Here is a 54,986-nt window from a genome sequence, read left to right on the forward strand (position 1 = left end):
GCCGCAACTGCTGCCACTGCTCATGCGACAAGCCTGACGCCCAGTCTGGCTACGCCGTGCGGACCTGAAGGGCTCAGCCAAGGCGCGCGAGGTGATGAACAGAGCATCACTGATGTGGCGCTCGAGCTCGGCTGGGAAGCGCTGAAGGACTTCGTCGGGTGGAACGACCTGATGGGCCGTCTCAACGCCGACATTGCGGGTCGCGCCGTACTCCCCGTTGGGATCCTGCCGGTGGGCTCGTACTGCGGCCGTAGATCGGGTCGATGACCTGGGGTGATGCTGGACCGGGGGCGGCCACCGCCGGGATGCTTCATTGCTTGTGTGGAACAAGAAGACCGTGGCGGTGGCCGCGGCAGACAGAGTAGACCCTGAACGATGGAGTGCAGAGTTCGAGACGGCGTTCGGGCAGGTCGCGGGCCGGTTCGCGCGGCGGGACGCTGCGGGCGGTGCGCGAGACCTGTTGACGGGGCTGGTCGCACCGTTGGAGCGCAAGAACTGTTGGACGATCGCCGAGCACGCCGGCCATACCTCCCCGCACCGGTTGCAGCATCTGCTGGGCCGGGCGGTCTGGGACGCTGACGGTGCGCGGGACGACGTGCGCGGCTACGTGATCAGCCGCCTGGCCGACCCGGGCGCGGTGCTGGTGGTCGACGAGACCGGCGACCTGAAGAAGGGCGCTTCCAGCGTCGGGGTGCAGCGGCAGTACTCCGGCACTGCGGGCAGGGTCGAGAACTGCCAGGTCGCAGTCTTCCTGACCTACGCAGCCACCGGCGGGCACGCCTTCCTGGACCGACGCCTGTATCTGCCCGAGTCCTGGGCCGCCGACCTGGATCGCCGAAAGCTCGCGGGCGTCCCGGACGAGGCCGGGTTCGCGACCAAGCCGGCCCTGGCGACCTCGATGATTGAAGCCGCTCTCGCGGCCGGGGCGCCGGCCCGGTGGGTCGCTGGTGACGAGGTCTACGGCGCCGACCCCCGCCTGCGGACCACGTGCCGGCGGCTGAGCCTGTCCTACGTGCTGGCGATCGGCAAGAACCGCACGGTCACGACGCCCGCAGGGACCGAGCGTGTGGACGATGCCACCAAGCTCGTCCCGGCCAGAGCGTGGACCCGGCTGTCGTGCGGCGATGGTTCCAAGGGCGGACGCTGCTACTCCTGGGCCGTGGTCGACATCCTGCCTGAGCCCGACGGGCCCGACCACGCCGGACAACAGGGCTCCGGTCAGCACTCGCTGCTCGTGCGCCGCAACGATGCCACGGGCGAGCTGGCGTGGTACCGGTGCTGGACCCCGCGACCGGTTCCGGTCCGCGACCTGGTCCACGTCGCCGGACGGCGATGGACGGTCGAGGAGAACTTCCAGGCCGCCAAGGGCCACGCCGGTCTCGATGAGCACCAGGTCCGCCGCTGGGACTCCTGGCACCGGTGGACGACCTTGGCGATGCCCGCCCACGCCCTTTCTGACCATCCTCGCCGTGGTGATGAACGAGGCCGAGCCCGACCAGACCGGGCTGATCGCCGTCACCCTGGCCGAGGCACGCCGCCTGTTCACCACGCTCCTGGCCCGCACCGCCGCCACGACCGAGCAGATCCTGTCCTGGTCCCGCTGGCGACGACGTCACCAGCACCGAGCCCGCACCGCCCACTACCGCAGACGCCAAACCGCAGGCCACAGGCCACAGGCCCGATCTACGGCTGTAGTACTAGGGCACCGCTACGGCTGCTCCAGCCTTGTGTTCCACCTGGTCAGCCCGCGGTTCGATCGGGAATCTCCGCCTACCTTGGTCGCAGTAGACGTTCTCTTGATGTTCCTGTGCTGCCTGAAGCGCGACCTTCAACCTTCGCGCCAACGACTCCTTCGTCCGCTTGGCGGCTTCATCGATGGTCAGAAGACACGCCGACTTGACCTCTTCGTCAAATCCGCGGAGCTGCTCGCACTCGGTTTCATCGAGCAGCCCGCCATCAAAGATCCACAGCAGGCCCTCTGGCATTCCGTCCGACGCGACCGGAACGTAGTCAACGACGAGTACCGGCATATTTCGCCGAACCAGGCCGAGCTCCTCCTTGAGCTCGCGTTCGGCCGCCACCCATGGCGATTCGCCCGCCTCGACGACGCCGCCAGGAACTTCCCAGGTGTCTTTGTAGGTCGGCTCTATAAGGACGATCCGGTCGTTCTTGTCGCGCAGCAATACACCTGCCGCCACTCGCTTGCGCGGCAATGTATCCAAGTACTCATCGCAAGCGTGGTCGTTCACAGGACTCAATGCTGGCCCCGATTTGCGTAGCCGCAACCTGGATCGCGATGTGCCTGACATCAGCGCAGGCTGTAATAGAGACAGAATGGTCGCGCGTCGCGCGTCCATTCTCACCAGAAAGTTCGCAACTCTTGACGCCATCACAGCATCGGCGACCTGTGCCCACTCGACCACACGCTGAACATACCGGACATTTCAAGTTCCGCTGGCCACGCCTGATGACCTCCCGTGAGACGGGACGCCGGAGCCCAACCGCACGCCGGACGCGCCGACCGGCCTCCCTTCGTCACGGGCGGGATCGCCCCGGCCAACGCGGACGCCTCCACCGCCACGATCCCGCCCACGACACAGAGCCACCAAGAGTCACACGCCCCGGCTCCCCACCGCCCCGCCCGGCGCGATCTCCGCGATCCGCGCCAGGTCGTCCTCCGTCAGAGTCACGCCGACCGCAGCCACGTTCTGCGCCACCCGCCCAGGGTTACGCGACCCCGGGATCGGCACCACGTAGTCCTTCTGCGCCAGCAGCCAGGCGAGCGAGAGCTGCGCGAGCGTGATGCCCTTGCTCGCGGCGAGCTCGCCGAGCCGGCTCGCGATCTCGACGTTGGCGTCGAAGTTCTCGGGGGCCCACCAGCCGATCAGCTGGCGCACGTCGTCGGCCTCGTACTGGTCGCGCGGCTTGGTCGCGCCGCTCAGGAAGCCGCGTGCCAGCGGCGAGTAGGCGACGAGCCCGATCCCGAGCTCCTCGAGCACCGGCCGCAGAGCCTCGGAGTCTCGGTCGAAGATCGAGTACTCCTCCTGCACGACTGAGATCGGGTGCACCGCGTGGGCTCGCCGGATCGTGTCCTCGTCGGCGTTCGAGAGGCCGAGGTACTTGGCCTTGCCGGCGTCCACGTACTCCTTCATCACGCCCACGACGTCCTCGATCGGGACGTTCGGGTCCGGGATGTGCTGGTAGAGCACGTCGATGGTGTCGACGTTCAGGTTCCGCAGGCTGTTGTCGACCACCTCGCGGATGTGACCGGGCCGCGAGTCGGACCCGTACGTCTCGGTGAAGCCGAACTTCGTAGCGATCACCACCTCGTCGCGGATCGGTGCGAGCGCGTGGCCGAGCAGCTTCTCCCCCTCTCCCCAGCCGTACAGCTCGGCCGTGTCGAAGAAGGTGACGCCCTCGTCATGGGCGCGGCGGATGGCGGCGATCGACTCGGTGTCGTCGGTGGGCCCGTAGAACGCCGCCGTCCCCATCGCGCCGTAGCCCAGCGCCGAAACGGTGAGGCCCTGGCGGCCCAGTGTGCGCGTCTCCATGGTGAGACTCCTTAGCTGTGAGGCGATATCTGTCAGCATACGCCAGATCTGTCAGTCCCTGACACGGATGACATCGACGGTAGTCTGGAGCCATGTCGAGCACGACGAGCAGCGGGCCGAGCCTGCGCGAGGTAGGCCGCGACGCCGTGCGCGCACGCATCACCGAGATCGCCCTCGACCTGTTCGCGGAGCACGGGTTCGACCAGGTCACCGTCGACCAGATCGCCACGGCCGCCGGCATGTCGGGGCGCACGTTCCACCGCTACTTCCCCGCCAAGGAGGACGTCGTCGTCGGCGAGCCCGAGCAGTGGGGCGAGTTCGTCCGCGACGCCTTCGCGGCCCGCCCCGCCGACGAGCCCGTCTGGGACTCGCTCCTGGCCTCCTTCGAGGCCTTCGTCGGCCTCCTGGCGCAGAACGGCCGCGTCCAGCGCGGCAAGGTGGCCATGCGCGTGCTCGTCAGCACCGCGTCCCTGCGCGCCCGCAACCTCGAGAAGCACCAGCTGTGGGGACGCATGCTCGTCCCTCTCGTCGCAGCCCGGCTGGCCGACGGCAGCGACACCGCACTACGCGCCGAGATCATCGTCCAGGCGGCGCTTGCCTGCCTCGACGTCGCGTTCACCACCTGGGCGAACGTCGACGACGACACCACGGTCTCCGAGCTGCTCGAACGCAGCTTCGCGATGCTCCAGCCCACGGACTGAGAGTCACCCCTGGCCGGCCGGGCGCGTCGCGCCGTCGATCAGGATTCCTGGTCGAACATCAGGAGGGCCCGGAAGTCACTCATCCGCAGGAGGAGCAACCATGAAGTGGACCCTCGAAGTCGTCGTCGTCCCGGTATCCGACGTCGACCGCGCCAAGGCTTTCTACAGCGACAAGGTCGGCTTCCATGTCGACCACGACGTCAAGATCGGCGAGGGCAAGCGGATCGTCCAGCTGACGCCACCCGGATCGGGATGCTCGATAGTCATCGGCGAAGGAGTTGTCGCGGAGATGCCTGCCGGTTCGCTCAAGGGCCTGCAGCTCGTCGTCAGCGACGTCACCGCGGCGCAGGCGGAGCTGGCCGGACGAGGCGTGGACGTGACCGGCGTCCAGGTGCTCGGAGAGAGCCCCTCACCCACGCCGGAACCGCTCGACAACGTGGGGTTCTGCTTCTTCAGCGACCCCGACGGGAACGCCTGGGCCGTCCAGCAGATCTCGACCCGCGCGTAACCGGAACGCTCAGGACTCCGGGTCGGACATCAGCTCCCGGACCTCCTGCGCACACCGGCAGGCGACGGCGAACCGGGCGGCCCACGCGGTGGCCTCCTCGCGTGAGGGCACGTCGATGATCGAGAACCCGCCGAGGCGTTCAGTGCTGCGCGGGGGCACGCCGTCGGTCACCGAACCGTCAGTGTCCACGACGCTCACCTTGCGGACGTTCAGCCCCGCGCCGAAGATCCACACGCCTTCGTCCTTGGCCTGCTGGACCACGTAGTGCGAGGCCCTGGCGACGTCGGGCAGGTCCTCCTCCGGGAACGTCATCGCGCCGTCCTCGAACGAGATCAGGTACCGCGTCATCTCACGACTCCCTTGTCCTGAGGCATCCTTCGGCTGCTCAGCCCAGCGTAGAGCGAGCGGGGCCTGCCAGAAACGGCTCGCCGGTCAGCCCGTTGTGACGACGCGGAATCGCACGAAGTCGACGAGGTCGCCGTCAGTGACGTCCGGGTAGTAGTGGGTCCGCAGTGCCGTGCGCAGCTCGTCGGCGGTACAGCCCTCCAGGGCGGCCTGGGCATCCGTGATGTCGGCGAACCGGACGTGCTCGACGGACTCGATGACTCCGGGCATGGACCGGTACCGGTCGTCGAACTCGAACAGGAGGGTGGCCGGCCCTGGCACGGTGGGGTCGTCGAAGCGGGTGGTGGCGGTCTTTGCGCCGTCGACCACGCTGTCCCAGTGCCGCGGATTGAACCGCAGCAGGCGCGGCGGATCGGCGTCCGGGTGCTGTGACGGGTACGGAAGCAGCTCGCGGGCCGGGACCGAGCTCGCGTCGTCGCCGTCTGGCACGATGACGCGACAGTCCGGCTGCTGGTCCAGCAGGACCTGGCGGCAGCGTCCGCACGGGGGCATGACGCCGCGGCCCTCGTCGCCTGCCGCGACGACCAGCGCGATCGGGCCTGCCCCTGCGGTAGCCGCTACCCCGAGTGTGACGAGCTCGGCGCACGGGCCTCCGTTGAAGTGGGCGACGTTCACGCCGGTGTAGATGTCGCCGTGGATGTCCATCACCGCAGACGCGACGGTGTTCAGGTAGGTGCCGTCCGCCGGGAGGCGGGAGGCGGTGTCGAGCGCCGCGTCGAGGAGGCGCTGTTCAGGAGCGATCAGCATGCGCCGAGCCTGGCACACGCGGTCGGGGCGCATCGAAGTCTTTTCCTCAGTGTGCCCATTCCTCCGGGGCGCAGTCAGACGTGCGCACTAATCACCGGAACTCCGCCACGACCTCGATCCGGCCAACGATGTTCTCGTTGAGCTCGGCAAGGTCTTCCGCGGGGATCCAGTACTCGAGGATCGTCTGCCCGCCGGCCTGCTGGACCTCGTACCGGTCGAGAAACTCCTTGGCGACGTCGAACCGCGTCACGTACCCGACACCGCTCGCCTTGACGTTCCAGTCACGTGCGATCCGGGTCGCGTAGTCCTCGTTCAGCACCGGGTAGAAGATCGGCTGGTCCGGCAGGCGTGGCGGCCAGGCGCGCCAGTGCGCCTCCTCGACCAGGGCCAGCTCCGTAGGCCCGGTCGGCCGCCACAGTGTCACCGTCTCCATGGGGCGGATCCTGGCATGATCGCGCCGCTCACTTCGAGGCCAATAACGACGGCGCGGCAAGATCCGCGCCGATCCGCGACGCGACCGACGTCGGTAGCGGGTAGGGCGTCTCGTCGGGCAACGCAGGCACGACGCCGCCGGTCAGCTCGGCCCGCCAGGCCCGGACCTGATCGGTGATGTCCTCCAGCCCGACCACCCACTCGTCCACGTACGCGGCCACGGCTTGCCCGCCGATCCCGACCTGCAACGACCGATGCTCCAGCGCGACGCCGGTCGGAGTGCGCTCCGGATCCCACTGGACCCGCACCGGGCTGGCCGCTTTCTGCGCGGCCCACGCCGCGGCGTCGTCGTGCAGCGTGCGGTCAAAGTGGCTCAGGGACGCCATGCCGAGCGCCTGCTCGAAGCCCGCGCGCGACATACGGAGGGCCAGCACGCGCTCCTGACCGGGCTTGGTCGCCCAGCCGCAGCGGTACATCATCCAGCAGAACGACGGCTTGACCCAGGTCATCCGCTCGCGTTTGAACGGCGGGACGAACCGGCCGGCCCGCACGGCGGTGTCGGCGATCGCGGGCGGATAGGCCTGGTAGACGGTGATCGTGTCGGCGTCGTGGACGGCACGGACCTGTCGTTTCGGAGTGTTCATCGGCGCTGACCGTAGCCACCTGGGCGGCGTTGACCCAAGCGATTTGCCCCGCCGTTCAAGCGCGCAGCGGAACGGGCCCCCTCGCGGAGGGCCCGTCCACTTCTGCGCGGCGCAGCGGGTGCGCCGGCCGGCGGTTTAGCTCAGAGCCCAGTTCTGGCTCGTCGAGCCGTTGCAGGCCGACAGCACCGCCACGGTCCCGTTGGCCGTCCCGTTGTTGGTCGTGCCCAGGCACAGTCCCGACTGGACGCCGGTGATCGTGCCGTTGGCGTTCACGTTCCACTGCTGGTTCGCGCCGCTGTGGCAGTCCCAGATGATGGCCCTGGTCCCCGGTGAGGTCCCGGCGCCTTCGGCGTCGAGGCACTTGCCGCCGTAGACGGAGAGCTGCTTCGAAGCGGTGACGGACCACTGCTGGTTCGCCCCGTCGTGGCAGTCCCACAGCTGCACGACCGCACCGTTCGACTGCGACTGCGCCGAGACGTCCAGGCAGCGGTTGGCACCGCTGTTGCGCACCTGGCCGCTGTCGGCGGGCGGGGTGGAGGAGAACTGGCTGATGAAGCGCCACATCTCGCCCTTCACCCAGCTGCGGGCGCCGCTCTCGCAGCCGCGGCAACCGTCGACCGGTCCCTGCTGGTGGCCGCCGTCGAACGGCGCCCACACGACCGGGAAGCCGGCGCGGCAGGAGTAGGTGGTGAGGGTGTGCGTCAGGCTGCCCGCAGCCGGCTCCGGCGCGTTCTGCGCGGCGCAGCCGTTGTTGGAGAGGAACCGGTCGCGCATGCCGCGCCCGGCGCCGATGTTGTCCGAGACACCATGGATGCCCATGTAGGCCACGGCCCCCGTGCCCCCGCTGCAGCCGCTGATCCCGCCGGGCGCGGCGATCGCGACGACCCCGCGGAACACGTTCGGGCGGGCGCACGCCAGCGCGTAGCTCATCGCGCCGCCATAGCTGAAGCCCAGGGAGAACCGCTGCGACTCGTCGACGCAGAGGGCGGCTTCGACCGTCCGGATCATGTCGTCGAAGAACACGACGTCCTGGCCGTTCGAGTTGGCCCAGCCGTTGTTCAGGCCCTGCGGCGCGACAAAGATCGCCGAGCCGTTGGACAGGGCGTCGAGCCCGTAGTGCGCGTAGACGGCGCCGTCGGAGCCGCCACCGGCGACCTGCTCGGCGGTGCCGCCCAACCAGTGGTTGCCGAAGATCAGCTTGTGCGGCTTGTTGCGGTCGTAGTTCGCGGGGACCTTGAGGATGTAGCTGCGGTTCTGGCCGCTGCTCTGGATGTTGTGCTTGCCGCTGTTGAGGGTCGGGGCCTTCCCGCAGCCGGAGCTGGCGGCCACGGTGACGTCGGAGGCGCTGGCCTGAGGCGCCTCGGCGGCCTGGGCAGGCACACCCCCGGCCGTCGCCACGACGATCACGGTTGCGAGGCACACGAGAGCAGATCTGAATCTCGACATAGGACGAAACTCCTTGTGGTCAGCATCGTTGGAGACCTGTGGGGCGGCATCGCATGAGAGGTACGTTGCCGCGGAAGACGCGAGTGGGCGTCGACTGGAAGCGCTTCCAGTCGCTGGGAATCCTGTCGTGCGTTGCCTTGAAAATCAAGGACAGTCCGAATGCCCACGGGAATCTAAACGATTAAGGCGTTCTTGCAGTAACACGTCAGACATCAGATATCTCAGCGACGGTGTTTCAGCAGACCGCCGTCACCAGCGCGAGGCTCAACCCCGGCTACCGTCGAACCGTGCCGATACTCAACACCCGCTCCCCCGGCGAGCCCTACCTGGTCGAACGCAACCCCGGCTACTTCGAGTACCGGCTGCCGGTCTCGCTCAAGGCGGTGATCAGCTGGAAGGGCCGGCTGCCGCTCCTGCGCAACGAGCGCGACGAGTGGGAGCTGCCGGGCGGCAAGCTCGACCTGGGCGAGGATCCGGCGGAGTGCCTCTCGCGCGAGATCCGGGAGGAGCTCGCCTGGGATGCGACGGTTGGCGAGCCGTTCCACAGCTGGGTGTACCGGGTCTTCCCGGACCGCCACGTGTTCGTCCTGACGTTCCTTGCCACGTACGACGGCGTCGCCGCGCCCGCCTACAGCCACGAACACAAGGAACTCGTCCTCGTCACTCCGGACGAGGCCCACGCCCTCAACATGCCCGACGACTACAAGTCGGCGATCCGCCAGGCCGTCGTGCGGGGCCACTTCCGGTAGCCCGCCGCCCAGCACCGACATCGACGTCGCACCAGGGCGGCTCCCGCAACACCGGCGCAATCGACGTCGGATACCTTGAGCCCCGTGCCCGCCCTCATGATCGCCCCGCGCCACGACGCCCACCTCGACCGGGTGGCGGACGCACTGCGGCTCGTCCATGAGAACGACCGCTACCCGATGGTCTGGCCGGACGACCCGATCGCCTGGCTCACGCCCGACGGCACGCTCGGCGCGTGGGTCGCGCTCGCCGACGGCGAGATCGTCGGCCACGTGATGATCGTCGAGGGCGGCAAGGTCGAGTACGCCGCCGAGCTGGCGGAGGCCGCCAAGGTCCCGGTCACGGGCCTCGCCGGTGTCAGCCGCCTGTTCGTCACCCCGGCGGCACGCGGCACGGGGGTGGCCACCACCCTCCTGGAGCGGGTCGAGGACCTGCCACCCCGCCGCGGACGACGGCTCGTCCTCGACGTCGTGGACGACGGCGGCCCCGCCGTCCGCCTCTACGAACGCCTCGGCTGGACCCGCGTAACAGCAGGCCCGGCCAGCTGGACGGATCCGTCGGGCGCACGCCCCCGGTCGGCGGCCTACCTCTCCCCCCGCTGACACCCCGTTGAGTGCTGGGTATTTGCCCTGTCGGAACGTTCCGAGAGGGCAAATACCCAGCACTCAACAAGGGCTTAGACGGAGCGGGCGCCCAGCCAAGGGGCCAGGTGATCCTCGCGCCACAACCACTCGACGCCGGCGGCCAGCTCCTCGGGGGTGCACAGCGCGGCGTGGAAGACGTCGCGCAGCCGCTCCCGCTCGCGGTCCAGGCCGAGGCCGCGGTCGTCGGCCACGCCCACCACCACGATCCGGGTGTGCGGCTTCGTCCCGGCGCACACCTCCGCCCACGGTCCGAGATCGGCGAAGGCCAGCTGCCCGCCGGCGCCGTCCCACAGGCAGGCGAGCCCCGGCCGGTCGGCGACGTGGAACACGCCGCGCGCCCGGAGGCTGCCCGCGCTGAGCTCCTCGATGTGGTCCAGCACCCGCTCCGGGTGGAAGGGCAGCGCCGAGCGCAGCTCGAGCGTCCAGCTCCGGTCGCCGGGCAGGCTGCCGGGACCGGTGAACACGACCGCGCCGAGGGGGTGGGCCCGGCGCTCGGCGCGGACCGGCGAGTGCCTGGCGGCGGCGAGGTGCGACGCCGAGAGCGCGTGCAGGCCGTCGACGCGCCGCGTCCCGGCGCCGCGGAGGCGGTCGAGCAGGCCGGACGAGGTGGCGGACCAGGTCTCGGCCGGCGGGGTCTCGACAGGCTCGACCAGCGACGCGTGCGGGGCCTCGGCAGGCTCAGCCACCGGGGCGGGCTCGGTCAGCGATGACGGCGCGGTCGACACCGAGCTCGTCACGATCAGGTCCGCCTGCTCGATCTGGGCCGCGAGCGCCTCGCCGACCGAGCGTTCGTCGTCGTCGGTGAGCTCGAGGCCGCGTTCGGCGAGGGTGTCGTCGCCGAAGAGGTCCTGCTGGAGTGCGTCGAGGTCGACGACCGTGAAGGACGTCGCGACGTGGGTGTGGTCCAGCGCTCCCCCGGGCTCCGCGGCGATGGCGAGGGCGCGGGCGGCGGGTAGGGGTTCGGCGCTGACGGGCAGTGCGAGCAGCACCTGGGCCCAGCGGCCGTCGCGGGCGAGGCGGGCGATCGTGGGGACGGCGTCCTCGCGGACGGCGCACGAGAGGCAGGCGTGCTCGAGCGGCACGATCACGTCCTCGATGACGCCCGTGGCGTCCAGGACGACGCGGCGCAGGTGGTCGGCGTGGATGTCGTGCCGCACGGCGACGACCCCTGGCGCGTCCATGAGGAGGCCGAACAGCGCGGAGTCGCGCAGCACCGGATCGGTGGTGGCCAGGACGCTCACCGGGATGGTTCCGCGGTTCTTGCCGGTTCGGTACATGCTGCCTCCTCGCCCCGGTCCAGCCGGGAATTATTGATAACCGTTCTCAGTTCTGGTTCACTGTAGCGCGTTATGAGAACCGTTCTCACACGCGGCGGCCACGTCGCCGTCGCAACTGCAGGAGGTCATGTGTCAGCCAGATGCCAGGTGCTGGGCACCGTGCCAGGTTTCGGCCACTCGGTCTCGCACTCCCACGTGCGTACCAAGCGCCGGTTCAACCCGAACATCCAGAAGAAGCGCTACTGGGTTCCGTCGCTCGGCCGCACCGTCACGCTCCGCGTGAGTGCCAAGGGCATCAAGACCATCGATCGCAAGGGCATCGACGTGGTCGTGGCCCAGATCCTTGCCCGAGGGGAGAAGGTCTGATGGCCAAGAAGTCGAAGATCGCCGCCGACGCCCGACGCCGCGAGGTGGTCGCCCGGTACGCCGAGCGACGCGCCGAGCTGCGGGGAATCATCCGGAACCTGAAGCTCGACGCCGTGGTGCGCGCCGCCGCCGTCAGCGAGCTGGCCAAGCAGCCGCGAGACGCCAGCCCGACGAGGCTGCGCAACCGCGACATCGTCGACGGCCGGCCCCGCGCGTACTCGCGGAAGTTCGGACTGTCCCGTATCCGGCTGCGCGACATGGCGCACCGGGGCGAGCTGCCCGGGGTGACGAAGTCCAGCTGGTGACAGCCGGCCGGTAACCACCCGGAGCACCGGGCCAGATCCCGGACCCGCCCCCACATCGAAGGAGTGACACATGAAGGTTCGCGCGTCCCTGCGGTCCCTGAAGAACAAGCCCGGCGCGAAGGTAGTGCGCCGGCACGGCAAGACGTTCGTGATCAACAAGCTCAACCCGCGCTGGAAGGCGCGCCAGGGCTGAGCGGAAGGAGCCAGCAATGAAGAACATCCACCCCACCTACGGCCCCGTGGTGTTCCGGGACACGAGCGCGGGCTTCACGTTCCTCACTCGCTCGACGCTCGCCGGTGACACCGCCGGCGGCCCGGGCCGCCCGACGGCCACCATCGAGTGGACCGACGGGAACACGTACCCCGTGGTCGACATCGAGATCAGCAGCGAGAGCCACCCGTTCTGGACCGGCTCGGCCCGCGTGGTCGACACCGCCGGCCGCATCGAGAAGTTCCGCCAGCGCTACGCCAAGCACGGCAACAGCAGCAGCACCGACGACAGCAAGGGCGGTAACTGATGGCCTCACGCGTTGACCTCCGACCGGTCATCAAGCTGCGCTCGACGGCGGGCACCGGCTTCACCTACGTGACCCGCAAGAACCGGCGCAACACCCCCGACCGGCTCATCCTGCGCAAGTTCGACCCCGTGATCCGCAAGCACGTGGACTTCCGCGAGGAGCGCTGACAGAAAGGAGGCCGTCATGGCGGTCCCCAAGAGAAAGATGTCCCGGTCGAACACGCGATCTCGTCGGTCGCAGTGGAAGGCCCAGGTGCCGGAGCTCGTCCCGGTGACCACCGTGGACGGACGCCAGGTGAAGGTCCCGGCCCGGCTGGTCCCCGCCGTCCGGCGTGGCCTGATCGTCCCGGACTGACACCACGCACGACGCCCCGGCGCTCAGCGCCGGGGCGTTTGCTGTGTGCGCGACCAAGCGCTCGGTCAGCGGATCGCGGCCATCGTGTCGATGCGGACGTCGAGGCCTGCCGCCAGCTCGTCGGCCCAGGTCTTCGCGTCCTGACCCATCGGGTCCGCGACGAGCACGTGCCCGATCCGCTCGTTGTTGTCGCCGGGCCGCACCTCACGGCCCGCCGACGGCGTCTCGTAGCCGACCACGCGGTCGTCCGCGGCCAGGCGCTCCGCGCCCAGCACCTCGCGCACGACGCCGTCCGTCGGCGGCAGCAGGAACGTCACCGCCGCGCTGGCCGCGACCGAGGGCCCGGGCACCGGCTCCCGGCCGAGCGCCAGGTCCACCAGCACCTGCAGCGGGTTGAACCCGGTCACCAGGCGCACGAGCTCGAAGATGTAGCCGCCGCCCTGCCGCGGGTTCAGCTCGATCAGGCGCGGCCCGGCGGCAGTGACCCGCACCTCCGTGTGGCTGATCCCGTGCGTGAGCCCGACGGCGTCGAGCACCGCCACGACATGCTCCTCGATCACGGCACGCTCGCCGGCCGGGAGCGGCGCCGGGAACAGGTGCCCCGACTCGACGAACCCGGACCCGGCCTCGACGCCCGGCTCCGCCACCGACTTTGCGGTAATGCCCAGCACCCGCGTGACGCCGTCCCTGGTCACCGACTCCACGCTGTACTCGGGGCCCTCCAGCACCCGCTCGAGCAGCGCGAGCCGCTCCAGCGGCTGGTCGCGGGTGTTGCGCTCGGGCGCCGTCGCCTCGGCGAAGGCGACGGCCAGCCCCGCCTCGTCGTGCACCTTGCGCACGCCGGTCCCGGAGTTCATGTCGACGGGTTTGACCACCAGCGGGTAGCCGAGATCGGCGGCCGCCTTGTGTGCCTGCGCCCAGGTGGACGCCACCGCGTACGGCACGTCCGGCACGCCCTTCGCCGCGAGCACGTGGCGTACCAGGTGCTTGCGCGTGGCGGTGTGCAGGACGTCGGCCGGCGCGCCGGGCAGGCCCAGCTCCTCGGCGACGAGCGCGACGGCCGGCAGGTAGTAGTCGCAGGTCGTCAGCACGCCGTCGACCCCCCGCCGAGCCGCAACCGCCCGGGCCGCGGCGACGAGGGCGGCAGCGTCGTTGGTCTCGGCCACCACCACTTCGTCGGCGAGCGCCAGGACGGGATGGGGCTCGCCGTCGGGCAGGCGATAGAGGTCGGGGTCGCGGGTCACGAGGACGTAGTGGTGGCCGCCGTCGCGCAGCAGGGGCGGGAGCATGAGGCCGGTGGACTGCAGCCAGCTCTCGATCATGAGCAGGTTCGCCACGTCAGCGCCCTCCGTCGAGACGGGCGCGAACGAGAGTCGTTCTCAACATGGCGCACAGCCTGCCACGGATCGCCGGGTCGTTCTCGTCCATCCGGCGATGCTTGTGGAAAAGTACGACCGGAGGGTCGCGGCGACCGCGGAATCGTTCAGGCGTCGAGCCGGGCCGCCAGTCCGTCCAGGATCCGGTCGAGCCCGTACGCGAAGTCCTCGTCGCGAATCGTCTCCGGGTCCACGTCCTGCCGGGCGGAGCCCCCGTCGCGCAGCCGCGGGTGCTCCTGGGACGCCTCGTCGAAGCGGGGGCGCTGGTCCGCCACCCACTCGCGCTCCGTCCTGCCGCTGCGGGCGATCAGCGAGAGGTACGCGGCCTCCGAGGTCACGATGCCGATGACGTAGGCCATCAGCGTCCCCATCGCCTGGTCCTTCTCCTGCGCCGGGAAGCCGGCTGCCTCGAACAGCGCCAGCAGCTCCGACGACACCCGCATGGTGTGGGGGCCGACGTGGGTCAGGCCGGCCTGACCGAGCTCGGGGGCGATCCAGGGATGCCGCAGGGCCATCGCCCGCAGGTCGGCCGCGGCGCGCGCGACGGCGACACGCCAGTCCGCAGCACCCTCGGCCGCCGGGATCTCCAGCTCGCCGTAGATGTCGTCCACGACGAGCTCCATCAGCTCGTCCTTGTTGGCCACGTGCCGGTAGAGCGACGTCGCGGCGGCATCCAGGCGCGTGCCGAGCTTGCGCATGCTGAGCGCCCCGACACCCTCGGCATCGAGCATCTCGATCGTGGCGGCCACTATCTGCTCGCGCGTCAGCTGTTCCCGCTGCGGGCGGCTCGGACGGGTCCACACCGATCCGGGCACCTTGGGGTCGACCGGCATGCAGCCCACTTCCTCTCGTCACGTCTCTTCGACCTCAGGCTAGCGCACACCGTACGCGTCTTGCGTACAGTGTTCCGCTGTGCGTACAGTGTTCGCATCAGCGGAACACCGTACGCATCCAAGGAGAAATGACATGACCGTGAACCTCGCCCACTGGCAGGCCCGCCTCGACGAGCTGCGCGCCGAGCACCACGTCCCCGGCGCGTCCTTGGCACTCCTCGTCGACGGGACGGTCCACGAGCTGGCCAGCGGCGTGCTGCACCGCGGGACCGGCGTCGAGGCCACTACCGACTCGGTCTTCCAGATGGGCTCGATCGCCAAGGTCTACACGGCCACCGCGATCATGCGGCTCGTCGAGGCCGGCGAGCTGGACCTGGACGCTCCCGTCGTCGAGGTGCTCCCGGAGTTCTCGGTGGCCGACGCCGAGGCGACCAAGGCGATCACCACGCGTCAGCTGCTCAGCCACACGAGCGGCCTGACCTGCGACTTCAACCACGACAGCGGCCGCGGCGACGACTGCCTGGCCAAGTACGTCGAGGCGGCGAAGGACGTGGCGCTCGACTGCCCGCCGGGCACGGTCATCTCGTACAGCAGCGTCGGCTACAACGTGCTCGGCCGCATCATCGAGGTGGTGACCGGCAAGGTCTGGGACGAGGCGCTCAAGGATCTGCTCCTGACCCCGCTCAGCCTCACGCACACCATGACGCTGCCCGAGGAGGCGCTCCGGTTCCGTGCGGCGATGGGTCACCTGGGCGAGGCCGGCCAGGACCCGGACCCGGCACCGTCCTGGGACCTGATGCCGCGCTCTGCCGGACCGTACGGCCGGGTCATCGCGAGCGCCGGCGACCTCGCCAGGCTCGCGCAGCTGCACCTCGCGGGCGGTGTGGCGCACGACGGCACGCGGGTGCTCGCCGCGGAGACGGTCGCGCTGATGCAGCGCAGGGTCGTGGACTCCCCCGACAAGTGGACGGTCAGCGCGGACGGCTGGGGCCTGGGCTGGACCCTGTACGACTGGAACGGCATCCAGGGCTACGGGCACGACGGCGCCTCGATCGGGCAGTACGGCTACCTGAGGGTCGTGCCGTCGGCGGGCGTCGCGGTAGCGCTGCTGACCAACGGCGGCGGCGCGCGCGAGCTGTACGCGGCGCTCTACCGGGAGCTCCTCGCCGAGCTGGCCGGCGTGACGATGCCGGAACCCTTCGCACCGCCGGCCGACCCGCCCGCGGTGGACTACACGCCACTCGTGGGGACGTACCAGCGCGAGGGCGTGGTCATCACCGTGACCGAGCGGGACGGCGCGGGGCACCTGGTGTACGAGTTCGTCGGCGGGATGAAGGACTTCTCGGAGCCCTTGGAGTGCGACCTGGTGCCCGTGACGGAGAACGTGTTCGCCGGCACGGGCGTGGGCGCGGCGTTCAGCGAGGACTACATCCCCGTCGTCTTCTCCACGCTGCCGGACGGTACGGCCTGCGTCTACATCGGCATGCGCTGCGGCCCCAAGGTCGCGTGACCGCTCGCCTGTCCGGCGGCGCGGTCGAGGCGTCCATATATGCACAGTCCCATATATGTGATGTAGAGTATGTGGCATGGCACTCGACGCCCTGATCCTCGGTCTCCTCGACCTGCGCCCCATGACCGGCTACGACCTCAAGAAAGCCTTCGACGGCACCGTCGCCCACTTCTGGTCCGCCGACCAGTCGCAGATCTACCGCACGCTTGCCCGCCTCGAGCAGGACGGTCTGGTCGACGTCCGCGTCGTGCCGCAGGCGGGCAAGCCCGACCGCCGCGAGCACCGGCTCACCGACGGCGGCCGCGCCAGGCTCACCGAGTGGCTGCGGTCCCCGCTGCCCGACGAGAAGCCCCGCGAGCCGTTCCTGGGCAAGCTCTTCTTCGTCGGGCGGGAGGAGGACCCCGAGCTGGTCCAGGCGCTCCTCGCGGAGCGCCGGAACGCGGCGCGTCGTCTGCTCGCCACGCTGGAGAACCTCCCGGTGGTGGACGGCGACCTGTCCGCCCGGCTCCGGTCGGCGACGCTGCGCAAGGGGATCCTCGAGGTCCAGGCCGAGCTCACGTGGCTCGACGAGCTGGAGGCCGCCCTGTGAACAGCTCTGCGAACAGCCCCTCGAAGATCCAGCTCACCGAGCACCACCCCGACGCGGACGAGTCGGTGCTGTTCCTGCACGGCGGCAGCGTCGCCGGCTGGTCGTGGACCGAGCAGGCCAAGGCGCTCCCCGACCACCACTCCCTCGTCCCGGACCTGCCCGGGTTCGGCGCGTCGGCTGGGCATCCCTGGACCGACCTCTCGACGACGGCGGACGAGCTCGCCGATCTCGTCCGCGAGCGCGGCCACGGCGGGCGGGCCCACGTGGTCGGGCTGTCGCTCGGCGGCGTCGTCGGTACCGCGCTCGCGGCGCGCCACCCGGACGTGATCCGGAGCGTCTTCGTGACCGGGGCGATCCTGCAGGGTGTGCGCGGGTTCGCCCGCCGGGCCGGGCTGGCGCAGATGCGCCTCTTCGCCCTCCCCGGGTACTGGAAGACGATGGCCAGGGTGTACCGCCTGCCACCGGACTCGGTCGACCATTTCGTCAGGACTGGGCTCGGAATCGACCGCACCTCGATTCGCCGGATGGTCCCGGAGATCTACGACGGCGTCCCGGCCGGCGACCTCGACGGCCTCCGCCGGTTCACCGGCCCGGTCCTCGCGATCGTCGGCGAGAAGGAGCCCCGCGTCATCCGAGACGCGCTGGACGAGGTGACCTCCCGCGTGCCCCACGCCTTCGCACGGCTAGCGCCGGGAATGCACCACGTCTGGGACGTCGAGGACCCCGACCTGTTCCACGACACCCTCACCCACTGGCTGACGACCGGCGAGCCCTCCCCCGCCCTGCTCCCCGTCAGGTCGCCCCGTACCGTCCGGGGGTGACATCACGAATTCGGGGTCGGTTGCTCTCGGTAGACAACGTCTACGCTCAGCAACCGACTCCGAATTCGTGGTGTCTACCCGAGCCTCACCCCCGCGCCCGCGCCGTCGAGGCCCGCACCATGAGCTCCTGCTCCGCGGTCCGACGGCGAGGACGCGCGGCCCGCGGCAGGAGCGCGAGCTCGAGCGCCTGACGTCCCATGTCCTTCATCGGCAGGCGCACCGTCGTCAGGGCGGGCGACAGGTGCCCGGCCACCGTGACGTCGTCGAACCCCGTCACCGACACGTCGCCGGGGACCGCCACGCCGCGCTCCCCCAGCACCGAGAGCACGCCGACCGCCATGTCGTCGTTGAGCGCGAGGATCGCCGTGACGTCCGGGTGCTCGTCGAGGATGCGGCGGGCGGCCTCCTTGCCGCCGTCGAGCGTGAACTCCGCCTCGACCAGCGGCAGGTCGTCGAGCGTCAGCCCGTGCTCGCCCAGCGCACGCGAGACGCCGTCGAGGCGGTCGGCCATGGTGGCGAGCCTGCGTGAGCCGGCCGCGATGCCGATGCGGCGGTGCCCGAGCCCGAGCAGGTGCCCGGCGATCGCCCGGCCGCCCTCGACGTTGGCCGGCACCACGGCGTCGACGCCCAGGTGCGGATGCCTGCCGATGACGGCGACCCGCCCGCCGGCGGCCTCGAAACCCTGCACCTCCGCCTTCATCCGTACCTGCACGTCACGGTCGAGGTGCCCGGACCCCGCCACGACGATGATCCCGACGCGGGCGTTGACGAGTGCCCGCAGCTGCGCCACCTCCGCATACGGGTCGCGGCCCGTGTGACAGATCTGCACCATGCGGCCGTGCGTGCCGGCGACCTCCAGCACGCCGCTGGCGATCTCGGCGAAGTACGGGTCGCCGATCTCGTGCACCACGAGCCCGACGCCGGGGCTCGCACCGCTCGCGAGCGACCGCGCGTGCACGTTCGCGACGTAGCCCAGGTCGCGCGCCACGGCCCGCACCCGCTCGGCCAGCGCCTCGGACACGCCTGCCGCACCGGACAGCGCGCGCGACGCGGTGGCGATGGACACGCCGGCCTGCTCGGCGACGTCGACCAGGCGCAGCCCGGCGGTGTGCTTCCGCATCAGATCTCCTCGCCAGATGTAGGCACGGGTACTGCGATACGTGATGAACGGGATACGTAATGGACGGTGCCAAACCCCTTGTCACCCAGCGTCCCAGTTCCTAGAGTGCCGTAAGCGGTTACGGAAGCGCTTGCCACAAGGGAGTGGACCATGAGAGCAACCCGACGCCTGACGGTAGCGGCTATCGCCGCGACCACGACGATGACCCTGTCCGCCTGTCTGGCCAGCCCTAACGGGGGCGGTAGCCAGGGCGACGGGTCCGCCGGCCCCGACGACCCGATGTCATCGGCGTCTCGCTGCCGCTGACCGGGGACTTCGCGGAACCCGGCAAGGGCGTGCAGCGCGGCTACGAGGCCTGGGCGGCGCACGTGAACGAGAACGGCGGGCTGCTGGGCCGCCAGGTGGAGCTGATCATCGTCGACGACCAGTCCAACGCGGACCGGGTCGCCTCGGACTACGAGCGGCTGATCAACCAGGACGGCGTCGACCTCGTCTTCGGGCCGTTCTCGACCCGGCTCGTGATTCCCGCCGCCCAGGTGGCGCAGGACTACGGGTTCCTCTTCGTGGAACCCGCCGGGGCCGCCGCCGAGGTGTTCGAGCAGGGGTTCGACAACCTCTTCTACGCGGCGCCGGCCATCGCCGACGACCACTACGACCACCTCGCCGAGTACATCCTGGCCCTGCCCGAGGACGAGCGGCCCCAGACCGTCGCCGTCGCCTCCATGGACGACCCGTTCGCCCAGGGCACCGCCTACGGCCTGCGGGACAAGCTCGCCGCCGAGGGCATCGAGGTGGTCGAGGACGAGGTCTACCCGCCGAACACCACGGACTTCAGCGGCATCGCGGCGAAGATCGCGGACTCCGAGGCGGACCTGCTCGTCGTCGGGTCGCAGTACCAGGACGGCGTCAACCTCGTCGTCGCGCTGCAGCAGCAGGGCTACCAGCCCGACATGGCGGCGATCTCCGGGGCCCCCACGAACGCCGAGTTCCCCGCCGCGATCGGCGACAAGACCGAGGGCATCCTCGCGCCCACCGGCTACACGACGACGGCGCCCTACCCCTCGAACGAGGAGTTCGTCGAGGCGTACACGGCCGAGCACGACGCCCCGCCCGCCGAGGACGAGGCGAACGCCTGGACCACCGGGCAGGTCGTCGCCGCGGCGGTCGAGGCCGTGGGTTGCGCCGACCCGTCGCCCGAGTGCCAGCAGCAGCTCATCGACTGGCTCCACGGGAACGAGGTCGAGACCGTCGTCGGCCCGCTGAGCTGGGACGCGCAGGGCCGCCCGCAGAGCGCACATCTGATCCAGCAGTACGTCGACGGCGAGATCAAGATCGTGCTGCCCGACGACGTCAAGGAAGCCGACCTCGTCCACCCGAAGCCCGAGTGGTGATCGCATGACCGGTGCCCTGTTCGCGCAGAGCCTGGTGCTGGGCATCCTGCTGGGCGGGCTCTACGCCCTCCTGGCGGCGGGCCTGACGCTGTACTTCGGCGTCATGCGGGTGGTCATGATCGCGCACTCGGCGTTCTTGATCCTTAGCGCCTACCTCGCCTGGTACTTCCACGAGACCTCCGGGCTCGACCCGCTGCTGTCGCTGGTCATCACGGTGCCGCTGTTCTTCGTGGTCGGGTACGGGATGCAGCGGTTCCTCGTGTCCCGGCTGCGGCCCATCAGTCTCACCACGATGTCGGTGCTGCTGACGTTCGCCGTGGCGCTGACCATCGAGGGCCTGCTCGGGTTCGTCTGGACCGGCACGCAGCGGCGCGTCCAGCTCCCGTACTCGGGCACGAGCATCGAGGTGTTCGGCGTCAGCATCGCCGTCGTCAAGCTGATCGCGTTCGCGCTGGCGGCTCTCTCGCTCGGGGCGCTGTTCGTCATCCTGCGCAAGACCTCCTTCGGCCGGGCCCTGCGCGCGACCACCCAGCACCCCGAGGCGGCGCGGCTCGTCGGCATCGACACCGACCGCGTGGCGGGCCTCGGCTTCGGGCTGGGGCTCGCGACGGCGGCGATCGGCGGGACGGCGCTCGCGCTCGACTACACGATCTACCCGTCGCTGCACTGGCACTGGATCGGTCCGCTGATGGCGATCATCGTCGTCGGCGGGCTGGGCAGCATCCCAGGGGCCGCGATCGCGGCCCTCCTGCTCGGCGTGGCCGCGAGCCTGCTGCAGGTGCCGCTCGGCACCACGTGGGCGCAGACCGTCTTCTACCTGGCCCTGTTCGTGACCCTCATGATCCGTCCGCAGGGATTCTTCGGAGGTCGCCTTGCCCAACGCTTCTAGGTTCCTTCGGATCGCCGCCCTGCTCGCCCTCGTGGCGGTGGTGCTCCTGTTCCCGTCCCTCGCCCCCGACCCGTTCATCCTGTCCGTCGGCGTCGTGATCCTCAGCTACGCGGTGCTCGCGACGTCCTGGAACCTCGTGGGCGGGTTCACCGGGTACATCTCGCTGGGCCACGCCGCCTACTCGGGCCTCGGCGGCTACGCGACGGCGCTGCTCATCCTCCGTACCGGGATGGACCCGTGGCTCGCGCTGCTCGTAGGCGGTCTGATCGTCGCCGTCATAGCGGTCCCCGTGGGCATCGCGTCACTGCGTGTGCGGGGCGCGTCGTTCGTCATCGCATCGATAGCGCTGGTGCTGATCCTGCAGCTCACCTTCCAGAGCTGGCACACGTTCACCGGCGGCTCGAACGGGCTGCGGGTGCCGCGGCCGTTCGGCACCGAGGTGCTGCGGCCCGAGCAGCACGAGCGGTTCTTCTACCTGCACGCCGTGCTGCTCGCCCTCGCGCTGCTCACGTGGTGGGCGATCGAGCGGTCCCGGCTCGGGGCCGGGCTCAAGGCGATCCGCGAGGACGAGGACAAGGCACAGGCGCTGGGCGTGCCCACGTTCGCGTACAAGCTGACGGCGCTCGTGGTGAGCGCGTTCTTCACCGCGCTGGGCGGCGGCCTGTACGCGCTGTGGTTCGGCTACCTGGACCCGATCTTCCAGTTCTCGATCCTGGTGGGCACGTACATGGTGCTCATGTCGCTGCTCGGCGGGGTGCGCAGCCTCTTCGGGCCGCTGCTCGGCGCCGTCGTCGTGGGGTACGCGGTAGAGGTGTTCAAGTCCCAGTACGGCGACACGCAGTTCCACCTGGTGGCCACGGGCGTCCTGCTCGGCCTGGTCGTCCTGTTCATGCCGGACGGCGTCATCCCGGCCCTGACCTCCGGCCTGAACCGGCGGCGCGGGGCGGCTTCGATCCGCGAGGTGAGCGCCGAGGACCTGGCGAAGCAGCGCGAGGAGGCGGCCCGATGAGCGAGTCCCTGGGTTCGGTGACCACGCAGGACCTGACCAAGTCGTTCGGCGGCGTCCGGGCGGTCGACGGCGCGTCCGTGGACTTTCACGAGGGGAAGATCAACGCTCTGATCGGCCCCAACGGCTCGGGCAAGACGACGTTCTTCAACTGCGTCACCGGCATGATCAAACCCGACTCCGGCACCGTCACTTACCAGGGCAAGGACGTGACGGGGCTGCCGCCGCACCGGATCGCCCGGTCCGGGATCGGCCGGAGCTTCCAGCTCTGCCGGATCTTCCCCCGGCTCACCGTGCTGGAGAACATGCTGGTCGCGGTGCAGCCGCACGGGCTGCTGCAGCGGCTGCGCGGGTCGCGCAACCCCGCCGACGTCGGGCGGGCGCGCGAGCTGCTGGCGCGCGTCGGCATCGACCACCTGGAGCACGCCGAGGCGCGCGACATCTCCTACGGCCAGCAGAAGCTGCTCGAGCTCGCCGGGGTGCTCATGGGCGACCCGCGCACGATCATGCTCGACGAGCCCGCGGGCGGCGTGAACCCCGCGCTCGTGGACCGCATCGCCGACCTGGTGCGGGAGCTCAACGCCGAGGGCCGCACCTTCGTCATCGTGGAGCACAACATGGAGCTCGTCATGGGTCTGAGCGACCACGTGGTCGTGTTCGACAGGGGGCGGCCGATCGCGCAGGGCACCCCCGCCGTCGTGCAGGACGACCCCTTGGTCCTGGAGGCATACCTTGGCGTCTGAACAGGCACCCGCGCCCGCGGTCGAGCCGGCCGGCCCGGCCGCCGTCGAACCCCTCCTGCGCCTGACCGACGTCGAGGCGGGCTACGGCCGCGCCGCGCTCGTGCTGCGCGGGCTGTCCGTGACGGTCGCGCCGGGCAGCGTGGTCTGCCTCGTCGGGCCGAACGGCGCCGGCAAGTCGACGGTGCTCAAGGTCGCCAGCGGCATGCTCAGGCCGCGCTCCGGGCACGTGGTGGTCGACGGCGTCGACGTCACCGGACGCACCCCGCAGCAGCTGCTGGCCGCCGGGCTGTCCCACGTGCCGCAGGGGCACAGCGTGTTCCCCGAGATGACGGTCGCGGAGAACGTGCTGCTCGGCGCCTACACGGTGCGCGACAAGGCGCTGGTCGCCGAGCGCACCGACTTCGTCACTGGGCTCTTCCCGCTGGTCGGCGAGCGGTGGTCGGCGCTGGCGGGTGCGCTCTCGGGCGGGCAGCAGAAGCAGGTCGAGTTCGCCCGCTCGCTCATGGTGCGGCCCAAGGTCGTGCTGCTCGACGAGCCGTCGATGGGGCTGGACCCCAAGGCGACGGCCATCGTGTTCGAGCAGGTGCAGCGCATGCGCGACGCCGGTACGGCGGTGCTCCTGGTCGAGCAGAACGCGCGCCGGGCGCTGGAGGCGGCCGACGTCGGCTGCGTGCTCGACCTGGGCCGCGTCCACATCACGGGCCCGGCCCCGGATCTCCTGGCCGACCCGCGCCTGGCCCAGCTCTACCTGGGCGGCCGCCCGAAGGAGGCCCCCTAACCCACTCCCTGGCTTCGTTGAGTGCTGGCTATTTGTTGGATCGAGGCCCGACTTCCCGCAAATAGCCAGCACTCAACGAAGCAGGGCTGACTGATTGCCGTTCAAAGGAGAACGTCATGTCGTTCAGGAACATGCTCGGAAAGTCTCTCGGCGGAGCGGGGCAGGTGGTGCTCGGTCTCGCGATCCTCGCCGCCCTGCTCGCCGGCCTGCGCCTCGCGGCGCCCGCACCGACAGCGCTGACACCGGCTGCCGCGCCCCAGCACCAGAACACCTACCAGGACAAGCTCGCCGACTACGGCGTCTGCCGGGGCACCGACCCGGACTGCTACAACGACTGGGACCTGCCGCGCGACGACGACGGCGTCGTGCGCGTGCTCGTCCTCACCGCGACCGGCAGCTCCCGGCACGCCCACCTCGGGCCGCTGCTGCCTCCCGGCATGAACCCGCCGCTCACGTCCGCGCACGTGGCACAGAACGCCGTCGTCCGGTGGGGGCAGGAGCACGGGTTCGAGGTCGACTGGACGGAGGACGTGCGCCAGCTCGACGCCCCCGCCAAGCTCGCGCCGTACGACGCCGTCGTCTTCCTCAGCAACTCCCGCACCATGCTCGACGACGCGTCCCAGACCGCGCTGCTGCAGTACGTCCGGTCGGGCGGCGGCTTCGTCGCGATCCACAACACGCTCGGCGCGATGTACCACTGGCCGTGGTTCCAGGGGCTGCTCGGCGGAGCCAACTTCTACGACCACGGGCCGCACCGCGACGGGCAGGTCGTCACGACCAGCCGCCGCGACGCCTCGACGCGCGACCTGCCCCGACGGTGGGACTTCCGCGACGAGTGGTACCACCTCGAACCGTTCCCCACGGGTGTGCGGTTCCTCGCCGAGGTGGACACCGCGACCATCGGCGACCACACCGGGTTCAACGGCCACCCCGGGCACGCGGGCGACCACCCGGTCTCGTGGTGCCAGTACTACGACGGCGGTCGCGCGTGGGTCACCACGCTCGGCCACGACCCCGCCGCCTGGACGGAGGACTCGGCGCTCGCGGGCGCCGAGTCGTTCGAGACGCACGTGGTGGGCGGCATCCTCAGCGCGGCCGGGGCGCAGCCGTTCTGCCGGTAGGTCTCGACACGCTCGACCAACAGACGCACTCCGCAATGACGACGACATTCAGGAGGCACCATGAGCAGAGGCACCACGAGCAGGAGACGATGGCGGTCGGCCGCGGCCGCGATGGCGATCACCGCTACCGCGCTGGCCGGGCTGACCACGGCGTCCATGACGACGGCGACCGCGGCGGCCGAACCGGGCCCGATCACCGACCCGGCCCCCGAGGAGATCCAGTCCACGCTGGGCCTGGTCCTTCAGGAGTACGCCCAGTTCCCCAAGACCGAGCCGATCCCCGCCCCGATCGACCGCCGCCTCATGCGGCACGCACGGATCAACGGCCTGGGCGAGCTGCCCGACGGTTCGGGCCGCACCTATGTGCCCGACCTGAACGGCCCGCTGTACTTCGTGGAGGACGGCGAGCCGCAGGTCTACCTGGACGTGGCGGCCGAGTTCGCGCCGGAGTTCTTCTCGGGACGCGGCATGGGCAGCGGGTTCGGGTTCGCGACGTTCCATCCGGACTTCGAGGACAACGGCACGTTCTACACGGTGCACACCGAGCGTCCGGGCAACGCGGGGCCGCCGTCCGACCCCACCACCTACCCGCCGCAGACTCCCACCTTCCTGCACTCGGTGGTGACCGAGTGGGTGGCCGACGACCCGGCGTCCGACACGTTCTCGGGGACGAGTCGCGAGGTGCTGCGCCTCGGCTTCGCGGGGCAGGTCCACGCGATCCAGCAGATCGACTTCAACCCGACGGCGCGGCCCGGCAGCGAGGACTACGGCCTGCTCTACCTCGCCGTGGGCGACGGCGGCCGGGGCGTGGGCACGGGTATCCCGCAGGACATGGGGACGCCGGCGGGCAAGATCCTCCGCATCGACCCGGCGGGCACCGACGGGCCGGGCGGGACGTACGGCATCCCGCCGTCGAACCCGTTCGTGGGGACGGCCGGCGCGCTGGGCGAGATCTACGCCGTCGGCATGCGCGACCCGCACCGGTTCAGCTGGGACCAGGGCCGGCGGGGTGAGCCGCGCATGTTCCTCGGCCATATCGGCGAGCACGCGATCGAGGCGGTCTACGACGTCCAGGCCGGCGACAACTTCGGCTGGGGCGACCGCGAGGGGAAGTACGTCTTCGACCCGGCCGACCGCTGCAACCTCTACCCGCTCCCGGAGAACGACGCCGACCTCGGCTTCACGTATCCGGTCGTCGCCTACGACCACGACCCGCCGCCCGGCTGGCCGTGCACGTCGGACAGCGGCTACGCGATCAGCGGCGGGTTCGTCTACCGCGGGCGCGACCTGCCGGCGCTGAGCGGCAAGTACCTGTTCACGGACCTGGTCGAGGGGCGGGTGTTCTACGCCGAGGAGTCGCGGATGCGGCGCGGCGGCCCCGAGGCGCAGATGTACGAGCTCGCGCTCTACGACACCGACGGCACGCGCAAGCGGATGCCCGACTTCACGGGCGACGAGCGGGCCGACCTGCGGATGGGCCGCGACAGGGCGGGCGACCTGTACCTGATAGCCAAGGCGAACGGGAAGATCTGGAAGGTCGTCGACACGGTGCGCGCTCCGGTGCCGCAGGAGGTCCCCCGCTCCCTGAGAGGGAACGTGGTGAGCTTCTACGACTTCGAGCACCCGTTCCAGCAGGACGGCGCGGTGGAGATCGACCGCGGCGCGTCCCGCACGTACCTGAACCTCATCAACGGCGGCGAGGAGATGCGCGTCGCCGACGGCGCCTACCCGGGGAGCAACAACTCGATACAGCTCGGCCAGGTGGACCCGCTGGCGGCGGGCAACGACGACTGGAAGGCGGGCGTGTACGACGCCGACGGGGTGGACACCCTGTCGGCCCTGAGCGGCGTGGACGGGATGACGGTGATGGGCTGGGTCCGGATGACCGGCCAGAACCCGAGCCCGAACACCACCACTGCCGACCCCGACGACCTGTACGGCGCCGTCGGCCTGGCGGGCGTGCTGAGCGGCGACTCCGACGGGCACGCCGTGCGCGCCCTCCTGGAGATCATCGAGGTGGACGGCGAGCTGCGGCTCGTCGCGCTCGGCCGGCGGCTCGACGGCGGCGAGTCGCAGACCTTCGCCGCGCACGAGGACTGGCGCATCCTCCTGCCGCAGGACGAGTGGGTGCACCTGGCCGCGACGTTCGACTACACGACCGGGCGAATGGCCCTGTACCGCAACGGCGAGCGCGTCCCGGGCTTCTACGTGGACGACGGCGACCCGTGGCAGGTGGACGGTTCCGGCGCCTCGGCGACGACGCCCCGCGGGATCAAGATCGGCGGCAGCTTCCCGCAGGACACGCAGGAGCGGAACCCCTGCAACTGCACGATGGACACCATCCAGCTCCTGGACCGCGCGATCACCCCCCGCGAGGTGACAGCCCAGTACAACCTGATGACCCGCTAGCCACACGGGCACCGTTGAGTGCTGGCTATTTGTGGGATTTCCGCTCCTGGAGCCACAAATATCCAGCACTCAAGGGGGTGGGCTTCATCCGCCCGACGTCGGGCCAGGTGCTGGTCGACGGCGTCGACGCGCAGGAGCTCGACCTGCGCACGGTGCGTCGGCACGTCTCGGTGGTGCCGCAGCAGTCGGTGCTGTTCGAGGGCACCATCCGCGAGAACGTCACCTACGGTCTCCCGGACGCGTCGGACGACGTCGTCCGCGCCGCACTGCGGGACGCCAACGCCCTGGACTTCGTCCAGGCCCAGCCACAGGGATGGGACACCGTCGTCGGCGAACGCGGTGCCCGGCTCTCGGGCGGGCAGCGGCAGCGCATAGCGATCGCCCGCGCGCTGGTGGTCGCCCACCGCCTGTCGACGATCCGCCAGGCCGACCGGATAGTCGTGCTGGAGCACGGCCGGATCGTGGAGCAGGGAACGCACGACCAGCTCGTCGCGCGCGGCGGCCGCTACGCGACCCTGCACACCACCCAGGCGGGCTGACCGGAGGCTCGCCAAGCTCAACCAGCGGTGGCCACCAGCGCCCCCGGCCCGGCCACGACGTCGACGTCCTCCGGCGCGAGCTCCCGCCCGTCGTCGGCCACGAAGGCGAGGCGCACGGGCGCCTCCGTCTCCCGGTCGACGTAGGCGATCGACGGCCCGAAACCCGAGGGCCGGTGCACGTCGCCCCACGCGACGAACGCCGCCAGGACGGTCTTGAGCTCCGCCCCCGCCTCGGTGAGCACGTACTCCTCGCGCTGCCGCTGCCCCTCGTCCCGGTACGGCCGGCGCGTCAGCACCCCGCCCTCGACCAGAGTCTCCAGCCGGGCGGTCAGCACGTCGGGAGCGACCCCCAGCCGCGCGCGGAAGTCCGCGAACCGCGTCACCCCGAAGAAGGCCTCCCGGACGACGAGCAGCGTCCACTTCTCCCCCAGCACCTCCAGGCTCCGGGCCACGGAGCAGCGGGCATTTCGTTCGCGGGGCGTTGTGCTCATGCCCACATCTTACCAACCTGAGTTGCCGATTCAAACTTAGCCTTGCTAGGTTGGCATTCCCAACTCAGACTCCAACTCAGACGGGAGCTCCCATGGCCTTCACCTGGGCGCCGCGGGGCAGTCGCTGGGCCGCGGCATCAGCCGTGGCCCTCGCACTCTGGGCCTCGGCCGCGCCGACGCTCGTCTACCCGGCGTACGCGGCCGAGTGGCACCTGACGACCGCCGTCACGACCACGGTGTTCGCCGCCTACCCCGTCGCGCTGATCGGCACGCTGCTCCTGCTCGGCGGGTTCGCGGAGACGGTGGGCAGCCGGAACGCGATCCTCGCCGGCCTCGGCTTCCTGGGGCTCGGCGCCCTCACCTTCCTGCTCGCGCCGAACCTGGCGCTGCTGCTCACCGGCCGCGCGCTCATGGGCGTCGGGGTGGGGCTCAGCCTCGGCCCCGCGACGAGCGTCATCGCGTCCGCGGGGCGCGACGGCGTCCGCGACCGCACCGGCGCCATCACCGCCGGGGCGAGCTCGGTGGGCATCATCACGGCCCTGCTCGTCGGCGGCGCGACGGTGCAGTTCGGGCCCAGCCCGCTGCACTCCGCCTACGGCGTCCTGCTCGCGGGCGTCGTCGTCGCGGTGCTCGCCGTCTGGTTCCTGCCCGGCTCCCTGTCCGGCGGCGCACGCACCACCGCGGGCCGGTGGCGCCCGCGCCGGCTGGCCGTGCCACAACGTCGGATGCCGTTCCTGGCGGGAACGTTCGGTGTGTCCGCCGCCTATGCGCTCGGCGCGATCTTCCTCGGCGTCGGCGCCCAGTTCGCGCGCGACACCGTGCGCTCCGACGACGCCTTCGTCAACGGCGTGGTGCTGGCGATCTCCGCCGCGGCGATCGGCGTCGTCGCACTCCTCGCAGGAAGGCTCAGGGCCGCCACGGCGCTCCGCCTCGGCGCACTCGCCGCGGTGGCCGGGCAGGCGCTGATGATCACCGCAGGAGCCACTCACTCGATGCCGTTCCTCGTCCTGTACTCGCTGGTCGGCGGCGCCGGCTACAGCCTCCTCTTCTCCGGCGGCATCACGCTCGTCACGCAGAGCGCGCCGGCCGAGCACCGGGCCGCGACGACGTCGTCGGCCTACCTGGTCGCCTACCTCGTCCAGGCGGTGGTCGCGCTCGGAGTGGGCGCCCTGGGCACCGCCGTCGACCTGCAGAGCGCGCTGGTCGCGGGCAGCGCGACGGTCGTCGCGCTCACGCTCGCGGCCCTCCTCGCTGTCCGCTCCCGGGCGTCCGCGCCCGATGTGGTCCCCGCCCTACCCGTCTCCTCCCTACCCACCTCGCACGACAACCTCATGGAAGCGAGCTCGTCACGATGACTACCCTCAAGAACGCAGTGGTCCTGGTCACCGGCGCGAACGGCGGCCTCGGCCGCGCATTCGTCGCCGAGGCCCTCCAGCGCGGCGCCGCCAAGGTCTACGCCACCGCCCGCACGCCGCGGGAGTGGTCCGACGAGCGCGTCGTACCGCTCGCCCTCGACATCAACTCCCCCGATTCGGTGGCCGCCGTGGCCGAGCAGGCCGCCGACACGACGGTCCTGATCAACAACGCGGGCATCTCCGACTCCGGGCAGCCGGTGCTGAGCACGCCGCTGGACGCCGTCCGCTCGGTGTTCGAGACGAACGTGTTCGCGCAGCTCGCGGTGACCCAGGCGTTCGCGCCGGTCCTGGCCCGGAACGACGGCGGCGCCGTCATCAACGTGCACTCCGCGCTCAGCTGGCTCGGCGTCGGCACCTACTCGGCGACGAAGGCCGCCTTCTGGTCGTTCAGCAACGCGCTGCGCGTGGAGCTGCTGGACCAGAAGACCCACCTGCTGGGCGCCCACCTCGGCTACACGGACACGCCGATGATCGCCGCCCTCGACGTGCCGAAGGAGGACCCGCGCGACATCGTCGCGGCGATCTACGACGGGCTGGAGGCCGGCGAGCCCGAGGTCCTCGCGGACGACACGAGCCGCCAGGTCAAGCAGGCGCTGTCCGGTCCGCTGTCTGGGCTGTACCCGCAGCTGCAGGCGGCCGGCTAGGACGTACTGCGGGGAGGCTTCTCGCCCGACGCCGTCAGCGCCCTCGGCGCGACGGCGTCGGGCTCGCCCGGCCGCGTACGGCGCCCACGACCTAGGCTGCCGGTATGCGCGTGCTGATCGTGGAGGACGAGCCCTACCTCGCCGAGGCCGTCCGGGACGGACTGCGGCTGGAGGCCATCGCCGCCGACATCGCCGGCGACGGCGACTCCGCCCTGGCGCTGCTCGGCGTCAACTCCTACGACCTCGCGGTTCTCGACCGCGACATCCCCGGCCCGTCCGGTGACGAGGTCGCCAGGCACATCGTCGCCTCCGGCAGCGGCATCCCGATCCTGATGCTGACCGCCGCCGACCGGATCGACGACAAGGCCTCGGGGTTCGAGCTCGGCGCCGACGACTACCTCACCAAGCCGTTCGAGCTCCGCGAGCTCGTGCTGCGGCTGCGGGCGCTCGACCGCAGGCGCGGGCACACCAGGCCTCCGGTCAGCGAGCTGGCGGGGCTCCGGCTGGACCCGTTCCGCCGCGAGGTCTACCGGGACGGCCGCTACGTCGCGCTGACCAGGAAGCAGTTCGCGGTCCTGGAGGTGCTCGTCGCCGCGGAGGGCGGCGTCGTCAGCGCCGAGGAGCTGCTGGAGCGGGCCTGGGACGAGAACGCCGACCCGTTCACCAACGCGGTGCGGATCACCGTCTCGGCGCTGCGCAAGCGGCTCGGCGAACCCTGGATCATCGCCACGGTGCCCGGGGTCGGCTACCGCATCGACACCGGACCTGGCGCTGACCATGGATGAGCGGCCCGTGGACGCGCAGCCCATCACCAGGGCGCCCGGGATGAGCGTCCGCCTCAAGCTCACCCTCAGCTATGCCGGGTTCCTCATGGTCACCGGCGTCCTGCTGCTCGCCGTCGTGTGGGTGTTCCTGCTGCGCTACGTTCCCGAGCAGACCTACACCCCCGGGAGCTCCGCGCCCGGCGGGCTCGGATCGACGTTCATCCCCAACCAGGGCGACCTGGCGCGCGCCTTCTTCCCCCGGGCGACGGCGGCGCTGGCGTTGCTGCTGGTGCTCGGGCTCCTGGGCGGGTGGGTCCTCGCCGGCCGCATGCTCAGCCCGCTGCGCCGCATCACCCACGCCGCCCGCCGCACGACCGGTTCGCTCCCCCACCCGATCCGGCTCGAGGGCCGCCAGGACGAGTTCCGCGAGCTGGCCGACACGTTCGACGCCATGCTGGCGCGGCTCGAGGCGCACATCGCCGAACAGCAGAGGTTCGCCGCCAACGCCTCCCACGAGCTGCGCACCCCGCTGGCGATCACCCAAACCCTTCTTGAGGTCGCCGGCAACGATCCGGCGCGCGACGCCGACGAGCTGATCGACCGCCTCCGGTACGTCAACACGCGGGCGATCGACCTGACGGAGGCGCTGCTCGTGCTCAGCCGCGCCGACCAGGGGTCCTTCACCCGGGAGCCCGTGGACCTGTCCCTCATCGCGGAGGAAGCCACGGAGACCCTCCTGCCCCTGGCGGAGAAGCACGGCCTCACCATCGAGACCTCCGGCGACGTCGCCCCAGCGCTCGGCTCGTACGCGCTCCTGCTGCAGCTGACCACCAACCTCGTCCACAACGCGATAGTCCACAACCTCCCCGGGCACGGGAGCGTCTGGGTCACCACCAGCGTCCGCGCCGGAACGGTGGCGCTCACCGTCGAGAACACCGGAGAGCAGCTCACACCGCAGCTGGTCTCGACCCTCGCCGAACCGTTCCAGCGCGGCACCGGACGAGTGCGCGGCGACCACGCGGGGGTCGGCCTCGGGCTGGCGATCGTCCGGAGCATCGCCACGGCGCACGGCGGCTCCCTCGCCCTCGCCGCCCGGGCGGACGGCGGGCTCCGGGTCAGGGTCCAGCTGCCCGTCATGCACGCATCGGGGGCCGCTTCGCGGGTGTGACCGTGCTTGTTGCCGTGCCCGTGCCGGCGCCCGTCTCAGCGCCCGTTCATGTGCCCGTCCATGTGCCCGTCCATGTGCCCGGTATATCGCGCGCATATCGAAAAACGGAGACGCCCTGGCAACGTCGTCCGCGATGGGCTGGGGACATGACTCGACAGGACCTCACCCAGCTCCCGCCGGCGCCGCTCCCGCCCGCGCAGCTGCCGCCCGCGCACGCGGGCGCCCCCGCCCGCCGTCGACCGGGTGTCCGCCGGACGCCGGCAGTGCTCATGGTGGCGGCAGTGCTGCTGGCCGCCCTCTTCGGCGTCTACCCGCTGCTCGACCGCGTCGACTCGCCGGTCGTCCAGGCGGTCGACGACGCGCTGGACCAGGGCAGCACCGCGTCCGGCCCGACCGGCGTGGAAGGCGGCGAGATACCCGACGGCGCGGCGACGCTCGACGACGACCTTCCCGCGATCACGGGCCTCGACCCGGCGCTCGCGGACGCCGTCCGCCAGGCCGCTGCCGACGCGGCGGCCGACGACATCGACTTCTGGATCACGAGCGGCTGGCGCAGCCCCGCCTACCAGCAGGAGCTGCTGGACGCGGCGGTCCGGAAGCACGGCAGCCTGGAGGCCGCCCGCCGCGAGGTCGCCACGCCCGAGGAGTCCAGGCACATCGGCGGCAAGGCCGTCGACATCGGCCCGACCGAGGCCGACTACTGGATGATCCAGCACAGCACCGACTACGGGCTGTGCCAGGTGTACGAGAACGAGATCTGGCACTACGAGCTGCTGACCGAGCCGGGCGGCACCTGCCCGCCGATGCTGAAGGACGCTGCGGGCTGACCGCTGCCTCCTGCTGAACCCGGTCAGTCGGCGCCGGCGGTGACCAGCCGACCAGCAGGCTCGGCCACGCCCGCCACCGCCTTCGTCCGCGACCGCCCCGAGGCGTCCTTGAGGACTATGTACTTCAGGTCGACGTGCGGTTCCAGGGCGCTGTACTTGTCGTTGGGCGCACCGATGATGAGCTGGAAGCCGAGCCCGCGCCAGGCGCCGACGGCCCGCCCCGTGAACCGCGCGTCGGCCTTGATGAGCGCCTCGTCGAGGAACACCGGCGCGTACCGCGGACGCTCCGCCCCGGCGTCGCCGAGCTGGTAGCGCAGGGCCGCGCCGACGATGAACGCGACGAGCTCCTGGGACTCGCCGCCCGACTTCTCGCCGATGCCGTCGTAGTGCGCCACGTGGTTGCCGTCCAGGTCGACCTTCTCGGCGCTGAGCCGCACGTGCCGCCGGACGTCGACGAGGTCGGCGAAGTCGGGCGCGTTCCGCCTGATCCGGTCGATCACCTTGGCCATCCGCAGGTACCGCCGCTCGCGCTCGGCGTCCGTCGCCTCGCGGGTCAGCGACTCGCGCAGGTTGCGCAGCTCCTTGCGGAACGCACCGACGACGCTGGACTGGTTGTCGCGCGCGTCGATCCGCAGGCGGTGCTCGTCGTCGGCGAAGGGGAGGTTCGCGAGGATGTCGTTGACCGGGCCGATCCGCTCCTTGATCTCGCGGACCGAGCCGGCCAGCGCGCGGTACAGGTCGGTGAGGTCGTTCCCGGACAGGCGCAGGAGGCTGTTGCGCCAGTCCGTCTCGAGCTCGTGGAGCCCGCTGGTCTCCAGGTCCGTCAGGATCCGGTCGTAGTCGCCGAAGGACTCCTCCGGGTCGGTCCCGAGGTTCGGGTCGTGCCAGCGCTCGTGGAAGTTCTCGAAGGTCCGGCGCAGCGCGTCCCGGGCCGTGCCGAGTGCGGTCTGCGCGGCCTCCCGGTCCGCCTTGAGCCGTTCGGTGGCCTGCCGCAGCGCGCCGTCGAACGCCTCGAGCGCCGCGGCGGCGGCCGCACCACCGCTCGTGGCGTCGAGGTCGGCGGCCCGGAACAGCGCGTCGAGGTACGCACCCTGCTCCGGCCCGACGGCGACCTCGGCCGCCTCGGCGTCGTCGAGCGCCTGCTGTGCGGCGTCGACGTCGTCGGTGACGGCCGTCCAGCGCGCCTCCAGCGCGTCGGCGCGCGCCGTCGTCTTGCCGAGGTCCTGGTTGAGGACGTCGATCTGCTTCTCGAGCGTGCCGGACTGGTCCCGCAGGCGCGTGATCTCGGGGTTGCCCGCGGTGACCTCGTGGATGACCTGCGTCCAGCGGGACCGTTCCTCCCGGACGGCGACGACGTCGACCTGGTCCCAGGTCAGGCCGCTGACCGTGCGGTACGCGGCGAGCTCGTCGTCGTGCCGGTTGAGGCGCGCGTCGGCGTCCGCCACGCGGCGTTCCGCCTCGGCGAGCCGTTCACGGGCCTGGCCGATGCGTTCGTCGAGGTCGGCCAGCGCGCGGCCGTTGGTGAAGCCCAGCACGTTGGACCTGAGGTTTCCGCCGTGCGCACCACGGTGGCCCTCGGACTGCTGACCCGACCGGGTGATCGCCATCTTGTGCTGCCCCAGCTGCCCCGGGGTGTCCACACAGACGTAGGCGAAGCGCTGCGCCAGCTCGTGCTTGAGCCAGCCGGCGAAGGGTCCGCCGCGGACGTCGAGGCGGCCGGGAAGGGTCCGCTTGTCGAGACCCAGCTCGTCGCGCATCCCGGTGGGCACGCCCTCGAACCGGATCCGGGTGGACGTCGGGACGGCGTCGATCGCCTTGCGGAAGGCCTGGATACGCGCCGAGTCGATGAGCATCTTGGTCGCGAAGCCGCCCAGCGCGAGGTTGAACGCCCCGCGCCAGGGCTCGAACTCGGTGCGGACCTCCAGCAGCTCGCCCACGAAGGGCAGGTCCTCGGGGGTCAGCCCGGCGGCCTCGGCCAGCGTGGCGCGCGCCCGGTGCAGGTGGTCGGGGATGTTGCCGCGCCGCTCGGCGGCCGCCGACCGTTCCGCCTCGAGCTCCGCCAGCTCGGCGCGCGCGGCGTTCCGCGCCGACATCGCCTCGCCGAACGCGTCGCGTGCGGCCTTCTTCGTGCCGACGTCGGCCAGGGTCGCCCCTGCGCGCGCCGCCACGGCCGAGAACTCGGCCTCCGAGCCCGCCTCCGCTTCCAGCACACCCAGGGCGTCGTCCAGCCGGCCGCGGGCGCGCTCGACCTCGGCGAGCCGCGAGTCGACGCCCTTCAGCTCGCGCTGCGCGGTAGCCAGCCGGTCGCCGCCCGACGCGCGGAGGGTCTCCAGCACGCCGTCCAGCTCGGACTTCGCCGCGGTGATCCGGACCCTGGTCTCCTCGGCCCGTCCCAGTGCCGCGCGGTGCTCGGTCTGGAGGTCGTGCTCGACGGCGCGCAGCAGGCCGAGCCGCCGTCCGTTGCGCCACAGCGCCGCGGGCGACGCGGCGTCGGCGAAGGAACCGATCTCGTCGATGACCCGCAGCCGCTCGACCGCACCCGCGATGGCCGCATGGTAGCCGCGGATCGGGGAGAGCGCGTTGACCTGCTGACGGGCCGTGATCATCTGCTCACGGGTGCCGGCGAGCTTGTCGAAGTGCTCGACCACCTCGTCCGCCTTGGCCAGGGTCTCGGGTTCTTCGAGGACCATCGCCTTGTAGAGGGCGTCGACGGTGGTGATCTGCTGGCCGGCCTGGATGCGGCCGAGCAGCGCCACCGCCTTGTTGCCGTCGCCGGACGCGCCGATGCCGAGCGTCGAGTGCAGGCGCGCCGTGAACTCGCGGTCGGTGTCGAAGCACGTCAGCCCGGCCGCGGTGACCTCCGGACGGGCGAGCCGCTGGGCGGCGGCCCGCTCCAGGCCGCGCAGGTCGAAGGCTCCGTCGCACGTGGCGCGCAGCGGGACCACCTCTTCGAGGGTGCGCGCGGCGGACGGGACGTACCAGGCGCGGACGGCGGTGAAGCTCGTGCCGGACTGGTCCACCCACGTCATCGCGATCGCCGACCACGTGTCCCGGCCGTCGCCCCGCAACACCCGCTGACGCGTGCCGTCGTCGGTCCGGGACTCGTCGATCTTGCCGCGCGCGTAGGACAGGATGTTGCGCTGGTCCTTGCCGCGCGGGCGCCCGACGACGCTGCCGTTGGACGCGCCGTTGAACGGCGTGGTGTGCGGCATGAGGAGCGCGATGTAGGCGTCCATGAGCGTCGACTTGCCGGAGCCGGAACCGCCGGAGAGCAGGGTCGCCGTCGCGGCCAGGCGCACCTGATGGTGACCGTCGTAGCCGCCCCAGTTGACCAGCTGGAGGTCGCGCGCGACCCACTGCTGCCCGGTCGACGCCGCCGGGATCATCCCGAACAGGGTGTCGATCATCGTCATCGCTGGTTCTCCTGGTTCTGCTGGTTCTGCTGGTTCTGCTGGTTCTGCTCGTTCTGCGTACGCAGCCACTCCCGGAGCTCGCCGAGCCGTTCGTTGCTGAGCACTATCTCGACCAGCGGCGTGACGCGGAACCGGCCCTCGGACTCCTCCTCGATGAGCCCTTCCTTCTCCAGCCGCCGGACGGCGGTGCGGATCTCCGTCTGCCGTGCGGCCAGGTTCTTGTCGTCGGGGTCGAAGAACGTCAGCACCGTCTGCTCGACCTCCTCGACGTCCACCCGGGCCGACGACTCCCCCGCACCCTGCTCCCGCTGGAAGACCGTGCGCAGGTGGACCAAGACCAGCGTCTCGGCGCGGGTGTACGGGTCGTCCTTCAGCAGGATCGGGACGTCCAGCTCGGCGGGACGGACCTGCTTCTTGTACGCGATCCCCCGGTCGTGGTCCACGACGAGGTGGATGAACAGGTCGTGCAGCCGGGACTCGATCAGCTGCTGGTTCTCCAGGAGGACCTTCCACTGGGCACGGTTGCGGTCCGCGACGAGGAACCTGCCCCGCAGCAGCCGCACCAGCACCCGGCGCACCGCGGCGTCCAGCGTCCCGGAGTCGCCGGCGAAGAGGCCTTCCGGATCCTCCTCCATCGGCACCGGCTCGATGAACCCGCCGTCGGACTCCGCCTGGCCGTCGGTCTCCGCCTGGCCGTCGGACAATGCCTCGCCGTCGGTCTCTGCGACGTGTTCCTCGACGGCGGTCTCACTCATGGGCGTAGTCCTTCGTACGTCGTTCGGTGTCCAGCTTGGTGTCCTGCATCGCGTCCTGCATCGTGTCCTGCATCGTGTCCTGCTCGGTATCGAGCTTCGTGCTCTGGTTCGTGCCCTGCTCGGCGTCCGGCCCCGTCCGCACCGTGACGCCGCCGAAGGCGAACCGCCGCCGGGTGCCGTCCGGCCGGATCGCCTCGACGACCGTCACCTGGTCGGTCTCGGTCATGCCCTGGTGGTCCGCGAGCTCCAGCAGGCCGAGCAGGTCCACCGGCCGCCGGATCGCCTCGGGTGCGGCGCTGAACACCTCGGCGAGGTCGGCGCGACCTACGCCGCCCTCAGTAGTGGCCCCGCCCGCGAACGAGGCCAGGTGCTCGCGCAGCTCGGCGTAGTGGGGTCCGCCCCACTCGCGGGCGCCGTCCTCCAGGTCGGTGTCCGCGCCGTCGTCCGGTGCCTGCAGCGGGACCGGGGGTTGCGGCGGGCTCAGGTCGCTCGTCGACTGGCGCAGGTGCGCGACGTCCGCCACCGGAAGCCTGCGCAACGGGTCCACCTCCTGGCCGCGGCGCGTCGTCGGCACCCACGCCTGGAAGCTGATCATGACCTCGCGCAGCAGCTCGTCGACCTGCCGGTCGCGCAGCGGGTCGTGGTTGCGCACCTGCGTGGTGATGACGTGGGACGCCTGGCGCTGAGCCTTGATGACCTCAGCGACACCCTGCTCGATCCGGCGCCCGACGTCGCGCAGCTCCGTGCGCTGCTGGTGCGGCAGCCGCCCCGTGAAGCGGTGGCGCAGCACCGTGTCGAGCTGGAGCGACAGCTCGTCGATCCGCTGCGGGTCGCCGATCAGCCGCAGCGCCCCGGCGAACGCCCGGCCCTCCGGCGTGGTCGTCATCACCTGCTCGCCGCGCTCCAGGTACTCGCGCAGCACGTCGCCCGAGGGCCGCTCGTCCTGGCGCAGCGCGGTCACCACGTCCCGCTGCATCGCCTTGATCGACTCCGCCACGCGCGCGAAGTCCGCCGGCAGCTCACGCACCAGGTGCAGGACGTTCTCCGCCTCCTCCAGCAGCTCCTCGTCGGCCACCTGGTCGACCTCCCCGCCCCGGTCGAGCCGCAGCAGCTCGGCCTGCAGCCGGTCTATCTGCGTCTGGAGACGAGCCATGCGGACCGCCACGTCGGGGTCGGCGTCCTGCGCCAGCCGCTCCACGGCGTCCAGGAGGGTCCGGACCCGTGACTCCGAGACCCGCGCCCGGGCACCGCCTGCCCGCCCGGCCACCTCGAGCGCGCCGACCGCATGCGCCGAGAGCTGGTAGACCTCGACGTCCCCGTCGACGATCTGGCGCTTCAGCCAGCCGACGTCGGACCACTGCCTGCACAGCTCCCGCGCGCTGCCGAGCGGGATGGCGCGCGTGCCGTCCGCATTGAGCTCGTAGCCCTGCGCCCGCAGCTGGTCGAGCGCGTCGCCGATCTCGGTGTGTGCCTCCGCGACCGGGACCGTCGGACGCTCGGGCGTGAACACCAGGGACAGCAGCGACACGACGAGCGGCGCGTACCTGCGGTGAAGCAGGTCGAGCATCGGCTCCTGGAAGGCCCGGAGCGCGCCAAGGTACGCACTCTCTGCACGAGTAATCATCGCCGGTCAGAGTACGTCGGACCGGTGACATTTACCGTCCCGCCATCCACAGGCCGTCGTCCGCGGTCGGCGGTCAGGACGAGGCGAGCCGCCGCCGCGCGCCGGGATCGGTGAGCGTCCCGACGTCGTCCACCCACTGCTCGACTCCCCCGCGGTGCGCCAGCGCCCGCACCTCCGGGTCCGTGACCACCGCGCGCAGCACCCCCGCGACGTCACGCAGCCCGGTGAAGGGCCTGTCATAGAAGGGCTCGCAGGCCGTCCCGTCCAGCGCGGGCAGGCCGACGACGCGCTGCCGCTCGTGCAGCACCTCGCACGCCGCGTGCAGGGCCGCTTCCCGCTCCTGCCAGGTCGCCGCCGCGAGCGCCCCCGCCAAGGGTCCGCCGGCCGACGGCGCGACGGGCAGCCGCGTGAACAGCGTCCCCGCCCACTTGGGGTAGGGCGGCCAGCGCCGCTCCAGCAGGAAGCCGAGCCGGACGAGGGCCGTGACCAGCCGCGCCGCGATGAGCCGCGAGCCGAGGTCGTCGCCGCGCTGCCCGGTGCGGCCCACGAACGGCAGCTCCTGCGCGATCCGCGTCCAGTCCGCCGCCAGGACGTGCAGCCACACGTCGTAGGGGTACCAGGCCAGCCGGTCACGCAGCGCGGTGATCTCGCCGGACGTGTCCTCGAACACCGGCCCGGCGGTGACCTCCAGCACCGACTGGCCGGTGAGCGACAGCCAGTCGGTGATGCGCAGCGCGCTCGTCTCGCGGCCGCCTTCGTCTCCGATCTCTCCGCCGGCGAGGTCGAGGCCGGTGCGCGACCGCACGAACTGCGCCGGTGCCGCGATCTCGATCCGGTGCCGGACGGTCATGTCCGAGGTGAGCGGGAAGGCCGTCGGCGATCCGCGGTAGGACGCCGGGAGCGACGCGGCCAGCACCCGGTCGGCCTCGTCGATCCGGTCGGCCGGGACCAGCAGGGTCAGCCGCAGCCCCCAGTCGTGGTCACGGGACGTCTCGTCGTCGAGCCCCAGCACGTCCGAGCCGGTGCCGAGCCGCCCGGCCGCGCGCGGCACATCGGGCAGCTTGCGGTCGAGGATCGGTCGGACGACGTCGGCCCAGTAGGCGCGGGCTAGCTCGATCCCAGACATGCCGCCAACCTAGGAGCAGACCCGGGAGCGGTCCAGGTGAATCCGCCGACGGACGAGGTTCAGCAGACCTGCCTCCGGCTCAGCGCACGTTCGCGGTGACCACCCGCGCCGTCAGGCAGGTCCAGCCGCCGACGTAGATGCGGTCGCCGTCGGACAGCCAGCGCCGCTCCTCCGACCGCAGCGGTTCCGCCGGGACGGGTTCGCCGCGCGGGGCGACGTACGTTCCGTTGGCCGAGCCGAGGTCGATCACGCTCCAGCCGCCGTCGACCCAGCTGATCTCGCAGTGCCTGCGGGACACGCCGGTGTCCTCGCACACGATGTCCGGCACGACGCCGCGGCTGCGCGACGCCCGGCCGACCACGAGGCGCGCTCCGGTCAGCGGCACGACGGCGGCGGTGGGTGTGGCCGGTCCCACGACGTCCTCCAGCAGCTGGTCGGCGGACCACTCGAAGTCGGACCGGATCTCGACGGCCCACGCGCTGGGCTCGCTCTCCGCCCGCTGCGGCCGGACGACCGGAAGCACGACGCGCGGCATGGTGATGGAGTCGTCCAGCCAGTCCGAGGCACCGATCCGGACCGCCAGCAGGGGTACGTGCTCCCGGACGACGGCTGGGTGCACGGCCAGCATCCTGGCCAGGCTCAGCGCGCCGTCGAGCGGCAGCCCGGCGCTCGGCTGCACGCGCACGTCGGCGCGCTTCTCCAGGAGCTGCTGAAGCACCATCGACCGGAACGACGGCGCGTGCATCAGGAGCTTTCCCGTGGTCACCGCGACCGGCTCGACGCCGGGGTGGCTCAGCACCGCGCACAGCCCGTCCGCCAGGGACCGGGCCGCCTCGTCGAGGATCTCGCGGCAGGCCACGTCGCCGCGGCTCGCCGCCTGGATGACCTGCGGCGCGAACCCGGCGAACAGGGAGACGTCGTGGACCGTCGTCCACTGCTCGCGCCGGCCGAAGTGCTTCTCGGCGGACTGGACCAGGCCGGGTGACGCACCCATCTTGCGGCCGTCCATCGCCCGGGCCGCGGCGTCGAGCCCGCGCCGGCCGATCCAGGCGCCGCCGCCGTTGTCGCCCACGTGCGGCCCCATGCCGTCCGCGAGGTGCCACCTGCCGACGTCGTCGCAGGCCACGGCCACGGCGCCGGTCCCGACGGCGAGCGTCGCACCGGGTCCGGGGCCGAGGGCGCCGAGGTGAGCCGTGACCGCATCGCTCGACACCGCTGTCGAGTCGGTGCGCAGCTCCTCGGCCAGGATGTCGTGCACGCGGTTCGGGTCCAGGCTCCCCGACTGCGTCTGCGACCGGAACCCCCGCATCCCGACGGCGGCTGCCGCGACCCGGGGCCGCCCGCCGAACTCGGCCGCGAAGTCGCGGCAGAGGCCCCGCACCACGTCGGGCACCGTCGAGCGCCCGTTCACGATGGTCGCGGGCGGGCCCGTGAGCTCGTAGACCCCGCCGGGCCGTCCGTTGTCGACCCGCAGGCGCGACCCCGTCCCGCCGATGTCCACACCAGCTACCCCGGCGTCTGCTCCGGGGATCTCAGCTCTATGTTGTTGTCCAGTGACCATCGGCACCGGGTCATAGTGCCTCGATATCACCCGGTCCGCTATGCGTGGAGTGTCATACGCGCAGCGAGCGGACCAGGGTAGGGACAGGCCTGGCGGTCCTGTCACCCGAGCCGCTCAGGCCGCCGGGTCGAGCACCACCTTCACGCAGCCGTCGTCCTTGCGCTGGAACATGGCGTAGGCCTCGGCGGCGCGTTCCAGCGGCCAGCGGTGCGTCCGCAGGTCAAGGACACCGAGCGGGTCGGCGGGGTCGGACACGAGCCGCAGCAGCTCGTCGGTCCAGCGCCGGACGTTCGCCTGTCCCTGCCGGATCGTCACCTGCTTGTCGAACAGCCGCAGCATCGGCAGCGGGTCCCGCACGCCGCCGTACACGCCGGAGAGGGAGATGACGCCGCCCCTGCGCACCAGGTCGATGGCCGCGTACAGCGCGGCGAGCCGGTCCGTGCCCGCACGCTGCATCAGCGGCTTGCTGACGGCGTCCGGCAGGAAGCCCACGGCCTTCTGCATGGTCTCGGCGACCGGCGAGCCGTGCGCCTCCATGCCGACGGCGTCGATCACCGAGTCGGGACCGCGTCCCTCGGTGAGGTCGCGGACGGCGGCCAGGACGTCGTCGCGCTCGGAGTCGAGGACCGTGACGCCGTGCCTGGCCGCCATGGCCAGCCGCTCCGGCACCAGGTCGACGCCGACGACGAGCCCGGCGCCGCGGTGAGCGGCCACGCGGGCGGCCATCTGGCCGATCGGTCCGAGGCCGAGCACGACCACCGACCCGCCGTCGGGCACCTGTGCGTACTCGACGGCCTGCCACGCCGTGGGGAGCACGTCCGAGAGGTACAGGTACCGCTCGTCGGGCGCGCCGTCGTCCGGCACGACGACGGGACCGTACTGGGCTTGCGGCACCCTCAGGTACTCCGCCTGGCCGCCCGGCACCTGCCCGTAGAGCTTGGTGTAGCCGAAGAGCGCCGCCCCGCTGTCCTCAGCGGTGACCTGCGTGGTCTCGCACTGGGACTGCAGGCCGTGCGTGCACATCCAGCACTGCCCGCAGGCGATCCCGAACGGCACCACCACGCGATCGCCGACACGGAGGTTCCCCGCCAGCGGGCCGACCTCCTCGACGACGCCCATCGCCTCGTGCCCGAGCACGTCACCGGAGTCGAGGAACACGCCCAGCACGCTGTACAGGTGCAGGTCGGACCCGCAGATGGCCGTCGAGGTCACGCGCACTATCGCATCGTTCGGCTCCTCGATCCGCGGGTCGGGAACCGTCTCGACGCTGACGTGCTCCCGGCCCTGCCAGGTGAGTGCTCTCATCGTCCGCTCCTCGGTCGGTGTCGTGGATTCCGGCCCATCCACGCTGACACCGGCCGCCCCCACCCGCATCTCACACGCTGAGTGCTGGGTATCTGTCGATCTGAGGGGTCAGACTCGACAAATACCCAGCACTCAACGGGGTGGTCGGGGTTACTCGTAGCGGAGGGACGAGATCGGGTCCTGGCGTGCCGCGCGCAGCGCCGGCAGGGTGCCCGCGAGGAACGCGATGACCATGACGCCCAGCACGACCGTGGCCACGCTCACCGGGTCGAACGCGACGAGCGTCAGGCCCGGCAGGTCCACCAGGAGGTCTCCGGCCACGCTGTTCACGAGCTGTCCGACGCCGATCGCGCCGAGCACGCCCACCGCGCTGCCGATCAGGCCGATGACCACTGCCTCGATGCTGAACAGCGAGAAGACGCGGCCGCTGGACAGGCCCATCGCCTTCATCAGCCCGACCTCGCGGGTGCGCTCCTGGACGGCCATGAACAGCGTGTTGACGATCCCGATGCCTGCCGCGATCAGGGCGATCACGGCGAACCCGTTCAGGACGAGCACTATGCCGTCGATGACGGAGGTGAGCGCGCCGAGCTGGTCCTCCAGGGTGCTGGCGGTGTAGCCGGCGTCCTCCAGGCGGTCCTGCAGGGCGGTGGTCGCCTCCTCGCCCGCCGCGGCGTCGAACGACACGGAGGCCTGCGCGTAGCGCGCCGTCTCGGCCTCGGGCACCCCCGTCGTCTGCAGGTCGTAGAGCTTCTCCGTGAGGACGTCGTTCGGGATCGCGCCGCTCATCGTGACCACGCCGGGTTCGGCGATGCCGACGACGGTCGCGTCCGTCGTCACCTGCTTCCCGGTGCCGTCGGTGACCGCCAGGGTGACGGTCTGCCCGACGGCGTCCGCGTCGGAGCCCAGGCCCAGCGGCTCGACATAGCTCTCGGGCAGCACGAGCTCGGGGTCGGCGGCGTCGAGGTCGACCTGCTGGCCGGACGCGAGCTCGACCTCCATCCCCGGCACGAACTGGGAGATCGAGAGCTGGTACCTCGTCCCGTCGTCGTGCTGGACGTAGTCCGCCAGGACGCTCTTGGTCGGGTCGACGCTGAGCACGCCGTCGACGTCCGCGATCGTGTCGATGTCGTCATCGGTCAGGGCGGTGGTCGTCGTCCCGGGCGGGCCGTCGGCCTCGATCTGGTTGGGGTCGTACTCGGTGGGCCCGCCGTCGGTCGGCGCGTCCTCGTTCGTCTTCGTGACCGTCATGACGTCGTCGACCCCCACGGAGGCGACGGTGTCGTCGAGGTACCGGTTGACGCCGGTGCCCAGGCCGTTGGTCAGGGACAGCGTGAAGGCTCCGATGAAGATGGCCAGCACCGTCAGGCTGGTGCGCAGGCGGGAGCGGAAGGCGTTGCGGAAGGCGGTGCCCACGACGTCGACGATCTTCATGCCGCCACCGCCTCGCGTGCGGCGATCAGGCCGTCACGGATGAAGATGCTGCGGTCGCAGCGGGACGCCAGGTCCTCGTCGTGCGTGACGACCACCAGGTTGATGCCCCGCCTGCGGTTGAGGTCGAAGAGGATGTCCTCGACGACGGCGCCCGTCGCGGTGTCCAGGTTCCCGGTCGGCTCGTCGGCGAAGATCACGCGCGGCTCGTTGATCAGCGCCCGCGCGATGACCACGCGCTGCTTCTGACCGCCGGACAGGTCGTTCGCCTTGTTGTCGGCCTTGTCGTCGAGCTCGAGCTGCGCCAGGGCCGCCATCCCGCGGGCGAGGCGCTCGCGGCGGGCCACGCCGGCGATCTTCAGCGGCAGGGTCACGTTGTCCAGCACGCTGGCCTGGGCATTGAGGAAGAACTGCTGGAACACGAACCCGAAGGCGCTGTTGCGGGTCTGGTTGAGCTGCTTGGCGGAGAGCTTCGACGTGTCGGTCCCGTCGAGCGTGATGCTGCCCGACGTCGGCCGGTCGAGCAGCGCGAGCAGATGCATGAGCGTCGACTTGCCCGAACCGCTCTTGCCGATGATCGCCAGGGACTCGCCCTCGGCGATATCGAGGTCCAGGCCCCTGAGCGCCTCGAAGGCGTTCGAGCCGGAGCCGTATGTCTTGTGCAGGTTGCTGACGGAGAGCAGTGGGGAGACCACGTCGGCCGCCTCTCTCGTGGTGCCGGAGTTGTTGACGTGACCAACTCTCGGCGACGGCGCCCCCGCGCGAATCGGCCCTGCGGTGACTGTCGTGTACCGCCGTGGTGGTACTCGGGGATACCCCCTGAGCGGGACGCGCCGGAAGCAGGCGTGCGGGATGCTTGGCAGATGCCACGAGGCGACGACGTGCTGTTCGGCCCTCCGCTCCACCACCGCGCACCCGCGTGGGTCGGCCATATGGTCGCCACGGTCGCCGTCGTCTGCGCCAGCGCGCTCCCCGTCCGCGAGGACCAGTCCCCGGACTGGCAGAGCGATCTCGCGATCATCGCCGCGGTGTCCGCGGCGCTGCTCCTCCTCCGCCGCCGGCTGCCCGTCACCACCGTCGCGGCGTCCGTCGGCGTCGTCTGGGCCGCCGTGCCGCTCGAGCTGTTCAACCCAGGCGTCGTCCTCGCCGCCGCGGTCGCCACGTTCACCGCGAGCCGCGCGCTGACCCGGCGGCAGGCCCTGTGGCTGACCATTCCCGCCGCCGTCGTCGTCGCGATCGCCGGCGCCGTCGCCGTCGGCCGCGGCGGCATGCAGTACCTGCTGCTCATCCTGCTGTTCGGCGCGCTGGGCGACCTCGTCCGCGTGCAGCACGAGCAGTTCATGGCGATCACCGAACGCGCGGAGCGCGCCGAGGCGACGCGGGAGGCCCTCGCCAACCAGCGCGTCGCGGAGGACCGGCTCGCGATCGCCCGCGACCTGCACGACGCCGTCGCGCACCAGATCGCGGTCATCAACCTGCACGCGGGCGTCGCGGGCTCCGCCCTGCGCGAGCGGCCGGACGACGCCGAGCACTCGCTCGCCGTCATCCGCCAGGCCTCGCGGACCGTGCTCACCCAGATCGGCGACCTGCTCGCCACCTTGCGCGACCCCGGCTCGCCGGGCGCTGGGCCGGGCGCCGTACCGGTCGGCCTGGCCCAGCTCGACGACATCCTGCGGCAGTTCCGCGGCCACGGCCTCGACGTCACGGTGCGCAGGCTCGGCGAGACGCGCGAGCTGCCCGCCGCGGTCGACGTCGTCGCGCTGCGGGTCATCCAGGAGGCGCTCACCAACGCCCACAAGCACGGCGTCGAGCACCGTGCGCACGTCGTGCTCGAGTACCTGCCGGACCGGCTGCACGTGACCGTCGTCAACCCCGTACCCGCCCGGGTCACGGGCGCCGCCGCGGGGCACGGCCTCACCGGGGCGCGCGAGCGCGTCGAGGCCGTCCGCGGCACGCTCACCCACGGCAGGGCCGGCGTCGGCTCGTGGGCGCTGGACGCGGACCTGCCCACCCCTGTATCCCTGCCCGTCCCTGGACAAGTGAGCCGCCCGTGACCTCCGACCGCCCCGCCGTCTCCGATCCCGGCACCGCCGACGCGGACATCTCCGTGCTCATCGCCGACGACCAGGCGCTGATCCGCTCGGCGATCGCCGACCTGATCAAGCACAGCGACGGCCTGGCCATCGCCGGGGAGGCGGCGGACGGGTACGAGGCGATCGCGCTGGCCCGCGAGCGCCGTCCGGACCTCGTGCTGATGGACATCCGGATGCCCGGCCTGGACGGCATCGCCGCGACGCGCGAGATCTGCGCGGACCCGGACCTCGCGGCGGTGCGGGTGCTCGTGCTGACGACGTTCGAGGAGGACGAGTACATAGTCGGCGCGCTGCGCGCCGGGGCGAGCGGCTTCATCGGCAAGGGGGCGGAGCGGGACGACATCGCCGCCGCGATCCGGGCGGTCCACCGGGGTGATGCCCTGCTGTCCCCCGTCGCCACCCGGACGCTGATCGACAGGTACGTGCGGTCCGAGCGCCTGCACACCAGCGAGCCGTCGCGGGCGCTGCACGAGCTGACCGAACGCGAGTCGGAGGTGCTGGCGCTCGTCGGCACCGGGCGCTCGAACGCCGATATCGCGGAGCTGCTGGCGATCTCGCCGCACACCGCCAAGACGCATGTGAACCGGGTCATGACGAAGCTGAACGCGCACGACCGCGCGCAGCTCGTCATCGCCGCGTACGAGAATGGGCTCGTCCAGCCGGGCGGTCGTTGAGGTTTCCCGTCCCTGACCTGCGATTTCCAACCCGTGACACCATACGGCGCCACTTTGGTGTCATGGATGACGTCACAGCCCTTGCACTGACACCATGAGTGGTGTCATAGTGGGGTCATGGACCTCACGAGATATGTCGACGAGCTGCAGCGCCAGCTCTCCACCGCGGCCGCCGCGGGCGGGGACGAGGTGCGCGAGATCGCCGGCCGGCTGACCGCCCCGCTCGACGCCGCCGCACGGCTCGTCCTGCTCGAGGCCCTGTCCGCCGCGGCCGGCGAGATCTCCGCCGAGCTCGCACCCGGCTCGGTCGACGTGCGGCTGCGTGGCGGAGAGCCCGAGTTCGTCGTCGCCGCACCCGCGGCCACCGTTCCCACCTCCGTGCCCACCGCCGTCACCACCGCCGTCGCCGAGCAGGCTGCGCCGTCATCCACCCCCGCCGGGCCGGCAGGCATCGCAGCCGACGCCGACGCGGGCGCCACCACGCGCACCACCCTGCGCCTACCCGACCACCTCAAGACGCAGGCCGAGGCGGCCGCCGCCCGTGACGGCGTCTCGGTCAACACCTGGCTGGTGCGGGCGGTCGCCGCAGCGCTCGACCAGCCCACCGGACGCCCCGCCCCGCAGCCCGGCCCCGGGTTGCCGAGCGGTAACCGTCTCACCGGCTGGGTGCGCTGACCCGCGGCGACACCACTCCGACACCACTCGCCTCGCAGCCCGCTCGCTGCTCCCTCACTTCCCCGCCCTTGTCCTCACCTGGAGCCGTCATGCCCACTTTTCCCGCCCCCAGCCCCGTCCCGGTCGTCGTGGACGTGCCCTTCGGCAACCTGCACGTGGTCGCCTCCGAGCGCGACGACGTCGTCGTGACCGTCCTGCCCGCCGACCCGGCCAAGTCGGGCTCGGTGCGCGCCGCCGAGGAGACCCGCGTCCAGCGTGACGGTGACGCCGTCACGATCATCTACCCGTCCTCCTGGAAGCAGTACGTCCTTCCGTTCGCGGCCGGCGGCGCGAAGGTCACCATCGAGCTGCCGATCGGCTCGCACCTCAGCGGCAAGGCCGGCTCCCTCTACTCCGAGGGTCGGCTCGGCACGGTCGACCTGACCCTGAACGGCGGCGACGTCCGGATCGACGAGGCAGCCCGCCTCGACCTCAAGGTCTCTGCCGGGTCCGTCGTCGTCGGCCGGGCCACGGGGCCCACCTCCATGAAGGTGAGCGCCGGCGGCGTCCGGATCACAGAGTTCTCCGGCGAGGGCACCGTCCGCGCCAGCAACGGGACGACGACCGTGGGCTCCGTGACGGGAACGCTGGACGTCGTCGGGGCGCACTCAGAGATCACCGTGGGCCGCGTCCACGGCACGCTCAGCGTGAAGTCGGCGCATGCCGGCATCCGCGTCGACCGGGTCGAGTCGGGCAGCGTCACGCTGACGACGTCCTACGGCTCGATCGAGGTCGACGTGCCCGAGGGCACCGCCGCCTGGCTCGACATCGCCTCGGAGCACGGGACCGTCCGCAACCAGCTCACTCCCACGGACGGCCCCGTCGAGAACGAGGCCACCGCGGAGATCCACGCGAGCACGGGCTGGGGCGACGTCATCGTCCGGCGACCCTGAGGTTCGCTGAACCTCTCTGCGCACCGGCCGGGCGTAGGCCCCGCCTGACCTGAAGCCCGGACCGGCGTCGTCGGCCCGAGAAAGAACCCGAACCACCTTCCTGGCTACCCCCTACCCAAAAACCGTTCCCCAGCGTTCCCAGAAAGGGAAGAACATGAGCACGAACACCGAGCGGAGCCGCGGGCCCGCGATCCGAGTGCGGAACGTCGAGAAGTCGTACAAGGAGCTGCACGTCCTGAAGGGCGTGGACTTCGAGGTCGCACGAGGCAGCATCTTCGCCCTGCTCGGCTCCAACGGCGCGGGCAAGACCACCGCCATCAAGATCCTGTCCACCCTGCTCAAGGCCGACGGCGGCACTGCGAGCGTGAACGGGTACGACGTCGCGACCCAGGCCGCCGACGTGCGCGAGTCGATCAGCCTGACCGGGCAGTTCGCCGCGGTCGACGAGGTCCTCACCGGGCGGGAGAACCTGGTCCTGGTCGCCAGGCTGCGGCACCTGGCCAACCCCGGCAAGATCGCGGACGACCTCCTGGCCCGGTTCTCGCTCACGGAGGCCGGCGGGCGCAAGGCCGGCACCTATTCGGGTGGCATGCGGCGCCGGCTGGACATCTCGATGAGCCTGATCGGCAACCCGCCGATCATCTTCCTCGACGAGCCCACCACCGGCCTCGACCCGCAGGCCCGCATCGAGGTGTGGGATGCCGTCAAGGAGCTCGCCCGGAACGGCACGACGGTGCTGCTGACCACGCAGTACCTCGACGAGGCCGAGCAGCTGGCCGACCGGATAGCGATCCTGCACGAGGGCCGCATCATCGTCAACGGCACGCTCGCCGAGCTCAAGGCGCTGCTGCCCCCGGCGAAGGTCGAGTACGTCGAGAAGCAGCCCACTCTGGAGGACGTGTTCTTCGCCGTCGTCGGCGACAGCGCTCCCGGCACCGGTGCGGGCAACGTCGGCGACCCTGCCGGCAGCCCCGTCAGCAGCCCTGTCAGCACGGACAAGTGAGGAACGAGACCATGAGCAAGCACTTCTTCGGCGACACCGCCGTCCTGACCGGGCGATCCCTGAGCCACATCCTCCGCAGCCCGGACACGATCATCACCACTGCCGTCACCCCGATCGCCCTGATGCTGATGTTCGTCTACGTGCTCGGCGGAGCGATCGACACAGGCAGCGGCAGCTATGTGAACTACCTGCTGCCCGGCATCCTGCTCATCACCGTCGCCTCCGGTATCGCCTACACCGCCTACCGGCTGTTCCTCGACATGCAGGGCGGCATCTTCGAGCGGTTCCAGTCGATGCCGATCGCACGTTCGGCGGTGCTCTGGGGCCACGTACTGACGTCGCTGGTCGCCAACATCGTCTCAGTGGCCCTCGTCGTCCTGGTAGCCCTGCTCATGGGCTTCCGCTCGGGGGCCGGGGTACTGGCCTGGCTGGGAGTCGCGGGCATCCTGGTCCTCTTCACCCTGGCCCTGACCTGGCTCGCCGTCATCGCCGGCCTGTCCGCCAAGACCGTCGACGGCGCCAGCGCCTTCTCCTACCCGCTGATCTTCCTGCCCTTCATCAGCTCGGCCTTCGTCCCGACCGAGACCATGCCCGGCCCGGTGCGCTGGTTCGCCGAGAACCAGCCCGTCACCTCCATCGTCAACACGATCCGCGACCTGCTGGCCCAGCAGCCGGTGGGTGCCGACATCTGGGTCGCGCTGGGGTGGTGCGTCGGCATCCTGGCGGTCGCCTTCGTCCTGGCCACCGCCGCGTACCGCCGCAAGATCTCTTGACGGCGTAGGTACGGGCTCCAACCCGGTCCTCGACCGCACACCTGGTGGCGTGCGGTCGGGGACTGTTGTGTTGCGGCACGTGGGGTGCGCTTGGCCGGGAGATCGGTCGATGGGCCTGAGCTCGGCGGGACTTTCGGAACTGCCATTGGGCATCGCGGCGGCGTGAAGGGTTATCCACAGATTTGAGATCCGGCGAGCGGATCGCACGAGTGTTCGAGATAATGGAGGCAGTGAGGGAGTAGGAACTAGAGGCGAGCGATCGGGACGGGCGGGGGTGGGCAGGGTGGATCGGACGACGAACGGTGGTCCCGCTGCTGGTCTGCCTGCTGCGGCGTCGATCGAGGATGTGCTGGCCCGGATCGAGGCGGCGACCGCGGAGCTGACTGCTCTGACCGACCCCGAGACGCTGACCGGTTGGGACGCGCCGAGCATCAGCCGCCTGGTCGAGGCACACACCCGTGTCCGTCGGGTGACCGGACGCCTGGACGGTGTCCGGTACACCCTGCTACCCCGCATCGAGAATGAGGGTTCCTGGCGTTCGGGTGGCACGGCGCGGACGTTCACGACCTGGCTGCGCCTGCGCGAAGGAGTCTCCGCGTCGACGGCGGGTAAGGACATGACGATCGCGCGCCGTCTGGTGACCGCGCTGCCCGTGACGCGGGAGCGTCTGGTCGCGGGAACCCTGGGCGCGGACCACGCGAGGGTGATGACGGAGGTCGCGCCCACCAGCGAAACGCGTACGGATGCGTTGGCCTGGTTGATCGATACCCGCACCGGGCACACCACCACCCCGGAACAGTTCGTCCAGACCGTTGCGGTCGACTTCCCCGACCCCACCGAGGACCCCGACGGGGCACGCACCCGTGAGCTGGTCACGCAGGTCCTGGAGGGCGCGATCACGGAGGGGACCTTGGTCACCGGTGAAGCCCTGGTCCTGCGCGAAGCCAATGTCCTGAACGCGGACCAGTTCCGGAAGGTCGCCCGCCGGTTCGCGACTGTGACCGACCCCGATACCGACGATGTGGACGATGACAAGGCCGCCCACGGTGAGTTCTTCGATCTGGCCAAGACGTTCGGCGGGTATCACGTGGCCGGGTTCCTCACCGACGAGCACGGCCTGCAGCTGACGACCGCGATCAACGCGGTCCTGGGCGCCCCGTCGGCGGAAGACACCCGGACCACGACTCAGCGTCGCGCGCAAGGCCTCGCGGATGTGGCCCGGGTGGTGCTGGACACGAACCAGGCCTCCCCGGGTGCGGCGATCGCACCGCACCTGAACGTCACGGTGTCCTGGGACGAGTTCGTCACCCAGGTCACCCGCACCCGGGACGGCCTGTGCCTGACCTGCGGACAGACCGCACCAGGGCGCGGCACCCGCTTCGGCGCGGGCCCGAGCGTCTTGGGCACCAGCACCAGCACCACCACTGGCACCGGCACCGGCAGTGGCGCTGGCACCAGCAGCGGCGCTGGCAGCGGCGCTGGCACCACCCGCACCGCCACCAGCACGGGTCCGGATGTCGGTGCAGGTGCAGGTGCGTTGCCCACCGGCCCAACGGCCGAAAGCCCGACCGGAAGCCCGACCGGAAGTCAGATAGGAGGTCCGGGTGGAGGCCCGGGTGGAGGCCCGGGTGGCTGGACCGCCACGGATACGCCACTGTCCGGGTTCTTGTCCTCCGGTGGCCCGGTGTTCACCGAGACCGGCGCTCGTGCCCCACGAGCGCTGATCCGCCGCCTGGCGTGCCACAGCGCGGTCACCCGGATCGTGTTCGGCCCCGACGGCGCCGTCCTGGACGTCGGACGTGCGCAGCGCACCGTGTCGGGGCAGATGCGCCGCGCCGTCATCGCAAGAGACCAGCACTGCGTCTACCCCGGATGCGACCAACCACCCTCACGGTGCGAGGTCCACCACGCCCTGACCCACTGGGCCGACGGCGGCAACACCTCAGTGACCAACAGTGCGTTGCTGTGCTGGCACCACCACCAGCTCGTCGACACCCGCGGCATCACCATGCACTGGACCGGCAAGCCCACCACGAACACCACGGCCGGCGCCCTGCTCGAAACAGGGTGGGCGTTCACCGACGCCCGTGGGCACCGCATCCGCCTCCCTGAAGCCACCGAGGCCCCACCACCAGCCGCCGAAGCCTCCTGACCGGTAACCCCGTAGACCAAGGCGCCCTGACCCAGGCGAGTCGGCAGGCCGGACAGATCCATCTGGCCGGCCGCTCTCAGCCGAACACCAGGCCGAACGGCCCGGCACGCCCACGCGCGCACTCGCCCGTCCGCCCACGGGCACCAGGGCCCGGAGCAGTAGACGCACGCCACGCCGCGCCAATCACGAAGCAATGCGAACCAACCTCACGGCCGCCGCCATGCCGCACGAACCCGCGTGGATCCCTGTCGCCACCGCCAGACGCCTCCGCAGCCTGGCTGCGGGCAACTACTCCCAGACGGCGATGCTCCGGCGCACCGGGACGGACCCGTCGTCCGCGGCGAAGAGTTCCGGCGAGCGCTGCCGGGTCTTCTCGATGTCGGCGAAGACGGCACGGAGGTGCCCCCGGAGGCTGTCGCGGGCGCTGGAGATGTCGCCGGCGACCACCGCGTCGAGAATGGAGTGATGCTCGTCGACGAAGCGGCCCATGCCGTTCGTCTCCTGCAGGCCGAGGCGGCGCGCGCGGTCCAGGTGGCCCTTGGCGGCGACGACCGTCGACCATGCCCTGCCGTGCCCGCTGAGGCGCAGGAGCCCGTGGTGGAACGCCTCGTCCAGCTCGAAGAACTTCTCGAGGTCGTGGCGTGCCTCCCGCTGCTGCTCCAGGTTGGCGCGCAGCTCGGCGACCAGGTCCGGGTCGAGGGTCTCCGGGATGTCGTCGAACGCGGCGAGCTCGACCGCCTCGCGGAGGAATTGCGCGTCCGCCACGCGTTCGGCGTCCACCCGGGACACGAAGGACCCAACCTTGGGGAACACCCTGACCAGGCCTTCCTCGCCGAGGAGAATCAGGCTCTCGCGCACGGGCGTCCGGCTGACGCCGAGGGACGCCGCGAGCTCGTTCTCCGACAGGGAGGCGCCCGGCGGCAGCTCGAGGGTGAGCACCTTGCGGCGCAGCGTCTCGTAGACGACTCGCCTGTTGGACCGGTTCGAGGCTTCCCTCATACCCGCGAGTCTAGGCGAGAGGCGGCGCGCTTCCACACCACTGACAGTTGACACCTCCTTGTCGACGCTGCTTACATACAAGAACTGCCACACATCAGTTGACCGGCATTCCAGACAGCGACGTCAGTCAAGAAGGCAAGTCAAAGAAGGCAAGGAGCACTCTTCCAATGGCGGAAACAGCTATGACCCCACCAGGTACCCCGTCGGGTACTCCCTCGGACAAGACCGTCACCCGGTCGACCAAGGACCTCACCAAGGCCGCCGTCTCCGGCTGGCTCGGCACGGCCATGGAGTTCATGGACTTCCAGCTGTACTCGCTGGCGGCGGCGATCGTGTTCAACCAGATCTTCTTCCCCGACGTCAGCCCCGCGATCGGCCTGATCGCCGCGATGGCCACCTACGGTGTCGGCTACGTGGCGCGGCTCGCGGGCGCCATCTACTTCGGCCGCATGGGTGACCGGCTCGGCCGCCGCAAGGTCCTGTTCATCACCGTCGCGCTCATGGGCGTGTCCACGACCCTGATCGGCGTCCTGCCCACGTACCAGATGGTCGGCATCCTGGCACCGATCCTGCTCGTCGTGCTGCGGCTGGTCCAGGGCTTCGGCGCGGGCGCCGAGATCGCGGGCGCCACCGTGCTGCTCGCCGAGTACGCGCCCGTCCGACGTCGCGGCCTCGTCGCCTCGCTGGTCTCGCTCGGCACCAACTCCGGCACCCTGGCGGCATCGGCCCTGTGGGCGCTGCTGCTGGCCGTGCTCAGCGAGGAGCAGCTGCTCAGCTGGGGCTGGCGGCTGCCGTTCCTGCTCAGCTTCGTGCTCATGATCTTCGCCGTCTGGATCCGCACCAACGTCAAGGAGAGCCCGGTCTTCGAGGCCCGCGCCGACGTCGTGGACGGCGTCGCCCTCTCCCGCGACGAGCTCTCCCGCAATGACGAGCGCTCCCGCGACGAGGCCAAGACCGCCACCGCCGAGCCGGTGCTCCAGGCAGCCCTCAAGCAGCGCAAGGGCAAGGCGTTCTTCCTGGCGCTGGCCCTGCGGTTCGGCCAGGCCGGCAACTCCGGGCTGGTGCAGACCTTCCTGGTCGGCTACGTCGCCACCACGCTCGCGATGGACCGCGCGCTGGCCACCGAGGCCATCATGTGGGGCTCCATCATCGGCTTCGCGACGGTGCCCCTGATCGGCATGCTCGGCGACCGGTTCGGCCGACGCTCGATGTACACCGCGCTGTCCCTGATCACCATCGCGCTCGCCTTCCCGATGATGCTGCTGATCACCAGCGGCACCACCACGGGCCTGATGCTCGGCATGATCGCCGGGCTGAACCTCGGCGTCCTCGGCCTGTTCGCACTGGAGAGCGTGACCATGGCCGAGCTGTTCGGCGCACGGACCCGGTTC

Annotated in this window: 55 protein-coding genes and 2 pseudogenes (2 of these 57 running past the window's edge); 36 read left to right on the top strand and 21 right to left on the bottom strand. The window is 71.1% G+C overall.

Annotated features, from left to right (window positions below; genetic code table 11):
• Positions 1-37 carry the end of an NUDIX hydrolase gene (locus ACFO6V_RS02880; RefSeq protein ID WP_377131990.1) on the top strand. Its footprint begins 434 nt before the window's first position, so the window shows 37 of its 471 coding nt (coding positions 435-471); its start codon lies beyond the left edge, outside the window; its stop codon occupies positions 35-37.
• A gap of 306 nt (positions 38-343) precedes the next feature.
• A pseudogene (locus ACFO6V_RS02885) lies at positions 344-1,660 on the top strand (IS701 family transposase); the annotation flags it as partial.
• Positions 1,661-1,697: 37 nt separating this feature from the next.
• Here ACFO6V_RS02885 and ACFO6V_RS02890 read toward each other — a convergent pair.
• Entirely contained in the window at positions 1,698-2,249 is a 552-nt protein-coding gene (locus ACFO6V_RS02890) for an NUDIX domain-containing protein (protein WP_377132147.1), read from the bottom strand.
• 363 nt (positions 2,250-2,612) lie between these two features.
• Positions 2,613-3,551: an aldo/keto reductase gene (locus ACFO6V_RS02895; RefSeq protein WP_377131992.1), complete on the bottom strand. Its 939-nt coding sequence runs from the start codon at positions 3,549-3,551 to the stop codon at positions 2,613-2,615.
• Between the two features lie 92 nt (positions 3,552-3,643).
• Here ACFO6V_RS02895 and ACFO6V_RS02900 point away from each other — a divergent pair, with 92 nt between their 5' ends.
• Both ACFO6V_RS02900 and ACFO6V_RS02905 read left to right on the top strand, forming a co-directional pair.
• Entirely contained in the window at positions 3,644-4,252 is a 609-nt protein-coding gene (locus tag ACFO6V_RS02900) for a TetR family transcriptional regulator (RefSeq protein WP_377131994.1), read from the top strand.
• A gap of 100 nt (positions 4,253-4,352) precedes the next feature.
• Positions 4,353-4,760, top strand: coding sequence for a VOC family protein (locus ACFO6V_RS02905; protein WP_377131996.1), 408 nt, complete (start codon positions 4,353-4,355; stop codon positions 4,758-4,760).
• A gap of 9 nt (positions 4,761-4,769) precedes the next feature.
• Here the strand turns inward: ACFO6V_RS02905 and ACFO6V_RS02910 are convergent, their stop codons facing one another.
• The 5 genes from ACFO6V_RS02910 to ACFO6V_RS02930 form a co-directional block, all read right to left on the bottom strand.
• On the bottom strand, positions 4,770-5,108 hold the full coding sequence (locus ACFO6V_RS02910) for a YciI family protein (protein WP_377131998.1): 339 nt from the start codon (positions 5,106-5,108) through the stop codon (positions 4,770-4,772).
• An 84-nt stretch (positions 5,109-5,192) separates the two neighbouring features.
• A complete protein-coding gene (locus ACFO6V_RS02915) occupies positions 5,193-5,912 on the bottom strand; it encodes an ASCH domain-containing protein (protein ID WP_377132000.1) in 720 nt (239 codons plus the stop codon).
• A 91-nt stretch (positions 5,913-6,003) separates the two neighbouring features.
• Positions 6,004-6,345 (bottom strand): hypothetical protein, encoded by a 342-nt coding sequence (locus ACFO6V_RS02920; protein WP_377132002.1) that lies wholly within the window; start codon positions 6,343-6,345, stop codon positions 6,004-6,006.
• A 28-nt stretch (positions 6,346-6,373) separates the two neighbouring features.
• Positions 6,374-6,988, bottom strand: coding sequence for a DUF4291 domain-containing protein (locus tag ACFO6V_RS02925; protein WP_377132004.1), 615 nt, complete (start codon positions 6,986-6,988; stop codon positions 6,374-6,376).
• Between the two features lie 135 nt (positions 6,989-7,123).
• Positions 7,124-8,434: a ricin-type beta-trefoil lectin domain protein gene (locus tag ACFO6V_RS02930; RefSeq protein ID WP_377132006.1), complete on the bottom strand. Its 1,311-nt coding sequence runs from the start codon at positions 8,432-8,434 to the stop codon at positions 7,124-7,126.
• 287 nt (positions 8,435-8,721) lie between these two features.
• Here ACFO6V_RS02930 and ACFO6V_RS02935 point away from each other — a divergent pair, with 287 nt between their 5' ends.
• Both ACFO6V_RS02935 and ACFO6V_RS02940 read left to right on the top strand, forming a co-directional pair.
• Complete coding sequence (locus tag ACFO6V_RS02935; RefSeq protein WP_377132008.1) at positions 8,722-9,183, top strand: NUDIX hydrolase; 462 nt, start codon at positions 8,722-8,724, stop codon at positions 9,181-9,183.
• Positions 9,184-9,267: 84 nt separating this feature from the next.
• Positions 9,268-9,783 (top strand): GNAT family N-acetyltransferase, encoded by a 516-nt coding sequence (locus tag ACFO6V_RS02940; protein ID WP_377132010.1) that lies wholly within the window; start codon positions 9,268-9,270, stop codon positions 9,781-9,783.
• A 74-nt stretch (positions 9,784-9,857) separates the two neighbouring features.
• Here the strand turns inward: ACFO6V_RS02940 and ACFO6V_RS02945 are convergent, their stop codons facing one another.
• Positions 9,858-11,102: a GTP-binding protein gene (locus ACFO6V_RS02945; protein WP_377132012.1), complete on the bottom strand. Its 1,245-nt coding sequence runs from the start codon at positions 11,100-11,102 to the stop codon at positions 9,858-9,860.
• A 129-nt stretch (positions 11,103-11,231) separates the two neighbouring features.
• Between ACFO6V_RS02945 and rpmB the strand changes: the two genes are divergently transcribed.
• The 6 genes from rpmB (at position 11,232) to rpmF (ending at position 12,645) form a co-directional block, all read left to right on the top strand.
• Positions 11,232-11,468, top strand: coding sequence for a 50S ribosomal protein L28 (rpmB, locus tag ACFO6V_RS02950; protein WP_377132014.1), 237 nt, complete (start codon positions 11,232-11,234; stop codon positions 11,466-11,468).
• On the top strand, positions 11,468-11,773 hold the full coding sequence (gene rpsN, locus ACFO6V_RS02955; RefSeq protein WP_357451973.1) for a 30S ribosomal protein S14: 306 nt from the start codon (positions 11,468-11,470) through the stop codon (positions 11,771-11,773). The genes rpmB and rpsN overlap by 1 nt, the downstream gene beginning before the upstream one ends.
• 70 nt (positions 11,774-11,843) lie before the next feature.
• Complete coding sequence (ykgO, locus tag ACFO6V_RS02960) at positions 11,844-11,966, top strand: type B 50S ribosomal protein L36 (protein ID WP_189671490.1); 123 nt, start codon at positions 11,844-11,846, stop codon at positions 11,964-11,966.
• Positions 11,967-11,982: 16 nt separating this feature from the next.
• Complete coding sequence (locus tag ACFO6V_RS02965) at positions 11,983-12,291, top strand: type B 50S ribosomal protein L31 (RefSeq protein ID WP_377132017.1); 309 nt, start codon at positions 11,983-11,985, stop codon at positions 12,289-12,291.
• Entirely contained in the window at positions 12,291-12,458 is a 168-nt protein-coding gene (rpmG, locus tag ACFO6V_RS02970; protein ID WP_357451982.1) for a 50S ribosomal protein L33, read from the top strand. Before ACFO6V_RS02965 ends, rpmG begins: the two co-directional genes overlap by 1 nt.
• Before the next feature lie 16 nt (positions 12,459-12,474).
• Positions 12,475-12,645, top strand: a complete 171-nt coding sequence (gene rpmF / locus ACFO6V_RS02975; protein ID WP_129787198.1) for a 50S ribosomal protein L32 — start codon at positions 12,475-12,477, stop codon at positions 12,643-12,645.
• 65 nt (positions 12,646-12,710) lie between these two features.
• Here rpmF and ACFO6V_RS02980 read toward each other — a convergent pair whose 3' ends face one another.
• Both ACFO6V_RS02980 and ACFO6V_RS02985 read right to left on the bottom strand, forming a co-directional pair.
• Positions 12,711-13,982 carry an ATP-grasp domain-containing protein gene (locus tag ACFO6V_RS02980; RefSeq protein WP_377132020.1) on the bottom strand — a complete coding sequence of 424 codons (1,272 nt, stop codon included), beginning with the start codon at positions 13,980-13,982 and terminating at the stop codon, positions 12,711-12,713.
• Between the two features lie 146 nt (positions 13,983-14,128).
• Positions 14,129-14,854 carry a TetR/AcrR family transcriptional regulator gene (locus ACFO6V_RS02985; RefSeq protein WP_377132023.1) on the bottom strand — a complete coding sequence of 242 codons (726 nt, stop codon included), beginning with the start codon at positions 14,852-14,854 and terminating at the stop codon, positions 14,129-14,131.
• A 133-nt stretch (positions 14,855-14,987) separates the two neighbouring features.
• Between ACFO6V_RS02985 and ACFO6V_RS02990 the strand changes: the two genes are divergently transcribed.
• The 3 genes from ACFO6V_RS02990 (at position 14,988) to ACFO6V_RS03000 (ending at position 17,774) form a co-directional block, all read left to right on the top strand.
• Entirely contained in the window at positions 14,988-16,364 is a 1,377-nt protein-coding gene (locus tag ACFO6V_RS02990) for a serine hydrolase domain-containing protein (RefSeq protein ID WP_377132025.1), read from the top strand.
• A 76-nt stretch (positions 16,365-16,440) separates the two neighbouring features.
• Positions 16,441-16,953 (top strand): PadR family transcriptional regulator, encoded by a 513-nt coding sequence (locus tag ACFO6V_RS02995; RefSeq protein WP_377132027.1) that lies wholly within the window; start codon positions 16,441-16,443, stop codon positions 16,951-16,953.
• Entirely contained in the window at positions 16,950-17,774 is an 825-nt protein-coding gene (locus ACFO6V_RS03000; RefSeq protein WP_377132029.1) for an alpha/beta fold hydrolase, read from the top strand. The genes ACFO6V_RS02995 and ACFO6V_RS03000 overlap by 4 nt, the downstream gene beginning before the upstream one ends.
• Positions 17,775-17,859: 85 nt before the next feature.
• On the opposite strand, the gene ACFO6V_RS03005 is transcribed toward ACFO6V_RS03000, so the two are convergent.
• Positions 17,860-18,894: a LacI family DNA-binding transcriptional regulator gene (locus ACFO6V_RS03005; RefSeq protein ID WP_377132031.1), complete on the bottom strand. Its 1,035-nt coding sequence runs from the start codon at positions 18,892-18,894 to the stop codon at positions 17,860-17,862.
• 335 nt (positions 18,895-19,229) lie between these two features.
• Between ACFO6V_RS03005 and ACFO6V_RS03010 the strand changes: the two genes are divergently transcribed.
• The 8 genes and pseudogenes from ACFO6V_RS03010 to ACFO6V_RS03045 form a co-directional block, all read left to right on the top strand.
• A complete protein-coding gene (locus tag ACFO6V_RS03010) occupies positions 19,230-20,285 on the top strand; it encodes an amino acid ABC transporter substrate-binding protein (protein ID WP_377132034.1) in 1,056 nt (351 codons plus the stop codon).
• A 4-nt stretch (positions 20,286-20,289) separates the two neighbouring features.
• Positions 20,290-21,174 (top strand): branched-chain amino acid ABC transporter permease, encoded by an 885-nt coding sequence (locus ACFO6V_RS03015; RefSeq protein ID WP_377132036.1) that lies wholly within the window; start codon positions 20,290-20,292, stop codon positions 21,172-21,174.
• Positions 21,158-22,183: a branched-chain amino acid ABC transporter permease gene (locus ACFO6V_RS03020; protein ID WP_377132038.1), complete on the top strand. Its 1,026-nt coding sequence runs from the start codon at positions 21,158-21,160 to the stop codon at positions 22,181-22,183. The genes ACFO6V_RS03015 and ACFO6V_RS03020 overlap by 17 nt, the downstream gene beginning before the upstream one ends.
• Entirely contained in the window at positions 22,180-22,923 is a 744-nt protein-coding gene (locus ACFO6V_RS03025; RefSeq protein ID WP_377132040.1) for an ABC transporter ATP-binding protein, read from the top strand. The genes ACFO6V_RS03020 and ACFO6V_RS03025 overlap by 4 nt, the downstream gene beginning before the upstream one ends.
• Complete coding sequence (locus tag ACFO6V_RS03030; protein WP_377132042.1) at positions 22,913-23,701, top strand: ABC transporter ATP-binding protein; 789 nt, start codon at positions 22,913-22,915, stop codon at positions 23,699-23,701. Before ACFO6V_RS03025 ends, ACFO6V_RS03030 begins: the two co-directional genes overlap by 11 nt.
• Before the next feature lie 116 nt (positions 23,702-23,817).
• Positions 23,818-24,822, top strand: a complete 1,005-nt coding sequence (locus ACFO6V_RS03035) for a ThuA domain-containing protein (protein WP_377132044.1) — start codon at positions 23,818-23,820, stop codon at positions 24,820-24,822.
• 60 nt (positions 24,823-24,882) lie between these two features.
• Complete coding sequence (locus ACFO6V_RS03040; RefSeq protein ID WP_377132046.1) at positions 24,883-27,231, top strand: PQQ-dependent sugar dehydrogenase; 2,349 nt, start codon at positions 24,883-24,885, stop codon at positions 27,229-27,231.
• Positions 27,232-27,308: 77 nt separating this feature from the next.
• Positions 27,309-27,770, top strand: a pseudogene (locus ACFO6V_RS03045) (ATP-binding cassette domain-containing protein); the annotation flags it as partial.
• A 17-nt stretch (positions 27,771-27,787) separates the two neighbouring features.
• Here the strand turns inward: ACFO6V_RS03045 and ACFO6V_RS03050 are convergent.
• Complete coding sequence (locus ACFO6V_RS03050) at positions 27,788-28,261, bottom strand: winged helix-turn-helix transcriptional regulator (protein WP_377132048.1); 474 nt, start codon at positions 28,259-28,261, stop codon at positions 27,788-27,790.
• 92 nt (positions 28,262-28,353) lie between these two features.
• Here ACFO6V_RS03050 and ACFO6V_RS03055 point away from each other — a divergent pair, with 92 nt between their 5' ends.
• From ACFO6V_RS03055 to ACFO6V_RS03075, 5 genes are all read left to right on the top strand, one after another.
• Positions 28,354-29,616 (top strand): MFS transporter, encoded by a 1,263-nt coding sequence (locus ACFO6V_RS03055; RefSeq protein ID WP_377132050.1) that lies wholly within the window; start codon positions 28,354-28,356, stop codon positions 29,614-29,616.
• Entirely contained in the window at positions 29,613-30,320 is a 708-nt protein-coding gene (locus ACFO6V_RS03060) for an SDR family oxidoreductase (protein WP_377132052.1), read from the top strand. Before ACFO6V_RS03055 ends, ACFO6V_RS03060 begins: the two co-directional genes overlap by 4 nt.
• Positions 30,321-30,424: 104 nt before the next feature.
• Positions 30,425-31,105 (top strand): response regulator transcription factor, encoded by a 681-nt coding sequence (locus ACFO6V_RS03065; protein WP_377132054.1) that lies wholly within the window; start codon positions 30,425-30,427, stop codon positions 31,103-31,105.
• Positions 31,106-31,145: 40 nt separating this feature from the next.
• Positions 31,146-32,252, top strand: coding sequence for a sensor histidine kinase (locus ACFO6V_RS03070; protein ID WP_377132149.1), 1,107 nt, complete (start codon positions 31,146-31,148; stop codon positions 32,250-32,252).
• Positions 32,253-32,398: 146 nt separating this feature from the next.
• Positions 32,399-33,079 (top strand): M15 family metallopeptidase, encoded by a 681-nt coding sequence (locus ACFO6V_RS03075; RefSeq protein ID WP_377132056.1) that lies wholly within the window; start codon positions 32,399-32,401, stop codon positions 33,077-33,079.
• 23 nt (positions 33,080-33,102) lie between these two features.
• Here ACFO6V_RS03075 and ACFO6V_RS03080 read toward each other — a convergent pair whose 3' ends face one another.
• The 8 genes from ACFO6V_RS03080 to ACFO6V_RS03115 form a co-directional block, all read right to left on the bottom strand.
• On the bottom strand, positions 33,103-36,492 hold the full coding sequence (locus ACFO6V_RS03080; RefSeq protein WP_377132058.1) for an ATP-binding protein: 3,390 nt from the start codon (positions 36,490-36,492) through the stop codon (positions 33,103-33,105).
• A complete protein-coding gene (locus ACFO6V_RS03085) occupies positions 36,489-37,247 on the bottom strand; it encodes a DUF4194 domain-containing protein (RefSeq protein WP_377132060.1) in 759 nt (252 codons plus the stop codon). The genes ACFO6V_RS03080 and ACFO6V_RS03085 overlap by 4 nt, the downstream gene beginning before the upstream one ends.
• The gene (locus ACFO6V_RS03090; RefSeq protein ID WP_377132062.1) at positions 37,240-38,871 is read right to left on the bottom strand and encodes a DUF3375 domain-containing protein; all 1,632 of its coding nucleotides are present in this window, start codon (positions 38,869-38,871) and stop codon (positions 37,240-37,242) included. The genes ACFO6V_RS03085 and ACFO6V_RS03090 overlap by 8 nt, the downstream gene beginning before the upstream one ends.
• A gap of 73 nt (positions 38,872-38,944) precedes the next feature.
• Positions 38,945-39,997, bottom strand: coding sequence for a DUF4037 domain-containing protein (locus ACFO6V_RS03095; protein WP_377132064.1), 1,053 nt, complete (start codon positions 39,995-39,997; stop codon positions 38,945-38,947).
• 79 nt (positions 39,998-40,076) lie between these two features.
• Positions 40,077-41,498: a BadF/BadG/BcrA/BcrD ATPase family protein gene (locus ACFO6V_RS03100; RefSeq protein WP_377132066.1), complete on the bottom strand. Its 1,422-nt coding sequence runs from the start codon at positions 41,496-41,498 to the stop codon at positions 40,077-40,079.
• A 174-nt stretch (positions 41,499-41,672) separates the two neighbouring features.
• A complete protein-coding gene (locus ACFO6V_RS03105) occupies positions 41,673-42,863 on the bottom strand; it encodes a zinc-dependent alcohol dehydrogenase (protein WP_377132068.1) in 1,191 nt (396 codons plus the stop codon).
• A 150-nt stretch (positions 42,864-43,013) separates the two neighbouring features.
• The gene (locus ACFO6V_RS03110) at positions 43,014-44,297 is read right to left on the bottom strand and encodes an ABC transporter permease (RefSeq protein ID WP_377132070.1); all 1,284 of its coding nucleotides are present in this window, start codon (positions 44,295-44,297) and stop codon (positions 43,014-43,016) included.
• A complete protein-coding gene (locus ACFO6V_RS03115) occupies positions 44,294-44,989 on the bottom strand; it encodes an ABC transporter ATP-binding protein (RefSeq protein WP_377132072.1) in 696 nt (231 codons plus the stop codon). The genes ACFO6V_RS03110 and ACFO6V_RS03115 overlap by 4 nt, the downstream gene beginning before the upstream one ends.
• A gap of 168 nt (positions 44,990-45,157) precedes the next feature.
• Between ACFO6V_RS03115 and ACFO6V_RS03120 the strand changes: the two genes are divergently transcribed.
• The 7 genes from ACFO6V_RS03120 to ACFO6V_RS03150 all read left to right on the top strand — a co-directional run bounded on the left by ACFO6V_RS03120 (position 45,158) and on the right by ACFO6V_RS03150 (position 52,596).
• On the top strand, positions 45,158-46,348 hold the full coding sequence (locus tag ACFO6V_RS03120; protein ID WP_377132074.1) for a sensor histidine kinase: 1,191 nt from the start codon (positions 45,158-45,160) through the stop codon (positions 46,346-46,348).
• A complete protein-coding gene (locus ACFO6V_RS03125) occupies positions 46,345-47,061 on the top strand; it encodes a response regulator transcription factor (protein WP_377132077.1) in 717 nt (238 codons plus the stop codon). Before ACFO6V_RS03120 ends, ACFO6V_RS03125 begins: the two co-directional genes overlap by 4 nt.
• A gap of 117 nt (positions 47,062-47,178) precedes the next feature.
• A complete protein-coding gene (locus ACFO6V_RS03130) occupies positions 47,179-47,736 on the top strand; it encodes a histidine kinase (protein ID WP_377132079.1) in 558 nt (185 codons plus the stop codon).
• A gap of 89 nt (positions 47,737-47,825) precedes the next feature.
• Positions 47,826-48,668, top strand: a complete 843-nt coding sequence (locus ACFO6V_RS03135) for a DUF4097 family beta strand repeat-containing protein (RefSeq protein WP_377132082.1) — start codon at positions 47,826-47,828, stop codon at positions 48,666-48,668.
• 154 nt (positions 48,669-48,822) lie between these two features.
• Entirely contained in the window at positions 48,823-49,671 is an 849-nt protein-coding gene (locus tag ACFO6V_RS03140) for an ABC transporter ATP-binding protein (RefSeq protein ID WP_377132084.1), read from the top strand.
• Between the two features lie 11 nt (positions 49,672-49,682).
• Complete coding sequence (locus ACFO6V_RS03145) at positions 49,683-50,444, top strand: ABC transporter permease (protein WP_377132087.1); 762 nt, start codon at positions 49,683-49,685, stop codon at positions 50,442-50,444.
• Between the two features lie 283 nt (positions 50,445-50,727).
• The gene (locus ACFO6V_RS03150; RefSeq protein WP_377132089.1) at positions 50,728-52,596 is read left to right on the top strand and encodes an HNH endonuclease signature motif containing protein; all 1,869 of its coding nucleotides are present in this window, start codon (positions 50,728-50,730) and stop codon (positions 52,594-52,596) included.
• Between the two features lie 288 nt (positions 52,597-52,884).
• On the opposite strand, the gene ACFO6V_RS03155 is transcribed toward ACFO6V_RS03150, so the two are convergent.
• A complete protein-coding gene (locus tag ACFO6V_RS03155) occupies positions 52,885-53,595 on the bottom strand; it encodes a GntR family transcriptional regulator (RefSeq protein WP_377132091.1) in 711 nt (236 codons plus the stop codon).
• A 182-nt stretch (positions 53,596-53,777) separates the two neighbouring features.
• On the opposite strand from ACFO6V_RS03155, the gene ACFO6V_RS03160 reads away from it, so the two are divergent.
• Positions 53,778-54,986: the 5' portion of an MFS transporter gene (locus ACFO6V_RS03160; protein WP_377132094.1), read on the top strand. It continues 207 nt past the right edge of the window; the window shows 1,209 of its 1,416 coding nt (coding positions 1-1,209); the start codon lies at positions 53,778-53,780; its stop codon lies beyond the right edge, outside the window.

The organism is Promicromonospora alba, assembly GCF_042654905.1.
Lineage (GTDB): Bacteria > Actinomycetota > Actinomycetes > Actinomycetales > Cellulomonadaceae > Promicromonospora > Promicromonospora alba.

Excerpts from the sequence above, each read along its gene's own strand:
- ACFO6V_RS02925 (WP_377132004.1), bottom strand. The coding sequence starts at position 6,988 with ATGAACACTCCGAAACGACAGGTCCGTGCCGTCCACGACGCCGACACG.
- ACFO6V_RS02900 (WP_377131994.1), top strand. The coding sequence starts at position 3,644 with ATGTCGAGCACGACGAGCAGCGGGCCGAGCCTGCGCGAGGTAGGCCGC.
- ACFO6V_RS03080 (WP_377132058.1), bottom strand. The coding sequence starts at position 36,492 with ATGACGATGATCGACACCCTGTTCGGGATGATCCCGGCGGCGTCGACC.
- rpmF (WP_129787198.1), top strand. The coding sequence starts at position 12,475 with ATGGCGGTCCCCAAGAGAAAGATGTCCCGGTCGAACACGCGATCTCGT.
- ACFO6V_RS03135 (WP_377132082.1), top strand. The coding sequence starts at position 47,826 with ATGCCCACTTTTCCCGCCCCCAGCCCCGTCCCGGTCGTCGTGGACGTG.
- ykgO (WP_189671490.1), top strand. The coding sequence starts at position 11,844 with ATGAAGGTTCGCGCGTCCCTGCGGTCCCTGAAGAACAAGCCCGGCGCG.
- rpmG (WP_357451982.1), top strand. The coding sequence starts at position 12,291 with ATGGCCTCACGCGTTGACCTCCGACCGGTCATCAAGCTGCGCTCGACG.
- ACFO6V_RS03145 (WP_377132087.1), top strand. The coding sequence starts at position 49,683 with ATGAGCAAGCACTTCTTCGGCGACACCGCCGTCCTGACCGGGCGATCC.
- ACFO6V_RS02945 (WP_377132012.1), bottom strand. The coding sequence starts at position 11,102 with ATGTACCGAACCGGCAAGAACCGCGGAACCATCCCGGTGAGCGTCCTG.
- ACFO6V_RS03025 (WP_377132040.1), top strand. The coding sequence starts at position 22,180 with ATGAGCGAGTCCCTGGGTTCGGTGACCACGCAGGACCTGACCAAGTCG.
- ACFO6V_RS02915 (WP_377132000.1), bottom strand. The coding sequence starts at position 5,912 with ATGCTGATCGCTCCTGAACAGCGCCTCCTCGACGCGGCGCTCGACACC.
- ACFO6V_RS03060 (WP_377132052.1), top strand. The coding sequence starts at position 29,613 with ATGACTACCCTCAAGAACGCAGTGGTCCTGGTCACCGGCGCGAACGGC.
- ACFO6V_RS02910 (WP_377131998.1), bottom strand. The coding sequence starts at position 5,108 with ATGACGCGGTACCTGATCTCGTTCGAGGACGGCGCGATGACGTTCCCG.
- ACFO6V_RS02895 (WP_377131992.1), bottom strand. The coding sequence starts at position 3,551 with ATGGAGACGCGCACACTGGGCCGCCAGGGCCTCACCGTTTCGGCGCTG.
- ACFO6V_RS03005 (WP_377132031.1), bottom strand. The coding sequence starts at position 18,894 with ATGCGGAAGCACACCGCCGGGCTGCGCCTGGTCGACGTCGCCGAGCAG.
- rpsN (WP_357451973.1), top strand. The coding sequence starts at position 11,468 with ATGGCCAAGAAGTCGAAGATCGCCGCCGACGCCCGACGCCGCGAGGTG.
- ACFO6V_RS03050 (WP_377132048.1), bottom strand. The coding sequence starts at position 28,261 with ATGAGCACAACGCCCCGCGAACGAAATGCCCGCTGCTCCGTGGCCCGG.
- ACFO6V_RS03105 (WP_377132068.1), bottom strand. The coding sequence starts at position 42,863 with ATGAGAGCACTCACCTGGCAGGGCCGGGAGCACGTCAGCGTCGAGACG.
- ACFO6V_RS03130 (WP_377132079.1), top strand. The coding sequence starts at position 47,179 with ATGGACCTCACGAGATATGTCGACGAGCTGCAGCGCCAGCTCTCCACC.
- ACFO6V_RS03085 (WP_377132060.1), bottom strand. The coding sequence starts at position 37,247 with ATGAGTGAGACCGCCGTCGAGGAACACGTCGCAGAGACCGACGGCGAG.
- ACFO6V_RS03110 (WP_377132070.1), bottom strand. The coding sequence starts at position 44,297 with ATGAAGATCGTCGACGTCGTGGGCACCGCCTTCCGCAACGCCTTCCGC.
- ACFO6V_RS03055 (WP_377132050.1), top strand. The coding sequence starts at position 28,354 with ATGGCCTTCACCTGGGCGCCGCGGGGCAGTCGCTGGGCCGCGGCATCA.
- ACFO6V_RS02985 (WP_377132023.1), bottom strand. The coding sequence starts at position 14,854 with ATGCCGGTCGACCCCAAGGTGCCCGGATCGGTGTGGACCCGTCCGAGC.
- ACFO6V_RS03015 (WP_377132036.1), top strand. The coding sequence starts at position 20,290 with ATGACCGGTGCCCTGTTCGCGCAGAGCCTGGTGCTGGGCATCCTGCTG.
- ACFO6V_RS03095 (WP_377132064.1), bottom strand. The coding sequence starts at position 39,997 with ATGTCTGGGATCGAGCTAGCCCGCGCCTACTGGGCCGACGTCGTCCGA.
- ACFO6V_RS02920 (WP_377132002.1), bottom strand. The coding sequence starts at position 6,345 with ATGGAGACGGTGACACTGTGGCGGCCGACCGGGCCTACGGAGCTGGCC.
- ACFO6V_RS03155 (WP_377132091.1), bottom strand. The coding sequence starts at position 53,595 with ATGAGGGAAGCCTCGAACCGGTCCAACAGGCGAGTCGTCTACGAGACG.
- ACFO6V_RS03035 (WP_377132044.1), top strand. The coding sequence starts at position 23,818 with ATGTCGTTCAGGAACATGCTCGGAAAGTCTCTCGGCGGAGCGGGGCAG.
- ACFO6V_RS02930 (WP_377132006.1), bottom strand. The coding sequence starts at position 8,434 with ATGTCGAGATTCAGATCTGCTCTCGTGTGCCTCGCAACCGTGATCGTC.
- ACFO6V_RS02905 (WP_377131996.1), top strand. The coding sequence starts at position 4,353 with ATGAAGTGGACCCTCGAAGTCGTCGTCGTCCCGGTATCCGACGTCGAC.
- ACFO6V_RS03140 (WP_377132084.1), top strand. The coding sequence starts at position 48,823 with ATGAGCACGAACACCGAGCGGAGCCGCGGGCCCGCGATCCGAGTGCGG.
- ACFO6V_RS03070 (WP_377132149.1), top strand. The coding sequence starts at position 31,146 with ATGAGCGTCCGCCTCAAGCTCACCCTCAGCTATGCCGGGTTCCTCATG.
- ACFO6V_RS03065 (WP_377132054.1), top strand. The coding sequence starts at position 30,425 with ATGCGCGTGCTGATCGTGGAGGACGAGCCCTACCTCGCCGAGGCCGTC.
- ACFO6V_RS03075 (WP_377132056.1), top strand. The coding sequence starts at position 32,399 with ATGACTCGACAGGACCTCACCCAGCTCCCGCCGGCGCCGCTCCCGCCC.
- ACFO6V_RS02995 (WP_377132027.1), top strand. The coding sequence starts at position 16,441 with ATGGCACTCGACGCCCTGATCCTCGGTCTCCTCGACCTGCGCCCCATG.
- ACFO6V_RS02990 (WP_377132025.1), top strand. The coding sequence starts at position 14,988 with ATGACCGTGAACCTCGCCCACTGGCAGGCCCGCCTCGACGAGCTGCGC.
- ACFO6V_RS03120 (WP_377132074.1), top strand. The coding sequence starts at position 45,158 with ATGCCACGAGGCGACGACGTGCTGTTCGGCCCTCCGCTCCACCACCGC.
- ACFO6V_RS02965 (WP_377132017.1), top strand. The coding sequence starts at position 11,983 with ATGAAGAACATCCACCCCACCTACGGCCCCGTGGTGTTCCGGGACACG.
- ACFO6V_RS03090 (WP_377132062.1), bottom strand. The coding sequence starts at position 38,871 with ATGATTACTCGTGCAGAGAGTGCGTACCTTGGCGCGCTCCGGGCCTTC.
- ACFO6V_RS03040 (WP_377132046.1), top strand. The coding sequence starts at position 24,883 with ATGAGCAGAGGCACCACGAGCAGGAGACGATGGCGGTCGGCCGCGGCC.